The organism is Seohaeicola zhoushanensis, assembly GCF_014656415.1.
Classification (GTDB): domain Bacteria; phylum Pseudomonadota; class Alphaproteobacteria; order Rhodobacterales; family Rhodobacteraceae; genus Seohaeicola_A; species Seohaeicola_A zhoushanensis.
The window spans coordinates 55257-95948 of the sequence record NZ_BNCJ01000017.1 but is presented as its reverse complement, the minus strand read 5'-3'; the positions used below and the strand labels follow the sequence as shown (position 1 = coordinate 95948).

General features: G+C 68.0%; 40 protein-coding genes (1 of these 40 cut by a window edge). 20 read left to right on the top strand and 20 right to left on the bottom strand.

Going from position 1 to position 40692, the window contains the following annotated elements:
- Positions 1-175: 175 nt before the first annotated feature.
- Positions 176-793 carry a hypothetical protein gene (locus IE266_RS20890; RefSeq protein ID WP_189682069.1) on the bottom strand — a complete coding sequence of 206 codons (618 nt, stop codon included), beginning with the start codon at positions 791-793 and terminating at the stop codon, positions 176-178.
- A gap of 502 nt (positions 794-1295) precedes the next feature.
- Here IE266_RS20890 and IE266_RS20885 point away from each other — a divergent pair.
- Together IE266_RS20885 and tcmP are read left to right on the top strand one after the other, a co-directional pair.
- Positions 1296-2057: a DUF5131 family protein gene (locus IE266_RS20885; protein ID WP_189682068.1), complete on the top strand. Its 762-nt coding sequence runs from the start codon at positions 1296-1298 to the stop codon at positions 2055-2057.
- On the top strand, positions 2054-3217 hold the full coding sequence (tcmP, locus tag IE266_RS20880; RefSeq protein ID WP_189682067.1) for a three-Cys-motif partner protein TcmP: 1164 nt from the start codon (positions 2054-2056) through the stop codon (positions 3215-3217). The genes IE266_RS20885 and tcmP overlap by 4 nt, the downstream gene beginning before the upstream one ends.
- 16 nt (positions 3218-3233) lie before the next feature.
- Here tcmP and IE266_RS20875 read toward each other — a convergent pair whose 3' ends face one another.
- The 4 genes from IE266_RS20875 to IE266_RS20860 all read right to left on the bottom strand — a co-directional run bounded on the left by IE266_RS20875 (position 3234) and on the right by IE266_RS20860 (position 4908).
- Positions 3234-3596 carry a hypothetical protein gene (locus IE266_RS20875; protein ID WP_189682066.1) on the bottom strand — a complete coding sequence of 121 codons (363 nt, stop codon included), beginning with the start codon at positions 3594-3596 and terminating at the stop codon, positions 3234-3236.
- 105 nt (positions 3597-3701) lie between these two features.
- Positions 3702-4178: a MarR family transcriptional regulator gene (locus tag IE266_RS26975; RefSeq protein WP_229864352.1), complete on the bottom strand. Its 477-nt coding sequence runs from the start codon at positions 4176-4178 to the stop codon at positions 3702-3704.
- A gap of 68 nt (positions 4179-4246) precedes the next feature.
- Positions 4247-4471, bottom strand: coding sequence for a succinate dehydrogenase assembly factor 2 (locus IE266_RS20865; protein WP_189682073.1), 225 nt, complete (start codon positions 4469-4471; stop codon positions 4247-4249).
- A gap of 35 nt (positions 4472-4506) precedes the next feature.
- The gene (locus IE266_RS20860) at positions 4507-4908 is read right to left on the bottom strand and encodes a helix-turn-helix domain-containing protein (protein WP_189682065.1); all 402 of its coding nucleotides are present in this window, start codon (positions 4906-4908) and stop codon (positions 4507-4509) included.
- 92 nt (positions 4909-5000) lie between these two features.
- On the opposite strand from IE266_RS20860, the gene IE266_RS20855 reads away from it, so the two are divergent.
- Positions 5001-6203, top strand: a complete 1203-nt coding sequence (locus IE266_RS20855; protein ID WP_189682064.1) for a pyridoxal phosphate-dependent aminotransferase — start codon at positions 5001-5003, stop codon at positions 6201-6203.
- A gap of 36 nt (positions 6204-6239) precedes the next feature.
- On the opposite strand, the gene IE266_RS20850 is transcribed toward IE266_RS20855, so the two are convergent.
- On the bottom strand, positions 6240-6554 hold the full coding sequence (locus IE266_RS20850) for a hypothetical protein (RefSeq protein ID WP_189682063.1): 315 nt from the start codon (positions 6552-6554) through the stop codon (positions 6240-6242).
- A 277-nt stretch (positions 6555-6831) separates the two neighbouring features.
- On the opposite strand from IE266_RS20850, the gene IE266_RS20845 reads away from it, so the two are divergent.
- On the top strand, positions 6832-7233 hold the full coding sequence (locus IE266_RS20845) for a hypothetical protein (RefSeq protein WP_189682062.1): 402 nt from the start codon (positions 6832-6834) through the stop codon (positions 7231-7233).
- Here the strand turns inward: IE266_RS20845 and IE266_RS20840 are convergent.
- From IE266_RS20840 to IE266_RS20825, 4 genes are all read right to left on the bottom strand, one after another.
- On the bottom strand, positions 7230-8195 hold the full coding sequence (locus IE266_RS20840) for a LysR substrate-binding domain-containing protein (protein ID WP_189682061.1): 966 nt from the start codon (positions 8193-8195) through the stop codon (positions 7230-7232). The genes IE266_RS20845 and IE266_RS20840 overlap by 4 nt on opposite strands.
- Positions 8196-8264: 69 nt before the next feature.
- A complete protein-coding gene (locus tag IE266_RS20835) occupies positions 8265-9695 on the bottom strand; it encodes an amidase (RefSeq protein ID WP_189682060.1) in 1431 nt (476 codons plus the stop codon).
- Positions 9696-9753: 58 nt separating this feature from the next.
- Complete coding sequence (locus tag IE266_RS20830; RefSeq protein ID WP_189682059.1) at positions 9754-10602, bottom strand: amidohydrolase family protein; 849 nt, start codon at positions 10600-10602, stop codon at positions 9754-9756.
- An 11-nt stretch (positions 10603-10613) separates the two neighbouring features.
- Entirely contained in the window at positions 10614-12215 is a 1602-nt protein-coding gene (locus IE266_RS20825) for a class I adenylate-forming enzyme family protein (RefSeq protein ID WP_189682058.1), read from the bottom strand.
- Between the two features lie 298 nt (positions 12216-12513).
- Between IE266_RS20825 and IE266_RS20820 the strand changes: the two genes are divergently transcribed.
- Complete coding sequence (locus IE266_RS20820; RefSeq protein WP_189682057.1) at positions 12514-13809, top strand: NAD(P)/FAD-dependent oxidoreductase; 1296 nt, start codon at positions 12514-12516, stop codon at positions 13807-13809.
- Positions 13810-13877: 68 nt separating this feature from the next.
- On the opposite strand, the gene IE266_RS20815 is transcribed toward IE266_RS20820, so the two are convergent.
- From IE266_RS20815 to IE266_RS20800, 4 genes are all read right to left on the bottom strand, one after another.
- Positions 13878-14675 carry an ABC transporter permease gene (locus IE266_RS20815; RefSeq protein WP_189682056.1) on the bottom strand — a complete coding sequence of 266 codons (798 nt, stop codon included), beginning with the start codon at positions 14673-14675 and terminating at the stop codon, positions 13878-13880.
- Between the two features lie 3 nt (positions 14676-14678).
- Positions 14679-15515, bottom strand: a complete 837-nt coding sequence (locus IE266_RS20810; protein WP_189682055.1) for an ABC transporter permease — start codon at positions 15513-15515, stop codon at positions 14679-14681.
- Positions 15512-16666: an ABC transporter ATP-binding protein gene (locus tag IE266_RS20805; RefSeq protein ID WP_189682054.1), complete on the bottom strand. Its 1155-nt coding sequence runs from the start codon at positions 16664-16666 to the stop codon at positions 15512-15514. Before IE266_RS20805 ends, IE266_RS20810 begins: the two co-directional genes overlap by 4 nt.
- 78 nt (positions 16667-16744) lie before the next feature.
- Positions 16745-17782 carry an ABC transporter substrate-binding protein gene (locus IE266_RS20800; RefSeq protein WP_189682053.1) on the bottom strand — a complete coding sequence of 346 codons (1038 nt, stop codon included), beginning with the start codon at positions 17780-17782 and terminating at the stop codon, positions 16745-16747.
- Positions 17783-18110: 328 nt separating this feature from the next.
- Here IE266_RS20800 and IE266_RS20795 point away from each other — a divergent pair, with 328 nt between their 5' ends.
- From IE266_RS20795 to IE266_RS20785, 3 genes are read left to right on the top strand one after another with little or no spacing between them, the layout of a single operon-like run.
- Positions 18111-19646 (top strand): acetolactate synthase large subunit, encoded by a 1536-nt coding sequence (locus IE266_RS20795; RefSeq protein WP_189682052.1) that lies wholly within the window; start codon positions 18111-18113, stop codon positions 19644-19646.
- Complete coding sequence (locus tag IE266_RS20790; RefSeq protein ID WP_189682051.1) at positions 19643-20779, top strand: NAD(P)/FAD-dependent oxidoreductase; 1137 nt, start codon at positions 19643-19645, stop codon at positions 20777-20779. Before IE266_RS20795 ends, IE266_RS20790 begins: the two co-directional genes overlap by 4 nt.
- Positions 20776-22242: a M81 family metallopeptidase gene (locus IE266_RS20785; RefSeq protein ID WP_189682050.1), complete on the top strand. Its 1467-nt coding sequence runs from the start codon at positions 20776-20778 to the stop codon at positions 22240-22242. Before IE266_RS20790 ends, IE266_RS20785 begins: the two co-directional genes overlap by 4 nt.
- A 6-nt stretch (positions 22243-22248) precedes the next feature.
- Here the strand turns inward: IE266_RS20785 and IE266_RS20780 are convergent, their stop codons facing one another.
- Positions 22249-23610, bottom strand: a complete 1362-nt coding sequence (locus IE266_RS20780) for an MATE family efflux transporter (RefSeq protein WP_229864349.1) — start codon at positions 23608-23610, stop codon at positions 22249-22251.
- A 151-nt stretch (positions 23611-23761) separates the two neighbouring features.
- On the opposite strand from IE266_RS20780, the gene IE266_RS20775 reads away from it, so the two are divergent.
- The 5 genes from IE266_RS20775 (at position 23762) to IE266_RS20755 (ending at position 27759) form a co-directional block, all read left to right on the top strand.
- On the top strand, positions 23762-24733 hold the full coding sequence (locus tag IE266_RS20775; protein ID WP_189682049.1) for a calcium-binding protein: 972 nt from the start codon (positions 23762-23764) through the stop codon (positions 24731-24733).
- Positions 24734-24835: 102 nt separating this feature from the next.
- Complete coding sequence (locus IE266_RS20770) at positions 24836-26125, top strand: alpha/beta hydrolase family protein (RefSeq protein ID WP_189682048.1); 1290 nt, start codon at positions 24836-24838, stop codon at positions 26123-26125.
- A 74-nt stretch (positions 26126-26199) separates the two neighbouring features.
- Positions 26200-27078, top strand: coding sequence for an alpha/beta fold hydrolase (locus IE266_RS20765; RefSeq protein ID WP_189682047.1), 879 nt, complete (start codon positions 26200-26202; stop codon positions 27076-27078).
- Positions 27079-27136: 58 nt separating this feature from the next.
- Positions 27137-27385, top strand: coding sequence for a hypothetical protein (locus IE266_RS20760; protein ID WP_189682046.1), 249 nt, complete (start codon positions 27137-27139; stop codon positions 27383-27385).
- Positions 27382-27759, top strand: a complete 378-nt coding sequence (locus IE266_RS20755; RefSeq protein WP_189682045.1) for a type II toxin-antitoxin system death-on-curing family toxin — start codon at positions 27382-27384, stop codon at positions 27757-27759. The genes IE266_RS20760 and IE266_RS20755 overlap by 4 nt, the downstream gene beginning before the upstream one ends.
- A 105-nt stretch (positions 27760-27864) precedes the next feature.
- Here IE266_RS20755 and IE266_RS20750 read toward each other — a convergent pair whose 3' ends face one another.
- Positions 27865-28533, bottom strand: coding sequence for an NYN domain-containing protein (locus tag IE266_RS20750; protein ID WP_189682044.1), 669 nt, complete (start codon positions 28531-28533; stop codon positions 27865-27867).
- A gap of 144 nt (positions 28534-28677) precedes the next feature.
- Here IE266_RS20750 and IE266_RS20745 point away from each other — a divergent pair, with 144 nt between their 5' ends.
- From IE266_RS20745 to IE266_RS20735, 3 genes are read left to right on the top strand one after another with little or no spacing between them, the layout of a single operon-like run.
- Positions 28678-29613, top strand: coding sequence for an aldo/keto reductase (locus tag IE266_RS20745; RefSeq protein WP_189682043.1), 936 nt, complete (start codon positions 28678-28680; stop codon positions 29611-29613).
- On the top strand, positions 29610-30683 hold the full coding sequence (locus IE266_RS20740; RefSeq protein ID WP_189682042.1) for an NAD(P)/FAD-dependent oxidoreductase: 1074 nt from the start codon (positions 29610-29612) through the stop codon (positions 30681-30683). Before IE266_RS20745 ends, IE266_RS20740 begins: the two co-directional genes overlap by 4 nt.
- The gene (locus IE266_RS20735) at positions 30680-31324 is read left to right on the top strand and encodes a DUF938 domain-containing protein (protein WP_189682041.1); all 645 of its coding nucleotides are present in this window, start codon (positions 30680-30682) and stop codon (positions 31322-31324) included. The genes IE266_RS20740 and IE266_RS20735 overlap by 4 nt, the downstream gene beginning before the upstream one ends.
- A 171-nt stretch (positions 31325-31495) precedes the next feature.
- Here IE266_RS20735 and IE266_RS20730 read toward each other — a convergent pair whose 3' ends face one another.
- From IE266_RS20730 to gatC, 4 genes are read right to left on the bottom strand one after another with little or no spacing between them, the layout of a single operon-like run.
- Positions 31496-32149 carry an N-acetylmuramoyl-L-alanine amidase gene (locus tag IE266_RS20730; protein ID WP_229864347.1) on the bottom strand — a complete coding sequence of 218 codons (654 nt, stop codon included), beginning with the start codon at positions 32147-32149 and terminating at the stop codon, positions 31496-31498.
- Positions 32150-32157: 8 nt separating this feature from the next.
- Positions 32158-32970: a hypothetical protein gene (locus IE266_RS20725; protein WP_189682040.1), complete on the bottom strand. Its 813-nt coding sequence runs from the start codon at positions 32968-32970 to the stop codon at positions 32158-32160.
- Between the two features lie 37 nt (positions 32971-33007).
- Positions 33008-34495: an Asp-tRNA(Asn)/Glu-tRNA(Gln) amidotransferase subunit GatA gene (gene gatA / locus IE266_RS20720; RefSeq protein WP_189682039.1), complete on the bottom strand. Its 1488-nt coding sequence runs from the start codon at positions 34493-34495 to the stop codon at positions 33008-33010.
- Positions 34492-34779 carry an Asp-tRNA(Asn)/Glu-tRNA(Gln) amidotransferase subunit GatC gene (gatC, locus tag IE266_RS20715; RefSeq protein ID WP_189682038.1) on the bottom strand — a complete coding sequence of 96 codons (288 nt, stop codon included), beginning with the start codon at positions 34777-34779 and terminating at the stop codon, positions 34492-34494. Before gatC ends, gatA begins: the two co-directional genes overlap by 4 nt.
- Positions 34780-35131: 352 nt before the next feature.
- Between gatC and IE266_RS20710 the strand changes: the two genes are divergently transcribed.
- The 4 genes in view from IE266_RS20710 to IE266_RS20695 are tightly spaced (at most 14 nt apart) and all read left to right on the top strand, a layout consistent with a single transcriptional unit that may run on beyond the window.
- Entirely contained in the window at positions 35132-37111 is a 1980-nt protein-coding gene (locus IE266_RS20710; RefSeq protein ID WP_189682037.1) for a dynamin family protein, read from the top strand.
- The gene (locus IE266_RS20705; RefSeq protein WP_189682036.1) at positions 37108-37878 is read left to right on the top strand and encodes a P-loop NTPase family protein; all 771 of its coding nucleotides are present in this window, start codon (positions 37108-37110) and stop codon (positions 37876-37878) included. Before IE266_RS20710 ends, IE266_RS20705 begins: the two co-directional genes overlap by 4 nt.
- 5 nt (positions 37879-37883) lie before the next feature.
- Positions 37884-40004, top strand: a complete 2121-nt coding sequence (locus IE266_RS20700; RefSeq protein WP_189682035.1) for a dynamin family protein — start codon at positions 37884-37886, stop codon at positions 40002-40004.
- A 14-nt stretch (positions 40005-40018) separates the two neighbouring features.
- Positions 40019-40692, top strand: partial view of a GTPase gene (locus IE266_RS20695; protein WP_189682034.1) — the 5' portion only. Its footprint extends 466 nt past the window's final position; 674 of the gene's 1140 nt are visible here — the first part of the coding sequence; its start codon is at positions 40019-40021; its stop codon lies beyond the right edge, outside the window.

Genomic DNA, 40692 nt, shown 5'->3' with positions numbered 1-40692 from the left:
CTTCCTTTCGAAGAAGCATGGACCGGATCACTCATACACAGAAGATCTGACACTCTCTTGCTGGTGGCTGACCGCTGCCCAAGAAGCTATCGCAGAGGCACGTTTCGCTAAGAAACGAGTTCCGTTCGTCCCTCAAGCTCAGTGGCTCTCACAAGGCGGATCGGCACGACCACCACTAAGCCCTACGCCGCTGCTTGCCGAACAAGAAAAGAAGAACCATTCCAGATACGATAAGAGGTCCCCCAGCCGGCAGGGGTACAACCGCAGGATCTACCGTGACCTTGGCAATCGGAGTGGCCGACGATTGAACTACCGGCGGACTGCCAGAAAATTGGTAGTAACGGCCCAGACTACCGCTTACCGGATCCGAAGTGAAATCCCACCCCAACGAATAAGTGCTCGGCGTCGACGCAATCAAACCATAACTTTGGCCGGCGACAAGGGCCGCTGTCCATCCCGTAAACTCCAGCGTCTGCCCGCCGGAACTTAAGACTGCACTTGCGCTGTCCATCGCACTTCCGAGCGCCCCGCCGCCAAAAGAATAGAGCGTCAGAGTAACCGTTTGAGGCGTAGGTGCGGCAAGCTCGAACAACGCATCAACACGGCTGAGCAGTCCGCCAACTGCCGATGTAAAAACTAACCCTTGATCAAGGTAATTAATAACGACAAGCGAGCCAGGTGCCAGAGAACTCCCTGTGCTGTCGAAAGCCACTGTAGATGCTGAAGCACTGGAAACTGACATGTGAAGCGCCACGCCGAGAATTGCGGCCGCTACGAATCTCTTGAGTATCATTCGCCTTCCCCCATGCATCTTCAATGAATCGTACGCTCGAAATCTGAACTCGCAGTGTCGTTGAGAGAAAGCGGGTCCAGGAATTTCACTTAACATAACAGTGACGTTTTCGCAACACACATCGTTGAGCATCTGAAGTTGGGACGCGCAGAGCTCCCAACAAACCGATGGTTCACTTTCCCAATCTTCGGTCATACACGAGCCGCCTCCAAGAAGGTGCGCCACGTTAAGACCTCGTTAACCGCCGAGCCCTATCGTGGCGCGATGGACCACAACCACACGCCCTCTCCGCACGTCCACTACGTCGTCGAACTCGAGGCTGTTCTCATGGAATACGTCGAGCGGTTCGGCCTCACCAGCCGAGCACGGAACCTCTTGGTTGGCAGCCACCCGCCCGAGGTCGAGAGAGCCGACCGGCCACAGGGGAGCACACAAGGTGAACACCGGGCTTCCCCGAGGCAGCATCTGGTGTACACTCGACCCAAAAGGGCGGTTGGCGAGCATGGCACAGAAATCCCAGATCGAGTGGACAGACGCGACGTGGAACCCCGTGACGGGGTGCACGAAGATCGGCCCAGGCTGTGACAACTGCTACGCTGAGCGGTTCGCAGAGAGATGGCGCGGCTTGGAGGGCCACCCGTATGAGCAGGGCTTCGATCTCCGCCTATGGCCTTCTCGGCTGGCCCAACCAGCGCTCTGGAAGAAACCCCGGATGATCTTCGTGAACAGCATGAGCGACCTTTTTCACAAGCGAGTGCCGCGCGAATACATCGACCGGGTCTTCGATGCGATGGAGACGGCCAACTGGCACGTCTATCAGGTTCTGACCAAGCGAAGCTCGCTGATGCGGTCTTACATCCAGCGGCGCTACGGTGGCCGAGAAGTGCCAAGCCACATCTGGCTCGGTGTATCGGTGGAGGACGCGGCGCATGTGTCCCGCATTCGGCACCTTCAGGAAGTAAACTCACCGGCGCGGTTCATCTCCTTCGAGCCCCTCCTCAGCCCGGTGGGGGCCGTGAACCTGTCAGGGATCGCATGGGCTATCGTCGGAGGCGAGAGCGGACCCAGAGCACGTCCAATGGAAGCCGAGTGGGCGAGAGAAATCCGCACGATCTGCGACCGCTACGGAACGGCATTTTTTTTCAAGCAGTGGGGAGGCCCCCGACCGAAGAGTGGTGGGCGCATCCTTGACGGGGAAGAGTGGAACGGCTTCCCGTGGCAGATAGTACCTGAATCGATTTTGTTGGAAATTAACGCAGCATGAACGGACCAAACGATTTCTATGTGGGTCGAGAGCAGACCTACATCAAGCACGTATTCCTCAGGCGCTACCTCGAGACCCTCGCAGTGAAGATCATGATGGGGGGCTGGGGCGCCTTCAATTATGTGGATGGGTTCGCGGGACCGTGGAACATCCGCGACGATCAAGGGTGCTCGGACGCCTCCTTCGGTGTGGCCGTCGAGTTGCTGGAAGTCGTCCGCAAGTTCGTGGAAGAGCGCCGGGGCGGGAAGCTGAAGTTGCGCTTCTGCCTCTGCGAAAAGGACCCGGAAAGCGAACGACGCCTCCGCGAATATGCAGCGGGGAAGAGCGGCATCGAAATTCACGTCTTCGGTGGCGCATTCGAAGACAACCTCGAGGGGATCGCCCAGCGTCTCCCGGATGGCTACACCTTCACGTTCATCGACCCGACGAACTGGGTGGTGCGGGTATCCGAGGTCTGCGACTTTCTCATGGAGCGAGGAGGAGACTTCCTGTTCAACTTCATGACAGAGGAAGTCGCCAGACACTCAGTCAACCCCAAGGTCGCCCATCAGTTCGGGGAGTTTGTGGGCGACCCGGATTGGGAACGAACCGCCCAGCAGCTTCCAGACGACATGAGAGGGGATCTCAAGGTCCTCCACCTGTTGAAGGACGCCTTCCGGTCTCGCGGCGTGGCGAACTACCTACCCGACTTCTCGATACTCAAGAACGGCGTGAACAGGGAGAAGATGCGCCTGATGCTCGGAACCAGACGGCCCGAAGGGGTGAAGGTGTTCCGGGACGTACACGCCAAGGTCGAACAAGAGGAGTTCAAGATCCGCCGGGAAGCCAAGGCGTTCCTGACCGGTCAAGGCATGCTGTTTACTTCAGAATACTTCGCTTCCTACGAGCAAGGAGAACGCGGCGTCGGGTGCAAGAGATACCTCGATTTGGCCGAGGAGCGGATCTCGGAGATACTGGCCCGTGAACATGCCATCGATTTCGGCACCCTCGCCCTCTTGCTCATGGAGCAGTTCCCCCTCAAGGAGACGCACGTGAAGGACGTGTGCTCGCGAATGAAGGCAAGAGGCCTCCTCGACTTCCAACTCGAGGGCAAAGCGAGGAAGCCCAGCGATGACACCCTGATCACCGCGCCCCAGGGGACCGACGAGGGGCTCTTCTAGGGCAACTGGGGCGACCTCACCCGGCGGTCCTCCAGAGATACCAGAGCACAAGGTAAGGCACAGCAGCGGCCACCGCGAGCACCCGCCAAGTGTTTCGCGAGGACCGGAGATCTTGGACCTCCACGAGCGCACCCGCGAGCCGGTCAACGGTCTCGTCGTTCCGCTGCAAGACCTCCTCGTAGGGATCAGGTACCGCGAAGTCGTTAAAGTAGAAGTCGCGCTCCTCGTCCTTCGTCTCGAACTCGCCTGGCCACCATACATGCTCAAGGTTAAACGCCGCCTTCGTCCCCACGAATTGGCGATAGTCCAAAACCATCCAACGCAGGGTGTCGCGGTCGGGTTCGTCGCTGGCCTCGGGGCCGATCTCTTTCAGCTTCAAGGTTGCCACCTTCCAGTTGGGATGGGCGCCGCACCCGGAGCCCACCGAGGCTGCAAGGGTGGCGGACGCCGCCGACCTCGAGAGGACCCGAAGTAGGCAGCGAGTTCAACTCCGCTTGCTCCTCGGCGATGTAGGGGGACCGGGGGGAACGTAGGGGGTCTCGGAGTGTGCTCTGAGTGTGCTCGAGTAAGCCGGTCGAACTTTTGGGTGAAAAATCTGAGTGCATATACGTATGAGTGCCTGCCGCCTCTTCCCCCCATCGGGGGTGGCCCAGTCGCCATCGGCCTCGATACCCACCCCCATATCCGTATCTTTCACAAACCTCTTGAGGTTGTAGCTGACGTTGCTGCCCTGGTAGTAGCCGCGCGTCTTAAGTTCGCCCGCCGTCACCTCGTTATCGCCGATGTTGAACAGCAGCAGCGCCTGCACGGCGTTGATGTCCAGCATGCCAACCCGCTCGAACTCGTCCTTGATGACGTCGAGCAGGAGGCGATGCAGGCGTTCGACCAGCGACAGCGCCTCGAGATAGCCGGACATGAAGCCCTTGGCCGGCGCATCGCCCAGGTACGTTCCGATGTTCATCCGTTACCCCGACATTGACTGCCCGAGCGGAGCATGACCGGAAATACCGAATTTTCGGTTAAGCCGTCCTAGCCCTGTTTCTGGAAGATCTGGGCCACGTCGTCGACCATGGCGGCAAAGCGTTCCGGCGCGGGGTCACGGCCGGTGACCCAGGCATAGAGGTCCTGGTCGTTCTCGGAGAGCAGCGCGTCGAACAGGTCGAGACGGTCTTCGGGCAGCGCGTCGAGATGGATGTCGGCCCAGGCCGACAGGATCAGGTCCATCTCGCGGATACCGCGCCGCATGGCGCGCATACGGAGCCGCTTGATGCGATGCTCACGGGTTTCGGTTACCAATTGTCCTGTGCCTCCAGCAGCTTGTCCAGGCGCGCCTCGAGCTTGTCGGCGCGTTCCGCGGTTGCGCGCATCGCCTCGCGCAGGCCCCGCAGTTCGGTTATCACCTCGCGCGCCTCGCGGTCGGGCGAGGGGCGGTCGCCGGGCGCCGGCACGCCGTCGCCCTTGCCGGTCAGCAGCCAGCTGACCGAGACGTTGAGCATCCCCGCCAGCATCGCCAGGCGATTGGCGCGCGGGTCGGAGCGGTCGTCCTCCCAGGCGGCGAGCGTGGTCTTGTTCACGCCGAGCCGGCGGGCGAGTTCGGCCTGGGTCATGCCGGCGGCCTCGCGCGCGCCGGAAATGCGGTCGCCGAAGGTGGCGACGTCTTCGGCGAACCAGTCGCCTGTCTCGTCGGGCATGGTGTCCTCCTTGGGGCTCGGGTGATGTCGCTTGAACGTCCTCGGGGGCCACCCTATGACAAGAGCGCCCAATTTACAAACCGAGGTGCGCCTTGTCCTTCCTGTCCGATACCCTGGCCCGCGTGAAACCCTCGCCGACCATTGCCGTCACCACGATGGCCGCCGAGCTCAAGGCCGCCGGCCGCGATGTCATCGGCCTTGGCGCCGGCGAGCCCGATTTCGACACGCCGCAGAACATCAAGGACGCGGCGATTGCCGCGATCAACGCAGGCAAGACCAAGTATACCGCGCCCGACGGGATCCCCGAGCTGAAGGCCGCGATCTGCGCCAAGTTCAAGCGCGAGAACGGGCTGACCTACGTCCCGAACCAGATCAGCGTCGGGTCGGGCGGCAAGCAGAACCTCTACAACGCGCTGATGGCGACGCTGAATCCGGGCGACGAGGTGATCATTCCCGCGCCCTACTGGGTGAGCTACCCGGACATGGTGCTGCTGGCCGGCGGCACGCCGGTGGCGATCGAGGCGACGCTGGAGAACGCCTTCAAGATCACGCCCGAACAGCTCGAGGCGGCGATCACGCCGAAGACCAAGTGGTTCATCTTCAACTCGCCGTCGAACCCAACCGGCGCGGGCTATTCGCGCAAGCAGCTCAAGGCGCTGACCGACGTGCTGATGCGCCATCCGCACGTCTGGGTGATGTCGGACGACATGTACGAGCACCTGGCCTATGACGATTTCGAGTTCTGCTCGCCCGCCGAGGTGGAGCCGGGCCTCTACGAGCGCACGCTGACCTGCAACGGCGTATCCAAGGCCTATGCGATGACCGGCTGGCGGATCGGCTATGCGGCCGGGCCCAAGCCGCTGATCGACGCGATGCGCAAGGTGCAGTCGCAGTCGACCTCGAACCCCTGCACCATCAGCCAGTGGGCGGCGGTCGAGGCGCTGAACGGGCCGCAGGACTACCTCGCGCCGAACGCCGAACTGTTCAAGCGCCGCCGCGACCTGGTGGTCGGGATGCTGAACCAGATCGAGGGCATGACCTGCCCGCGTCCCGAGGGGGCCTTCTATGTCTACCCCTCGATCAAGGGGCTGATCGGCAAGACCACCAAGGGCGGCAAGCTGATCTCGAACGACGAGGATTTCGCCACGGCGCTGCTGGAGGAAACCGGCGTGGCCGTGGTCTTCGGCGCGGCCTTCGGCCTCTCGCCGAACTTCCGCATCAGCTATGCGACCTCGGACGAGAACCTCAAGGAAGCCTGCACCCGGATCCAGGACTTCTGCGCCGCCCTGAGCTGAGCCGGAAGGCGATACCAGGGGCCTGAGCCGAAGGGCTCAGGCGCCGTTGCCTGTGGGCTGCATCTCGGCCAGCTTCTCGAAGGACTGGCCCGAAGCGATCAGGCAGGTCTGGCCGTTCGGCGCGGTAAGCGTGATCGTCCAGCTGCCGGATTCGGCCGAGGCGAAGATCTCGAGCATGGCGCCGCGGTCGTCGAGACCGATGCCTTGCCGGCTTTCCCCGTATTTCTCGCCCAGCGTCTCGACCACCGCCGCGCGGGGGCCGCAGTTGCGGGCCTGCTGGGCGCTGGCGGATGCCGCGGGAAGGGCAATGGCGGCGAACAGTCCCAAAGCCCGAAGAATGAAGTTGTCCATGACCTCTCACCTTTCTCGGTTGCTTTCCGTTCACCCCTGGGTGCGCGGTCGGGAAAGCGCCGCGCGGGGCCTTCGACGTGCCGGGACGATCTGCCCCGAGGAGCGTCCCCTGCCCTGCGGTCTGATCCGTGGCGGGCGATGCTCCGACAGGATCAGACTGCCACGGCGCGACTCGGCTGTCAGTGAAGCGGATCACCGATGGCGCGGGGCCGGCCTATGGACAGCCGCCGAGGGGCTGCTAGTGTCGCCTGACCGCAGAGGGGACGTCCGGGGGCGCATGTCGACAGAACTGCCAGAGTATTACTTCCGCGTGCGCGAGAACGGCGCGGCGGTGTTCCGCATCGACACCGAGAACCGCCAGCGGCGGATCGAGATGGACCAGATCGCCGTCGTCAACATGAAGAACGGCGAGGTGAAGGCGCATGGCGAGCGCAGCCTCTCCGAGGCGGACATGGCCGAAATCCGCGCCTGGATGGACCGCCGCGCCGAACTGCTTGCGCGGCGCGAGATCGACGACATCCACCGCGCGGTGGATCACCTGAACCTCACCACGCAATGGGCGCAGTCCAAGGCCAGCGACGACCAGCTGGAGGAGGTGACGGACGCGCTGCTGATGGCGATGCACGACCTGCGCACGGTGCTGGTGCGCAAGAAGGCGGACCGGCTGAGCAAGGGCTAGGCCTCGTCCGGATCGTTCGGGCGGGCGCGGCCCGGAAGGCGCATCTCCATCCATTCGGGCCGATGGCTCGCGCCCTCGTCCATCCGCCGGATGTGCAGGCGGAGCATCTCCATGAACCGGTTCGCAAGCGGCGAGGCGATGCGGTCGCGCGGGCGGAAGGCCGAGAAGGTGAACTCGATGGGTGGATCGAAGGGGATCGCCACCACGTCGGGCCAGAAGTTCTGCCGCACGCCCAGCGGCTCGACGATGGCCACCCCTACCCCGCGCGAGACCAGCGCATTCGCCTCGGCCGAGGCAAAGACCTCGATCCGCATCTTCCGGGCGACGCGGTGCTGTTCGAAGACCCCGTCTGTGATATGGCGCATCCGGGTGTCGCGGGTGAAGGAGATGAATTCCTCGCCCTCGAGATCCCTTGGCCCCAGCCGTTCGCGGCCGGCGAGCGGATGGTCGCGGTGCACGACGCAGACCGAGCTGACGTGGAACAGCGGCTCGATCTTCAGCGCCGGGTGCTGGAACTGGGTGACCGAGAAGCCGATGTCGACATTGGTGGCGAGCATGTCGGGGCCGACGTTGGAGGACATGTCCATCAGCACGTCGACCTCGGGGTTCTCCTTGCAGAACTCGGCGAGGGCGTCGGCGGCCAGCGTCAGGCCGAGGGTGGAACCGGTGATGATGCGCAGCTCGCCGGTGCGGAAACTGCGCAGGTCGTCGGCGAAGCGTTCGACATCGGCGAGCGAGGCGAACAGGCGGCGCACCTCCTTGTAGAGCAGGCGCGCCTTGTCGGTGGGAATGAGCCGGCGCTTCTCCCGCTGGAACAGGGCCAGGTTCAGGTCGATTTCCAGGCCCGCCAGCATCTTGCTCATGGCGGGCTGGGTCACCAGCATCCGGTCGGCGGCTGCGGTGACGGTGCCGGTTTCCATGAACTGGATGAAGGCTTCGAGCTGGCGGTGTGTGATGCGCATTCGGCGGGTCTCCCTCGGCGCGAACCCTAGCGGCATCGGGCCGGGGCGCAACAGCCCCCCGGCGCGGCGTCAGGCGGCGGGCGGCCAGCGATGCGCCCAGGGCATCAGCGCCTCGACGGCGGCGGCGACGGCAAGCAGGCGCTGTTCGCTGTGCCAGGGGCCGACGATCTGCATCCCGATGGGAATCCCGCCCGAGGACATGCCGACCGGCACCGACATCGCCGGATGGCCACTGGCGTTCTGCGGGATGGTGTAGGGATACCAGGCCTCGCGCAGCGGGCCGCGGTCGATGCCGTCGGTCACCAGCGGGCCATCCTGGGCCTGGTCGGCGGGCAGCGAGGGGGCGGCGATGGTCGGCGTGATGTAGATGTCGGCGCCGTCGAACTGGCGCTCGACCTCGCGGAAGATCTCGGTCCGGGCACGCTGGGCATTGGCAAGCGCGTCGTAGGTGTGCTGCGGGCCGGGGGTGAGCGAGAGGCGCGCGGTGCGATCCATGCGGTCGGCGAACTCGCCCATGAGGTGGCCGAAGCGGGCGTATTGATAGGCGCGCATGACGATCAGGGCGTTGCCGATGTCGTGGACCGGGTCGTCGATCTGGCCAACGTTGACCGCGCCGGCGTCGGTCAGCCGGGCGACGGCATCCAGCACGGCGGCTTCGACCTCGGGGTCGACCCAGTCGTTGACAGTGCGCATCACCAGGCGGAAGCGCAGGCCACGCAGGGCGGCGACGGGGTCGGCCGGCAGCGCGACGGGAGGCGTCGCGGAACCGAAGGACATCGGGTCGCGCCGGTCGGGGCCCTTCATGGCGTTGAAGCCGAGAACCAGGTCGGGAACCGTGCGGGCCATGACGCCGATGACGGTGAGCGAGCCGAAGACGTCGGAGGTGGTCTCGTGGGGGATGGCGCTCCAGGTCGGTTTCAGGCCGGCGACGCCGCAGGCCGAGGCGGGGATGCGACCGGAACCGGCGCCGTCGGAGGTGATGTGGATCGGGCCGAAACCCATCGCCGCGGCGATGCCCGCGCCGCCGGAGGAGCCGCCGCAGCTGTGACTGGTGTCCCAGGGGTTGCGGCTGATGCCGGCGATCGGGCTGTCGGTCAGCACCTTGTGGCCGAACTCGGGCGTGGCGGATTTGGCGAAGGGCAACGCGCCAGCGCGACGCAGGCGCGCGATGCCTTCGGCGTCGTCCTCGGCGACCTGGCCCTCGAAGGCGTAGGAGGCCATCTCCATCGGCAGGCCGCGGACGCGGAGCAGGTCCTTGACGGTGACCGGGATGCCGTGCAGCGCACCCGGCGCCTCGCCTTTGGCGAGGAGTGCGTCCAGCGCCTCGGCCCCGGCCATGGCGGCCTCGGGGTCGAGATGGGTGATGCCGTTGGTCGCGGTGTCGAGCCGGTCGATGCGGTCGAGCACCGCGCGCATCAGGCGGGCGGAGGTCAGCGCGCCGCTGCGCAGGCGCGGCAGCAGCTCGGTCGCCGACAGGCGGCAAAGGTCGTCATCACTCACGTCTCGGTTCTCCTCTCCATGTCCCCTCCGGGCGGTGGTAGCGCCTTCGGGCGGATGCTCACAACCGCAGGAATGCCCTGGCGTTGCCGCCCAGCCAGCGGTCGGCGATATCGGCCTCGATCGGCAGGGCGCGCACCTCGTCGATCACCCGTTTCATCGGCATCATCGGCCAGGCGGTGCCGACGATCATGCGGTCCCTGAGGATGGTGCGGCCATATTGCAGCAGCGCGCCGTAGCCCGAGTGTTCGACCGCCAGCAACCGGGGCCGGGCCGCGACGAGGCCGATGGAGAGGTTCGGGTGCCGCCAGGCGACGGCGAGCAGTTCCTCGACCCAGGGCCAGCCCGGCGGGGCGGCGCAGACGCGCAGTTCGGGGAAGTCGCAGAGCACCCGGTCGAGCATCATCGGGCGGCCGAATTCGGGCGAGGAGTTCAGCGAGAAGTTGATGCCGACGTGGATGTTCACCGGAATGTCGAGCTCGATGCACTTGGCGTAGAGCGGGTACATGCGGCGGTCGTCGATGGCGAGACGGTGCTCGAAGCACTGCAGGTTCAGCCCCCTGAGGCCGAGTTCGGTGACGGCGTATTCCAGTTCGCGCAGCGCGGTCATGCCCTTGTTAGGGTCTACTCCCGCAAAGCCGATGAAGCGCGCGGGGTGCGCGCGCACCACCTCGGCCACGGCCTCGTTGGTGACCCGGCCGCCGAAGGTCGTCTCGACGTCGCGGCCCTTGATGACGGTCAGGCCGATGCCCGCCTCGTCGGCGGCGGCGAACCAGTCGTCCAGCGTCATCTGCCCGCGCTCGGCGGCGGTTTCGGAGGCGGCATAGACGCGGCGATAGTTCGCCAGGTGGCTGCCGTTCGAGAGCGAGAGTTCGGGGATGGGCGGGGTGGCGCCGTAGTCGATGATCATGGGCTGTCTCCTCAGCGCCAGACCCGGTCGACCCGGTCGAAGGCGCCGAGGCGCTGGTCGACACGGGCGCGGGCCAGTTCGGTCTTGGCGACCTTGAACGAGGTGGTGCGGGGCATCTCGTCGATAAATTCGAAGTAGCGGGGCACCTTGAAGGCGGCGAGCCGCTTCTCGGCATAGGCGACGATCCGGGCGACCAGGGCCTCGTCGGGCTGCTGGCCCTCTTGCAGGGTCAGGAAGGCCTTGACCTCTTCGCCGCGCATATCGTCGGGGACCGGCACGAGGGCAACTTCCTCGATCTCCTCCATGTCGCGCAGCACGCCTTCGACCTCGCGGCAGGCGATGTTCTCGCCCGAGCGGCGGATCATGTCCTTCTTGCGCCCGACGATGTAGTGGAAGCCGGCGGCGTCCTTGCGGAAGAGGTCGCCGGTGTGGAACCAGCCATCGCGGAGCGATGCCGCCGTCGCCTCGGGGTTCTGGTGATAGCCGAGGAAGATGCCCGGACCGCGCACCAGCAGTTCGCCGGTCTCGCCCGCGCCGACCTCGGCCCCGGTCTCGTCGACGATCTTCGTCTCGCGGAAGGGCGACGGCAAGCCACAGGTGCCCGAGCCGGTCATCTCTTCGGCTTCGAGCGGGACATACATGCCCGAGCCGATCTCGGTCATGCCGAAGGCCTCGCGGGCCCGGAAGCCATAGCGCGCCTCGATTTCGGCATGGGCCGAGGCGCGGACGCCGTAGATGTTGGCCCGCACGACCGCGTTCTTCGCGTCATGCGGCGCGGGCGGCTGCTTGCTGGCGGCCTCGGGGAAGAGACAGAATTCGATGCGATGCTCGGACAGCCATTTGGAGAAGCGCGTGGCGCTCTGCTTGCGGCCGACCACAAGCGTGCCGCGCTGGTAGATCGCCATCAGCAGCAGCCACTGCGGGTCCATGTAGGTGAAGGGCGTGGTGGCGAGGATGCGGCGGAAGCGGTGACCGTCGCGCCAGGCGTTCACCATGCCGGTGGTGAGCCAGTAGCGATGGGTCAGCAGGCAGCCCTTGGGCAGGCCGGTGGTGCCGGATGTGTATTGAATATTGACCAGCGTGTCGGGGTCGAGCGCCGGAGCCGGGCAGTCCTCGGCCCGGGCGTTGGCGAAGCGGCGCTGCCAGTCGGGCGAGCCGACAATGATCACCCGCGCGTCGAGATCGCCGTCCTCGAGGATTGCCGCCAGGTCCTGGTGGATCAGCAACAGGCGCGCGCCGGAGTTCCCGACGGCATAGGCCAGTTCGCGGGCCGAGGAGCGGGTATTGACCGGCACCATCACCGCGCCGATGCGGGCAAGACCCAGCCAGGCGAGCGGCATCTCGGGCAGGTTCGGGATCATCACCGCGACCCGGTCGCCGCGCCAGATGCCCTCGGCCGCCAGCAGCGCGCCCATGCGGCGGCTGTCCCGTGCGACCTCGGCATAGGTTGCTTCGGTGCGATCGTCGAAGAACTCCCACAGAACCGCCTCGGGGCAGTCATCGGCCGCCGCGTCGAGCAGCGCCGGGATCGAGGAGGGCATCGGCGCCGCCTCGATGGTCGCGCGGCGCTCCGCGGGGGTCTGGTCCGGGGTCGTGAGGGGGACGGGCGTCATGGGGGAGTGGTCCTGCAATGCGTTCCGGGGGCGGGGGGTTCACCCTGCTGTCGGGCCTACCTAGCCAGCCTGAGAAGGGGGCGGCAAATTGCGAATGGCGACCAAATTATTACCAGAGGTTATGAATATTTCGGCGCGCAAATCCTCGCAAATTCAGATGGTTGCAAACGGGGTACCGAAGGCGGCGGTCATGAGTTCGCGGAATGATATTCGCCGGACTTGATATTTGACGCCCTGGGTGGGCGGCGGCTCAACTGGCGGTCGACGCGCGCCCCGCCCGGGCGCGAAGGAGTGACGCATGAGCCTGATCCTGACGCCCTACTGGTGGGACGAGACACCGCCGCGCCACCTGGGTCACCAGCCGCCCGCGCGGACCGACGTGGTCATCGTCGGGGGCGGCTTTACCGGGCTGAACGCCGCCATCGCGCTGCGCGCGGCAGGGGTGGGCGTGGTTGTGCTGGAGGCCGAGGCCTTTGGCAGCGGCGCCAGCAGCCGAAACGCGGGGCATGTGTCGAGCGGGGTGAACCTGGGCAAGGGGGCCTCGGCCTCGAAGGTGCGCTCGCCGCTGGAGCAGCGCTTGCCCGAGGGCGTGTTCCAGGCGCTGAAGGAGGAGGCTGCAGCCTCGTTCGATTTCGTCGAGGCGCAAGCGGCAGCACTGCCGCGCGATGCGCAGTATCGCCGCTCGGGGCGCGTGGTCTGTGCGGCGCTGCCGGGGCATTTCGAGGCGATGAAAGGCAAGGCGGCGAACATGGTGCGCGACGGCGTGCGGCTCCATGACCGCGCGACGCAGCGCCAGGTGATCGGGTCGGACCTCTACCACGGTGCGATGACCATCGCGCGGGCGGGGCAGCTGCATCCCGGCAGATACCTGCAGGGGCTGGTCGACCTGGCCGAGGCGAGGGGCGCGGTGCTGTGCGGCCGGACGCGCGTGACCGGGCTGACGCGGACCGGGAGCGGCTGGCAGGTGCAGGCGGGCGGGTGGAGCATCGCCTGCGACCAGGTGCTGATCGCCACCAATGGCTATTCCGACGGTCTCGCCCCCTGGGTGCGGCGGCGGGTGATCCCGGCGGCGAGCTATATCGTGGTGACCGACCCGCTGCCCGAGGGGCTGATCGGGCGGCTGCTGCCCGAGGGACGCACCGCCGTCGACAGCCGGCGGCTGCTCAGCTACTTCCGCCCGACGCCGGACGGGCGGCGTATCCTGTTTGGCGGGCGGGCGAGCCTGCGGGTGCGGGATGCCTCTGCGCTGACCGGGGAGCTGGCCGGGCGGTTGCATGCGGTCTTTCCCGAGACGCGGGGCATCGCCATTCGTTACGCCTGGTCGGGGCAGATCGCCTTCACCTTCGACCTGCTGCCGCACCTGGGCGAGCACGAGGGGCTGGCCTATGCGCTGGGGTGCAACGGGTCGGGGGTGGCGATGCAGAGCTACCTCGGGCACCGCGCCGGCGAGGCGCTGGCCGGGGGCGCGCGGTCGGCGTTCTGGAACCTCGATTTCCCCTCGATGCCCTTCTACCGCGAAACGCCCTGGTTCCTGCCGGCGATGACTGGCTGGTATCGGTTCCGGGATGCGCTTGAGCGGCTGACCGGGCGATAGCTGGTCTCCAAGCAAAACGCCCCTCCGTTTCATGCGGAAGGGCGTTTTTCTTTCCGTTGTCCACACGGTCAGCCGGATTGACGCTGCACGAAGAAGCTGAGGCCGGCGACGCGTTCCAGCACCAGGATGGCGATGAAGGTGATCACCACCGAGAGCGTCGAGATCGCCGCCAGCACCGGCGAGGCGTCGTCCTGGATGAAGGTGAAGATCTGCACCGGCAACGTGGTGATGTCCGGACCGATCAGGAACATCGTCACCGTCACCTCGTCAAACGAGATGATGCCCGTGAACAGCAGCGAGGTCAGGATGCCCGAGCGGCAGATCGGCAGAACGATGTCCCAGAGCGCGCGCATCTCGGAGGCGCCCATCACCTCGGCGGCGCGGATCAGGTCGGGGTCGACCGACTTCAGCGCGACGTGGATCGGGCGGTAGGAAAACGGGATCGTCACCATAAGGTGGGCGAGGATGATCGCCCAGGGCGTGCCGACGATGCCCATGCCCGCCATCAGCGCCACCGCCGCCACGCCCATCGAGGCGTGGGGGAAGAACAGCGGCGAGAAGATCGCGAGTTCCAGCCAGGAAGAAATGCGCGGCGCGTAGCGCAGGGTGAAATAGGCGGCCAGGAAGCTGATCGCGGTGATCAGCGTTGCCGTCACGGCGGCGATCCAGAGCGAGGTGAGCACCGCCCTGCCCCAGCGCGGATCGGTGAAGGCCTCGACATACCAGCGCAGCGACAGGCTTTCCGGCGGGAACTGGATATAGCCGGTGCCGTTGAACGAGGCACCGAAGACGATGACGATGGGCGCGGGCAGCATCAGCAGCAGCAGGATGCCGGCGGCGCGGGTCATGGGGGTCAGCTTGCGCATGGGTCACTCCTGCCCGCGCAGGGCGCGGCGTTCGATCAGTTTCAGCACGACGAGAGAGACGAAGGAGAGCGTCAGCAGGCAGATCGACCAGGCCGCGGCCTTGGACATGTTGAAGGTGGCCATGACCTCCTGGTAGATCTGCGAGCCCACGAATTTCTGCGTGATCCCGCCCAGCAGAAGCGGCGTCACGATGGCGCCGACGCAGGCGAGGTAGATCACCATCAGCGAGGTGAAGACCCCCGGCAGCGAGAGCGGCAGCACGATGGTGCGGAAGGTCTGGAGCCTGCTTGCGCCCAGCACTCGCGAGGCCTCTTCGAGGTTCTCCTCGATTGAGAGCAGCGAGGCCAGGATCGAGATCACCGCGAAGGGGATCAGTACGTGTGTCAGGCCGATGACGATGCCGGTATCGTTGAACATCAGCTTGAGCGGCGTGTCGATGATGCCGGTCCAGCCGAGGAAGGCGTTCAGGAACCCCTTGGGGCCGAGCAGGATGATCCAGCCGTAAGTGCGCACGACAAGGCTGACGAGCCACGGCACCAGCACGACGATCAGCAGCATGTTGCGGTTCTTCTCGGCCCGCCAGAGCACCAGCGCAATCGGATAGGCCAGCGCCACCGCGAGGAGCGCCACCACGATGGAGGTGAGCACCGTGCGGTAGAAGACGACGTGATAGTCGGGGCGGGACAGGATCTGCTCGAAATACTTCAGCGAAAAGCCGCCCCGGTCGACGAAGGCATTGCTGAACAGCAGGATCACCGAGGTGAAGAACAGGCCCAGCACGATCAGCGCGGGCAGCAGCATCAGCGCCTTGGCGGCGGTGGGTTTCTCGCCGGTGTTCATGCGTGCTCTCCGAAGGCGCGGGCGAGGCTGGCGGTCAGCGGCGCGAAGACGCGCGCGGCATCGGCGGGAAAGGCGATGCGAATGCGCTCGCCGGGCGCTGCCGCGCCCAGGCGGTCGGTCATCTGGACGGCGGTCATCCGGGTGCCCGCGACGTCGAGCGTCACCCGTGTCAGCGGGCCGATCACCAGCGTGTCGAGGATGCGGGCCTCGGCCGAGACCATGCCGGGGCCGGGCTGCGCCCCGCCGTCGAGAAGGGTGATTTTCTCCGGGCGCAGGCACATCACCACGTTGTCGCCGGCGGCCGGGTTCATGCCCCGCGCGACAGCGGCGGGCAGTTCGAAGGTGCCGGCCCCTGTCTCGATGGCGAGTGTGCTTCCGGCGGCGCGCAGGCGGCCCGGCAGTTCGTTCACCTCGCCGATGAACTTGGACACGAAGAGGTTCTGCGGATCGGCATAGATTTCCTGCGGAGAGCCGACCTGCTGCACGTGGCCGTTGCTCATCACCACGATCCGGTCCGAGATCATGGTGGCCTCTTCCTGGTCATGGGTGACGAAGACGAAGGTGGTGCGCAGCTGGCGCTGGATGTCCTTCAGCGCGAACTGGAGCTGCTTGCGCAGTTGCAGGTCGAGCGCGGACAGCGGTTCGTCGAGCAGCAGGATCGAGGGTTCGAGCACCAGCGAGCGTGCCAGCGCGACCCGTTGCTTCTGCCCGCCCGAGAGCTGGGCGATGCGGCGGTCGCCGAGTCCGGCGAGGCCGACGAGCTGGATGAAGCGGCCGACGCGTTCGGCGATTTCGGTTTGCGGGCGGCGCTGGAGCTTGAGCCCGTAGGCGATGTTCTCGGCCACCGAGAAATGCGGGAAGAGCGCGAGGTTCTGGAAGACCATCCCGATGGGGCGCTTCTGCGTCGGCACCTGGGTCATGTCGCGCCCGTCGATGCGGATCCGCCCGCGGGTGGGGTCGATGAAACCGGCGATCAGGCGCAGGAGCGTGGTCTTGCCGCAGCCCGAGGGGCCGAGGAGCGTGAGGAAACTGCCGGCGGGGATCGAGAGCGAGACCTCGGACAGGACCTCGGCATCGCCGTAGGACTTGGAGACTTTCTCGATGTCGATGCTGCCGATGGCGGCGGCCTGGGTCGTGGCGGGATGTGTCATGCGTCTTGTCGGCCTCTGACAGGTCGGAAAAAAGGCCGGGGCAGGCCCGGCCTGATCTGGTTGGTCTGCGCCGGCGGCCTACTTGGCCGCTTCGGACATCAGCTGTTCGACCATGTTGATACGTTCCTCGTGATGTTCCCAGACGGTCTTCCAGTCGGGCACGTACATTTTCTTCATCAGCTCCTCGCGCGTGGTGCCGAGCGTGTCGAGATAGTCCTGCGGCAGCTTGGCGAGGTTGTTGGTCGGGATGCCGCCGCCCTCGATCGAGACCGCGACCTGGCTTTCGGCGCCGGCGAGGTAGTTCATGTATTGGCGCGTCTCCTCGCGGTTGGCCGCGCCCTTGGGCGCCACCACCGCGTAGGCCAGCATCAGGCCACCCTCTTCGGGGATGACGATCTGGATGTTCTTCTGGCCCTCGCGCTGCAGGTGCCAGGCGCGGGTCGAGTAGAAGGGGACGGCGGTGACTTCGCCGGTGCCCAGCAGCGTGTTCATGTGGGCCAGCGAGGTATAGGTCGTCAGCGCATTGCCGATCACGCCCTTCAGAAGGTCGATGCCGGGTTCGATGTTCGCGGCATCGCCGCCGTTGGCATGGGCAAACATCGTCAGGTCGTAGGCCGAGGCATAGACCGGGCGGGTGACCGCCAGCTTGCCCTTCCACTTGGGATCGGCAAGCGCGTTCCAGCTCTTGAAGTCGTCGGCGCTGGCGAGGTCGCTGTTATAGACGATGCCGTAATAGGCGAAATAGGTCGGGATGCCGACGATGAGACCTTCCTCGTTGCGGATCACAACCTCGGGCGGCAGGTTCTTGACCTCGGGGATCTCCTCGTCGGTGAAGCCTTCGAGCAGGCCGGTGTCGGACAGGCCAACGCCCTCGAAGAAGGTGACCGTGACGGCGTTGTACTGCGAAGCCGTCGGCGCGCGGACCGCGCCTGCGGTGTTCGGGACCTCGACCACGCGGGTCGCGATTCCGGTCTGATCGGAGAAGGGCTTCTGGACGTAGTCCGCCAGGGTGCGCGCGCCGCCGCCGCCCCAGGTGGCGTGGATGACTTCGGCCGAGGCGCCGGTCGCGAAAGTCGCGCAGAGGCCGATCGCAGCCGCGTTCAGGAAATGTTTCATCTTGCTCCCCGTTGATAGTCGCCGCATCGAGCCGCGGCCTGATGTGGCGTCACTGTGGGGGCGGGTTGGAAGGCTGTAAAATTCAATAGGTGAGCCATTTCATAAAAAATGGTTATGACCTGAGGGGAAAGTTCCGGATGCCCGTGTACGGCCAGCCTCACGCGGCGCCGCAGCGAAGCAAGGGACACAATTCCGCTTGCATTGCAGGGGGTTTCACGGTGCTCGGCAAGATAACCTGGCGGAATGACTAGGCGGCGACTTTGTATTACCGATCGGCGTGCGAAGCCAATAGCCTGCACCGGAATGACCCGGAAGACAGGACTTGGGAATGATCGGAGCGGAAGTTGTGGTGCGGAGCCTGCATGGCTGCGGGGTGGACCTCTGCCTGGCCAACCCCGGCACCTCGGAGATGCATTTCCTCTCGGCGCTCGGCGCGGCGCCGGGGCTGCGTCCGGTGCTGGTGCTGCAGGAGAACGTGGCGACCGGAGCCGCCGACGGTTATGCCCGCATCGCGGGGCGGCCGGCGGCGACGCTGCTGCACCTGGGGCCGGGCCTGGCGAACGGGCTGTCGAACCTGCACAACGCGGCGCGGGCGCTGAGCCCGGTGGTCAACATCGTCGGCGACCATGCGACCGGGCACCGGCGGCTTGACGCGCCGCTGACCTCGGACATCCGGGCGCTGGCGGAGACGGTCAGTGTCTCGACCCGCTGCGTGATGCCGGGGCGCGGGGCCGGGGCGGAGACGGCCGCGGCTGTGGCCGACAGCCTCGGCCCGGTGCCCGGCGTGGCGACGCTGCTGCTGCCGGCGGACGCGGCCTGGTCAGAGGACGAAAGCGCGCCGGGCCTGCCCCAGCGCGGGCCGGCGGTGACAACCGACATAAATCCAGCGGGGCTGGTCGAGGCGCTGCGGCGGCCCGGCGCGGTGCTGCTGCTGGGACATGGCGCCCTGCGCGGCGCCGGGCTGGAGGCGGCAGGGCGGGTCGCCAGGGCGACCGGCGCGGCGCTGGTGGCGCAGACGACCAACCCGGTGGTCGATCGCGGCGCGGGGCGGGTGACGGTCGAACGGCTGCCTTTCGCACCCGATGCAGCGCGGGCGCGGCTGGCGGGCGCGCCGGTCATCGTGCTGGCGGGCGCGCGCGCGCCGGTGGCCTTCTTCGCCTATCCCGGCAAGCCTGGCCGGCTGACCGCGCCGGGGACGACGATCATCGAGTATTTCGCGCCGGAATGCGACGCGGTGGCGCCTCTGGAGGCGCTGGCCGAAGCCTGCGGCGCGGATGGCGACACCGCGCGCAATCCTGCGGTCTTGCCGGGGCGGCCCGTTGGCGCGCTCGATGCGGCGAAACTGGGGGCGCTGCTGGCGCGGCATCTGCCCGAGGGGACCATCCTCGTCGATGAGGCGATGACCAACGGTGTCCCCATAGCCGCCGCCACCGCCGGAGCCGCGCCGCACCGCTGGTGTCAGAACATGGGCGGCTCCATCGGCTCTGGCGCGCCGCTGGCGACCGGCTGCGCCCTGGCTGAACCTGCCGCTCCGGTGGTCTCGATCATCGGCGACGGGTCGGCCATGTACACGATCCAGGCGCTCTGGACCCAGTCGCGCGAGGGGCTGAACGTCAAGACCATCATCCTCGCCAACCGCGCCTACCGCATCCTTCAGGCCGAGGTCGCCAAGCTGGACCCGGCGCGCCGGACCAACGCGATGGACGAGATGCTGCGGATCGACGCGCCGGAAATGGACTTTGTCGCCATGGCGCAGGGCATGGGTGTGCCCGGCATCCGGGTCGCGGATTGCGATGGGCTCGACCGCGCGCTGGGCCGCGCCTTCGCCGAACCCGGCCCCGCGCTGATCGAGGTCACGCTGTGACCGGGCGCGCCGATGTCGTCATCATCGGGGCCGGCATCGCCGGGGCCTCGCTGGCCTGGCAGCTGCGCGGCGGCCGTCGGGTCGTGCTCCTGGAGGCCGAGGACAGCCCGTCGCACCATGCCACGGGGCGCTCGGCAGCGATCATGACGCCCCATGCCGGCGCGACGCTGATCCGCGCGGCGAGCCTGGCCAGCCGTGGCTTCCTGACCGCGCCGCCCGAGGGCTTCTGCGACGTACCGCTGACCTCGGCGCGGGGCGTTCTGCGGCTGGCGGATGAGTCGGGGCGCGAGGCGCTTGCTTTCGCCCTCGCCGAGGGTCTGGCGCTGGGGCGGCCGTTGCGGATGCTCTCCCGTCCCGAACTTGCAGAGATGGGCCTGCCGGTGACGGCGGGGGTGGTCTGCGGCCTGCTCGATACCGAGCCGAGGGATATTGACGTCGACGCGCTGCACCGCGCCTTTCTGCGTGGCTCGGGGGCTGACCTGCGGCTGCGTGCACCGGTGACGGGTCTGGACCGGAGCCGAGATGTCTGGCGGGTCCAGACGCCGCAGGGGACACTGGAGGCGCCGGTGGTGGTGAACGCGGCCGGCGCCTTTGCCGACCGGGTCGCGGTGATGGCCGGTCTGCGGCCGCGCGGGCTGGAACCGCGCAAACGCACGATCGCACATTTCGACCTGCCGGGTATCGGAACGCGGCACTGGCCGCTGATCGCCGATCCCGAGGTCTCGTTCTACGTCAAGCCCGAGGGGCGCGGCATCCTGCTCTCGCCCTCGGACGCGACACCGGCCGAGCCGGGAGAGATCTGGCCCGACGACATGGACATTGCCATCGCCGTCGACCGGATGCAGCGCTGGCTCGACCTCGACCCGCGCCGCCCGAGCGCGAGCTGGGCAGGCCTGCGCAGCTTCATGCCGGATGACGACCCTGTCGCGGGCTGGGACCCGGAGGCGCCCGGCTTCTTCTGGTTCGCGGGCCAGGGCGGTTTCGGTATCCAGTCGTCGCCCGCCCTGTCACGCGCGGCGGCGGCCATATTGTGCGGCGACCCCATTCCCGGTGGCCTTGCCGCCGCCGGGCTTACGGCAACACCCCTCTCTCCGGCGCGGCTGGACAGGATAGAAAGCGAGGCACTGGCATGACCAGACTGTTCATTGGCGGCATCGCCACCGAGACCAACACCTTTTCCGCCGTCCCGACGACGATGCACGATTTCGAGACGGGCGGGCTCTATCGCGGCGATGCCACCAGGCATCCGCCGCACCATTTCACCGCGCCGCTTCATGTCTGGCGCGAGCGGGCCGAGGCGGAGGGGATCGAGGTGGTCGAAGGGCTTATGGCCATGGCCCAGCCCGGCGGCACCACGCTTGCCAGCGTCTGGCAGAGTCTCTGCGCGCAACTGCTGGCCGACGTGCGGGCTGCCGGACCGGTGGACATGGTGCTGCTGAACCTGCATGGCGCGATGATCGCCGATGGCGAGTTCGACTGTGAAGGGGCGCTGCTGGAGGGCATCCGCGAGATCCTGCCCGAGGCGGTGATCGGCTGCGAGCTGGACCTGCATTGCCACCTGACCGAGCGGATGCTGCGCGCGGCCGACCTGATCGTGGCCTACAAGGAATATCCCCATACAGACATCGTCGAACGGGCCGAGGACCTCTGGACCCTGGCGCTGGCGACCGAGCGCGGCGAGATACGGCCAACGGCCGGGCGGGCGGAATGCCACATGATCTCGGTCTGGCACACGACCAGGGCGCCGATGACCGGCTTCGTCGCGCGGATGAAGACGCTGGAGGCGGAGGGGACCGCCCTCTCGGTCAGCTTCTGCCACGGGTTCGCGCTGGGGGACATGCCCGACCTTGGCGCGCGGATGCTGGTCTATACCGATGCCGACCCGAAGGCGGCGGGGGCGCTGGCCGAGCAGCTGGCGCAGGAGATCTGGGAGATGCGGCACCAGACCCGTACCCGGATGATGACCGGGGCCGAGGCGGTGGCGGCGGCGCTGGCCGCGCCGAAGGGGCCGGTGGTGATAGCCGATGTGGCCGACAACCCGGGCACCGGGGCCGGGGCGGACAGCACCTACATGCTGAGCGCCCTGATCGAGGCGGGGGCAAAGGGCGCGCTGGTGGGGCTGATGTACGACCCGATGGCGGTCGAGACCTGCATCGGCGCGGGCGAGGGCGCCGCGCTGAGTCAGCGGATCGGCGGCAAGTTCAGCCCGAGGTCGGGGCCGCCGCTCGACCTGGAGATACGGGTTCTGAAGGTGGTCGAGGATCTGCGCCAGACCACCGTCGCGGGGCAGACCATGCGCTGCGGTCGGGCGGTGCTGGTCGAGACCACCCACGGCATTCGCATTGCCCTGAACGACCTGCGCACGCAGACCTTCCATCCCGATGCCTTCGCGGCGCTCGGCGTCGATCTGGCCGGCACGCCCGTCGTGGTGGTGAAGTCGACCCAGCACTTCCATGCGGGATTTCCGCCGGTGGCGGCGGATATCCTCTATGCCCGGACCCCGACGGCGGTGCAGTTCGAAGGGCCGGAGAACCCCTACCGTATGCGCGGCGGCGACTACTGGCCGCTCTCGGCAGAGGCGCTGCGGGCGGGCTGATCGGCCTCAGGCCGCCTGCGCCACGCTGTGCACCGCGCGACGCCAGAAGCGCAGCATCAGGAAGACGCCGGCGCAGGCGAGGCCGAAGACCAGGCCGAGCCAGATGCCCTGCCCGCCCAGTCCGAAGACGAAGCCGAGGATGTAGGAGGCCGGGATGCCCACGGCCCAATAGGCCAGCACCGCCACGATCATCGGCACCGCCGTGTCCTGCACCCCGCGCAGCAGGCCCAGCGCGATCACCTGCGCGCCGTCCACCAGCTGGAACAGCGCCGCGATGGCCAGCAGCGAGACGCCGGTGGCGATGATCTCGGGGCGGGCCGGGTCGTCCTCGGCCAGGAAGGCGGAGACGATGGTCTCGGGGACGGTCAGGAAGGCGGCGATGGTAAGCAGCGCGGCCAGCAGCGAGAGCAGGATCACCGCGCGGGCGCCGCGGGCGAGTTCCAGCGCCTGGCCGAGACCGAAGGCCGCGCCGGCACGGATGGTGGCGACGTTCGACAGGCCCAGGTGCACCATGAACGAGCCGCTCGCCACGGTGATGACGATGCCGTGCGCCGCCAGCGGCACGGTGCCGAGCCAGCCCATCATGAAGGCCGAGGCGGTGAACAGGCTGACCTCGCTCAGCATGGTCAGGCCAATCGGCACGCCGAGGCGGAAGACCCGGGCCAGCATTCCGGCGTCACCGCGCCAGAGCCGGTGGAACAGCGCGTGATGCGGCAGGGCGCGGGCGGCGTAGATCACCACGGCGAGCAGCGAGACCGCCTGCGAGGCGAGCGAGGCGATGGCGGCCCCGGCCAGGCCCAGTTCGGGCGCGCCCCAGTGGCCGAAGATCAGCGCGTAATTGGCCAACCCGTTGGTCAGCGCCGCGAGCAGGGTGATCCAGAGCACGACCTTGGTGCGCTCCAGCCCCGCGAGATAGGATTTCAGCACCATCACCAGCAGGGCCGGGATCAGCCCCCAGCCGGCGATGCGCAGGTAGACAGCGGCATCGGCGGCGACCTGCGGCGCCTGGCCCAGCGCGCGCAGGATCGGCTCGGACCACCACATCGCCGGCATCGCGGCCAGCGCGTAACCGAGGCTGAGCCAGAGGCCCATGCGGGTGGCGCGGCGCAGGCCGATCTCGTCTCCGGCGGCGGCCTTGGCGGCGACCAGCGGCATCACGGCCAGGGCAAAGCCCGCGCCGAGCATGAAGAAGACGAAGAAGTAGGAGGCCGCCAGCGTCTGTGCCGCCAGCGGCGCGACGCCATACCAGCCCAGCATCACGGTGTCGGTCATGCCGATGGCGAATTGTGCCAGGTGCCCGCCGATCAGCGGCAGCCCGAGGGCGAGGATTCGCCCCGTATGGGCGGCATATGACATCGGCACCTGCATATTCTGCCCCTAAGCGGCTTTCGACGCCGCCGCAAGAGCCGGTGATTTCGACGGATGTTTGCGCTACAGTGGCCGGGCTGGAGAGGACTTCACCTCTTGCCGGGAGCCGCTCCCTCCCGTGTCGCCGTGCCACCTGCCGGAGGACCGAACCATGCCGGGACTGCACCTGATCGCCAATACCGTGCTGGGAACCGCCTATGGCCACATGCAGCTGGTCTTCGACGCCGACGGCATCTTCGGCAATGGCGACGAGCTGGAACTGGAGGTGCAGGCGCCGACCCTCATCGGCCTAGGCGACTGGGACGTGCGGCCGGTGCAGGCGATGGAGGTGTCGGACCCGAGCGTGCGTTACACGCTCGACGTCGAGGATGCGGCGGCGACCTGGGGCCTGCTTGTCAAGGCGCGCGCGGCGCTGGCGGCGGAGCCCATATTCTACGAGCTCGGGCTGTTCGGGCTGGAGGGGCAGAACAGCAATTCCTACATCGTCACGCTGGCGCATATCGCCGATATCGACGTCTCAGCGGGTCTGAATGTCCTGCTTTCGGCCGGGGTGATCGACGAACTGCCCGGAGCCGGGCGCAACGTGCTGTTCGACCGGATCGACGGCACCGGCGCGGATATCGCGCCCTACGACCTGGTGCTGGCCGGGACGGCGAAGGGCGAGGCGATCCGCGGCGGCGCGGGTTCGGACAGGATCAAGGGCGTCGGCGGCGATGACGCCATTGCCGGCCATGGCGGGCGCGACCGGCTGTTCGGCGGGGCGGGCCGGGACGATCTTCGCGGCGACTCGGGGCGCGACCGGCTGAAGGGCGGAGCGGGGGCCGACCTGATCTTCGGCGGGGCCGGCAAGGACCGGATATCGGGCGACAGGGGCAACGACATCCTCGTCGGCGGGACGGGAGCGGATGTCTTCGTCTTCAACGGGCTGGTCGACCAGGGCAGCGACCGAATCCGCGACTTCAGGCTCGGGGTCGACCTGATCCAGGTCTCTGGGCTGACCTTCGCCGAGATCGAGATCAGCGGCGGCGGCAATGCGCATATCCTGCTCGACGGGCTGACCGAGATCACGCTCCGGGGCGTGGCGGCGGTGGAGGTGGGGGCCGACGACTTCCTCTTCACCTGAGCAGCGGTGGCCTGCCGGTGATCGACCGTCATCAAATTGTCGCTGGCGTCATGGGGCCGGACCTGTAGCATGACCGCGATGCCATGACCCGGAGGAGAGACCATGCGCACCGCCCTGACCGGACTGGCGATCGCCGCCACCCTTGCCGCCTTCCCCGCCACCGCCGAGAACCGGATCGACCGCATCCGCCCCGACGCGCCCGAGCTTGCCGCCTTCGGGCCGCTGCCGATCGGGGTGACGACGCTGGAGTTCACCAACCCCGGCCAGATCGACATCGTCAACACGAAGGACGGCGCGCAGCCGGTCTACGACCGCAAGCTGACCGTCGAGGTCTGGTATCCGGCCGCCGAGGGCACCGCGCCCGGCGGCAGCTATCGCGCGCTGCTGCGCGACGGCAAGACCGAGGTGACGCTGCAGGGCCGCGCCGCGCGCGATGCCGCGCCGGCCAGCGGGGCGACCTATCCGCTGATCGTCATCAGCCATGGCTATCCCGGCAACCGCTTCCTGATGTCCCACCTGGGCGAGAACCTGGCCTCCAAGGGCTATGTCACAGTCTCCATCGACCACCGGGACAGCACCTATGACGACAAGACCGCCTTCGGGTCGACCCTGCTGAACCGGCCCATCGACCAGAAGTTCGTGATCGACAGCATGGCGGCGCTGGAGGGGCCGATCGGGGCCATCACCGATGCCGGCACCACCGGCGTCATCGGCTATTCGATGGGCGGCTACGGCGCGATGATCTTCGGCGGCGCCGGGGTCACGCAGGCCTCGACCGAATACAGCTGGGGCACGCCGAACGGGCTGCTGGCGCGCCACCTCGCCGGCTCGGACACGCTGAAGGAACTGGTCGACCCGCGCGTCAAGGCGATCATCGCCATCGGCCCCTGGGGCATGAACACCGGCTTCTGGGATGCCGAGGGGCTGGCCGGTTTCGAGAAGCCGCTGATGCTGATGGCCGGCAGTGCAGACGACGTCTCGGTCTACGGCGCCATCCGCGAGATCTTCAAGGGCACAACCGGCACCACGCGGCACCTGCTGACCTTCGAGGGCGCCAACCACAACGCCGCCGCGCCGATGCCCGCGCCCGAGGAAAGCTGGGGCTTTGACGCCGAACTGGGCTTTGCGCCCTTCGACCATTATGCCGACGCCGTCTGGGACACCAACCGGATGAACAACATCGCCCAGCACTTCGCCACCGCCTTCATGGACCTGCACCTCAAGGGCGACAGCGGCAAGGGAGGCTACCTCGAGCTGATCGAGCGCGCCGCCGACGGGGTCGTCGCGCTGGACGACAGCGCCAGGCCCAAGCCCGAGCATACCTACTGGAAGGGCTTCCTGCCCCGCACCGGCGTCGGCCTGACCTTCGAGACGCGGGGTCAGGGCGAATAACCCTGGCTTCTTCTCTTTCCAAATACTCCAAAGCGCGGCCCGCCACGGGCGGCCCGAACCGAAGCGGAGCACCCATGCAGACCGAGACCATCAGCCTGAACGGCCACCCCTTCTTCCTGCGCCGCTGGGGCGACCCGGCGCTGCCGGTACTGCTCCTGCTGCATGGCTTCCCCGAATACGGCGGCGCCTGGGCCGAGTTCGCGCCGCTGCTGGCCGACCGCTATCACGTCATCGCGCCAGACCAGCGCGGCTACGGGCGCAGCTGGGCGCCGGAAGGGGTCGAGAACTACCGCGGCTCGGCGCTGACCGGCGACATGGCGGCGCTGATCGAGGGCCTGGGGCGCGGCAAGGTCGTGGTGCTGGGCCATGACTGGGGCGCGGCGGTGGCCTATGGGCTGGCGATGTTCCGCCCCGACCTGGTGGCGCGGCTGGTGATCGCCAACGGGGTGCATCCCGCCCCGTTCCAGAAGGCCCTGATCGAGGACCCGGCCCAGCGCGAGGCCTCACAATACATCCGCTTCCTGCGCCGCACCGACTCGCAGGACATCCTGGCCGAGGATGATTTCGACCGGATGTTCCGCTTCTTCTCGTCGAAGATGAACCTCGGCTGGATGACCCCCGAGCGGCTGGCCGAGTACAAGGCCGAATGGGCGCGCGACGGGCGGCTCGGCACGATGATCCACTGGTATCGCGCCTCGCCGCTGGTGGTGCCGGCGATGGGTGAGGATCCGGGGCCCCTGCCCGCCCTGCCGCGCGAGAAGCTGATGGTGCGGATGCCGCACCTGCTGCTCTGGGGTGCGGATGACAAGGCGCTCTTGCCGGTGGCGACCGAAGGGCTGGAGGACTTCGCCCCCGATCTCACGCGGATCACCCTGCAGGGCTGCGACCACTGGCTGTTCCACCAGAAACCGGAGGAGGCGGCGGCGGCGGTGCGCGACTGGCTGGCGCGCTGATCTTGCCGGAGTGTGTATTGAAGTGTATATTGCAATGCAAATTCCAGAGGACACCATCATGGCCCGCCTGCACACCAACCAGATCTGCACGATGACCGAACTGCGCGAACCGCAGAAGGTGCTCGACCGCGCGAACGGCAAGCCGGTGGCGATCATGAAGAACTCGCGCTGCGTCGGCTACCTGGTGCCGGAAGAGGCGACGCTGGACGGCGAGCCGCGCTATGCCTCGATGGAGGAGGTGCTGCGCGCCGTTCGCGAAACCCAGGAGCAGGCCGCCCCGGTCCTTGAGTATCTGAAGGACAAATGACCTTCATCCTGCTCGACGCGGGCAGCGTCGAGGCGCTGCACGACATGGTGCTCAACCCCGGCGAGTTGCAAGGGCGCGCGCGGGACAAGTCGCTGGAAGGCGCGCTGGGGCGCGTCGACAACCGATTGATCTACGGGATGATCGGCGATGTCTTCAACCTGGCCGCCGCTTATGCCACGGCGATCTCCACCGGACATTGCTTCAACGATGCCAGCAAGCGGACCGCCTATCGCGCCATGCTGGTCTGCCTGCAGTTGAACGGCATCCGCATCGACCATGACACCGCCGAGGTCGGCGACCGGATTATCGCCCTGGCGCAGGGGCTGATCGGCGAGGAGGCCATGGCCGACTGGCTGCGGATGAAGGCGCGCTGACCGCCCGCCCCCGGTGACCACCCTTTCGGCAAGGGCGCTTCCCTCCCCCCTCGAGGGGGAGGGAGAGGGTGGGGGCACCCCCGATACTCAGACTGGCGCGGTCTCTCACAGCCTGACGCGGGCGGTGGAACCCCTGGGGTCGCAGCGGAACAGGTGAGGCCGGGCCGCGAGGTAGCCGTGCCAGCTACGTTCCGGCAGCGACGAGGAAGAGGTACCATGCTCGTTCAGCATTCGGTGGCCGATTTGGGACAGGCAAAGGCCACTATCTCCCGCGGCGCGCAGCATCGCGACCACGCGCTTCTCGGTGCGGCTCCGGGCAGTTTGCGGTGCCACCGGCAGTGGCGCAGCGTCGCAGGTGGTGAAGGCGTGACAGGCCGCCCGGAAGGCGAGGCTGGCGCGTTCGGCCCCGAGCCCGGCGACATGGGCGCCGTTGTCGCGCAGGTAGGTGGCGAGATGGGTGAAATCGCCGTCGCTGCTGGCCAGCAGGAAGTGCCGATAGCCGGCGCGCAGGAACAGGTCCATCGCATCGACGGTCAGCCGCAGGTCGGCCGAGTTTTTGGCGGCGGCGACATGCACCGGGGTAAAGCCCGCAATCGCCTCCCAGGCGGCGAGGCGGGCGACATTGCCGTAGACCCGACGCACGCCCACCGGACCGAGCGCTTCGGCCGCCTTGCCGATCTGCCCGGCGTGGTCTGCGCAGATGTTCTCGCCGTCGACCAGCACGGCCACCGCCAGATCCTGCCTGATGCGCGCGAAGCCCGTCGCTGCGTTCACCTGTCGCCCTTTCGTCCCAGACGCGATGAGGCATCAGGGCGCAGGAATGCGGCAAAATGATGGACCCGGGCGGGCCTGACCTTGGCGCCCATCCGCCCGCGAAGCCCCTTTCGCGCGCCGCCGGGGCGTGCCAATCTCGCCCCCATGACACAGCTTCTCACCCTCGACGGGACCCCCGCCAGCCGCTTCGCCTTCGGCACCATGCAATTCGGCGGCAAGGCGGATGAAACCGCCAGCCGCGCCATGTTCGACGCCTGCCGGGGCGCCGGGATCACCCATTTCGACACCGCCTATGTCTATACCGACGGCGCCTCGGAGACCCTGCTCGGCAAGATGATCGGGGCCGAGCGCGAGCGGCTGCTGATCGCCACCAAGGCCGGCTATGTCGACGGCAACAGCGCCGCCAACATGGCGGCCCAGTTCGAGACCTCGCGCCAGCGGCTGGGGCTCGACGTGGTCGACGTGCTCTACCTGCACCACTACGATCCGGCGGGCGACCTGCGTGACACCATCGAGGGGCTGGCACGGCTGAAGCAGACCGGCAAGATCCGCTATATCGGCCTGTCGAACATGGCCGCATGGCAGGTGATGAAGGCGGTCTTCATCGCCGGTCAGCTGGGGGTGCGGATCGACCTGCTGCAACCGATGTACAGCCTGGTCAAGCGCCAGGCCGAGGTGGAGATCCTGCCGATGTGCGCCGACCAGGGCATCGTCGCGGCGACCTATTCGCCGCTCGGCGGCGGCATCCTGACCGGGAAATACGCGCGCGGCGAAGGCGGCCGGCTGGTCGACGACAAGCGTTACGCCAAGCGCTATGGCCAGGGCTGGATGGGCGAAACCGCCGCGGCGCTGGCGGGGCTCGCCGCCGAGCTTGGCACCGACCCGGCCACGCTGGCGGTGGCCTGGGTAGCGGCGCATCCGACCGGGCCGGTGCCGATCGTCTCGGCCCGCAGCGCCGAGCAGCTGGCGCCCTCGCTGGCGGCGCTCGACTATGACATGACGCCCGAACTCTACGCCCGCATCGCCGCGCTCAGCCCGACGCCGCCGCCGGCCACCGACCGGACGGAAGAAGCCGCATGAGCGCCGACTTCATCGTGATCGGCGGCGGGGTCGCGGGCCTCGGCGCCGGGGCGAAGCTGTCCGAACTGGGGCAGGTGGTGCTGCTCGAAGGCGAAAGCGCGCTCGGCTATCACAGTTCGGGGCGCTCGGCGGCGCTGTACGAGGCGCAATACGGACTGCCGCCGACCATCGCGCTGAACCTCGCCAGCGGCGATGCCCATCGCGCCGGCGGCTATCTCAGCCCGCGCGGGCTGATGCTGCTGGCCGGGGCCGAGGATGCCGAGGACTTCCGCACCGAGGCGGCCGAGATGCATCTCGATGTGATCGGCATCGAGGAGGCCCGCCGGATCGTGCCGATCCTGAACCCTTCCGCGGTGGCGATGGCTGGCTATCACGAGGGCGCCTGGGACATCGACACCGACCGGATGCTGCAGGACTATGCCCGTTCGATAAGGGCGGCAGGCGGACAGGTGCTGACCGGACATGGGGTGACGGCGATCCGCCGCACCGGCGCGGGCTGGGCGGTCGAAGCGGGGGGCGCGACTTTCGAGGGCCGGGTGCTGGTCAATGCCGCCGGGGCCTGGGCCGACCGCATCGCGGCGCTGGCCGGGGTGGCACCGATCGGCATCGTGCCGCACCGCCGCTCGATGGCGCGCCTGCCGGCGCCGGGCGGGCACGACCTGCGCGGCTGGCCGATGATCATGGGGGTGCGCGAGAGCTGGTACGCCAAGCCCGACGCCGGCAAGCTGCTGGTCTCGCCCGCCGAGGAAGACGTGGTCGAGCCGCATGACGCCTGGGCCGACGACATGGTCCTGGCCGAGGGACTGGCGCGCTACGAGGCGATGGTGAGCGAGCCGGTGACGCGGCTGGAAACCTCCTGGGCCGGTCTGCGCAGCTTCGCACCCGACCGCACGCTGGTGCTGGGGCCGGACCCGGCGCTGCCGCAGTTCGTCTGGTGCGCCGGCCAGGGCGGTTACGGTTTCCAGACCTCGCCCGCCGCCTCGCGGCTGCTGGCCGACCTGGTGGCCGGACGCGCGCCCGAACTCGATCCCGACACGGTGCGCGCGCTGACGCCGGAGCGGCTGCGGTGAAGCGGCCCCTGCCCCCGACCGCCAGCGTGGCGGAACCCGCCGGCGGCGACCGGCTCTTCGCCCCGGCGGCCGAGCGCAACGCCACGGCCATCGGCGACCTGCTGGCCGAGGTGGCGCCGCAGCAGGGCCGCGCGCTGGAACTGGCCAGCGGCACCGGCCAGCATGTCGCGGCCTTCGCGGCGCGCCTGCCGGGGCTTTCCTGGCAACCGAGCGACCCCGCCCCCGAACGCCGCGCCAGCATCGACGCCTATGCCAGGGGCCTCGCCAATGTCGCCCCCGCCATCGACCTCGACGCCTGCGCGCCGGGCTGGGGCCAGCGGCTGGCGGGGCAGGACCTGGTGCTGCTGGTGAACCTGCTGCACCTGGTCCCGGCCCGCGATGTCGCGGTGCTGATCTCCGAGGCGGCGCAGGCGCTGCGGCCCGGCGGGGTCTTCGTGGTCTACGGCCCCTTCCTGCGGGCAGGCGAGCTGACCAGCGCGGGCGACGCGGCCTTCCACGCCAGCCTGGTCGAAAGCGACCCGGAGATCGGCTACAAGGACGACTTCGACACCATGGACCTGATACAGGCCGCCGGGCTGGAGATGGTAAGTGTCGTGGAGATGCCCGCCAACAACCTGGCCCTGGTGGCCCGGCGCCCCTGACCGGCGGCGCGCGGGCGGCAAGCTCGGACGGGAGTATTTGAGAAGAAGAGAAGCAGCAGGCGCGCGCCCCTGTTTTCTCTTCTTTTCAAATATCTCCAGGGGAGTCGACCGCAGGGAGACGGGGGCAGCGCCCCCAAGGCGACGGCTACCACGGGCGTGGAGGCCCGAGGCTCAGGCCGCCGGCAGACCGGCCAGCGCCGCCAGGTCCTCGGCGCAGAGCGGGCCTTTCGCCCAGGGGCGCAGGCGCAGGCGCAGGGTGGCCAGCAGCAGCGCGTCGTCGGCCTCGGCGGTGAAGCCGGCGCGGCGGGCGAGGGTGCGGAACTCTTCGGGGGCGGGCGCGGGGCTGACCGCGCGCGGCGCGGCGGCGAGGCCCTGGCGGGCGAGGCGGGCCCAGTCGAAGCGGGGCCCCGGATCGGCCTTGCGCCCCGGCGCCATGTCGGAATGGCCGATCACCCCCGAAGGCGCGATGGCATGGCGGGCGAGGATGCCGGCGAGCAGGGTCTCGAGCGCCGCCATCTGCGGTTCGGCGAAGGGATGCGCCCCGGTGTTGTCGAGCTCGATGCCGATCGAGCGGGAGTTGACGTCGCCCTGCCCCGCCCATTCCCCAGCGCCAGCGTGCCAGGCGCGCATGTCTTCGTCGACCATCTGCCAGGCGGTGCCGTCCTGGCCGATCAGGTAATGCGCCGAAACCTCGGCCGCCGGGTCGCAGAGCCGTTCTAGCGCGGCGGCGGCGCCGGTCATGGCGGTATAGTGCAGCACCACCAGCGAGGGGCGCTGCCCGTCGCGGCGGGGGCCGAAATTGGGCGAGGGATGCCAGATCGGCACCTTGGACCCTATTTCTTGGCGGCGCGGAAGGGGGCCGGGTTCCAGCTGCAGGCAAAGCCATCGCCATCCGGGTCGAGCCCGTGGCGGTCGCGTTCCGGTCCGCCTGCCGCGAGGAAGGCGATCTGGGCCTGGTCCGGCGAAGGATAGCCCGCGCAGGCGCGCTGCGCCCGGCCCGGAATGATCATGCTGCGCTTGTAGAGCGCGGTGCCGCGTTCGTTGGTGGTTTCGAGCGCATAGGTCACGATGTTCGGCCCGGTCGAGCCGTCGCGGGTGGGGAGCGCGGTGGGGGCGATCTGCTGGTATTGCTCGCGGTTGCGGGCGATCTGCTCGGCGTCGCCCTCGATGCTGCGGCTGTTCGAGACGGCGCCGAAGTCGTTTTCGCGCGAGAGGCCGGCGTGGCCTTCGACCGGGGCGGGCACGGTGGCGGGCGCCTGGGCCGGGACGGCTGCGGGCGCGGCGGCAATTGCAGGCGGCGGGTTCGCGGGGCTGGCGTTGACCGGGGGCACGCCGGAATTGGCGCTGCTGGCGGCCAGCGCCGCTGCCGTTTCGGCGGCGAGTTCGGCGTCGCTCAGGGGCTGCCCGCCCGCTGGCGCGGCGATCAGCGTGTCCGAGGGCGATTCCACCACAGCCCCGGTGCCGGCGGCGGGCGGCAGGGTCTCGCCGGACACGGCGGTCGGCGGGATGAACAGCCCGTTGCCGGGGCTGTTCGCCTCGGCCCGCGCCAGTTCGCGCGAGCGCATCGCGTCGAAGCCGCTGTCGGGAACGTCGGGGGCACAGGCGCCAAGGGCGCCTGCGGTGAACAGGATCAGAAGTGCGCGCATGGCTGCTGCCTCAGCGGTTTTCTTGCTTTGGTCCCTTTTACCACCATTTCGCCGGCTTGGCCACAAAACCGGCGGCGGATTCCAGCGCAAGCGCGGTGTTGAGGAGGTCGCCCTCCTCCCACGGCCGGCCGATCAGCTGCAGCCCCAGCGGCAGGCCCTGACGGTCGAGACCGGCGGGCACGGCGATGCCGGGCAGGCCGGCGAGGTTCACCGTCACGGTGAAGACGTCGTTGAGATACATCTGCACCGGGTCGGCGTCCTGCATCTCGCCCAGGCCGAAGGCGGCCGAGGGGGTGGCGGGCGTCAGGATCGCGTCGACGCCCTGGGCGAAGACATCCTCGAAGTCCTTCTTGATGAGGGTGCGGACCTTGCGGGCGCGGTTGTAATAGGCGTCGTAGAAGCCGGCCGAGAGCACGTAGGTGCCGACCATCACGCGGCGCTGGACCTCCTTGCCGAAGCCTTCGGCGCGGGTCTTCTCGTACATCTCGGTGATGCCGTCGCCCTGCGCCAGCTTCGCCCGGTGGCCATAGCGCACGCCGTCATAGCGGGCGAGGTTCGACGAGGCCTCGGCCGGCGCGATCACGTAATAGGCGGGGAGCGCGTATTTGGTGTGCGGCAGCGAGATGTCGACGATCTTCGCGCCGGCGTCCTTCAGCATCTCGGCGCCGCGGGTCCAGAGCGCCTCGATCTCGTCGGGCATCCCGTCCATGCGGTATTCCTTGGGGATGCCGATGGTCTTGCCGCGGATGTCGCCGGTCAGCATGGCCTCGAAATTCGGCACGGGAAGGTCGGTCGAGGTGCTGTCCTTGGGGTCCGAAGAACACATCGCTTCGAGCATGATGGCCGCGTCGCGCACGTCCTTGGTCATCGGGCCGGCCTGGTCGAGCGAGGAGGCAAAGGCGACGATGCCCCAGCGCGAGCAACGCCCGTAGGTCGGCTTGATGCCGGTGATGCCGACAAAGGCCGCCGGCTGGCGGATCGAGCCGCCGGTGTCTGTGCCGGTGGCCGCGAGGCAGAGGTCGGCCGCCACGGCAGAGGCCGAACCGCCCGAGGAGCCGCCCGGCGTCAGCGCGGTGTCGTCGTTGCCGCGCCGCCAGGGGTTCACGGCATTGCCATAGGCCGAGGTCTCGTTGGACGAGCCCATGGCGAATTCGTCCATGTTGAGCTTGCCCAGCATGACCGCGCCGGCGTCCAGCAGGTTCTGGCTGACGGTCGATTCATACTCGGGCAGGAAGCCCTTGAGGATGTTGGACGCCGCCTGGCTCGGCACGCCCTTGGTGCAGAACAGGTCCTTGATGCCGATGGGCAGGCCGCACATGGCCGGCGCGTCGCCCTGGGCGATGCGCGCATCGGCGGCCCTGGCGCGCTCCAGCGCGATCTCGGGGGTCTTGTGCACGAAGGCGTTGAGCGCGTCGGCGCCCTCGATGGCCTTGAGGCAGGCCTCGGTCAGTTCCACGGACGTGGTTTCGCCCTTGCGCAGCGCATCGCGCGCCGCTGCCAGCGTCAGGGTGTTGAGAGCGCTCATTCGACCACCTTCGGAACCGCAAAGAAACCTTCACGCGCATCGGGCGCGTTCGACAGGACCTTGGCCTGCTGGTTGCCGTCGGTGACGACATCCTGCCGCCGCTTCAGCCGCATCGGCGTGACCGAGGTCATCGGCTCGACGCCGTCGACGTTCACCTCGTTCAGCTGCTCGATGAAGCCGAGGATGGTGTTGAACTCGGTGGCGAGTCCCGGCAGGGCCTCGGGCTCGACCTTGATGCGTGCCAGCTTGGCCACGCGGGCGGCGGTGGTTTCGTCAATCGACATGCGGCTGTTCTCCGATCGGTCCCGCGCCGTTTACCGCCATGCGCCCCTGCCTTCAAGGCCGCCCTGCCCGGCTTGGCGATTCAGGTTGGCCGGAACCGCACGGGCGCACGGAATCGCGGCGAAAGCTGCGGCAGGGAGGCGCTGCGGCGGGATCGCCCCAGACACGTAACATTTTATCAAAATTGCGCCTTAGTTTGGGCAGGTTCTTGGGGTCTGGTCGGCCCATGCAATTCGTGGAGCGTGAAGTCTTGCGCAGAGATATTCCGGACCCGCATCGCCCCGGCCGTCCTGCTGGACCGGCCGTTTTGCGCGTGTTCGGAGTGCGCCGCTCCCACCAGACGGAAGACCGCCCATGAAAACCGACACCGGCCCCTTCGCCCTGTTCCGAACCGGCGGCTTTGCCGAGCTCGAGTCGTTCTGGAAACGCCTGAACCGCGCCGAGAAGGCGGCCGAGGTGCTGGCGACCAACCCGCTGCCCTTCGTGCAGGAGGCGGTGGAGAGCCTGCAGGATCAGATCGTTTCCTTTGAGCCGGCGGTCAGCATCATCGGTCAGGTCAAGGCGGGCAAGAGTACGCTTCTGAACGCGCTGATCGGCGAGACCGACCTGCTGCCCTCGGACGTGAACCCCTGGACCTCGGTCATCACCGCGATCCATCTGAACTCGCGCCGCCGCCCGCCGAACACGCGGGCGCTGTTCCGTTTCTTCGACGAGCTGGAGTGGGACCGGCTGGTGAACACCGGCGGACGGCTGGGCGAGATGGCCCACCGCGCCGGCTTCGAGACCGAGGCCGAGACGGTGCGCCGGCAGGTCATGAAGATGAAGACTGCCACCGAGGAACGGCTGGGCGAGAATTTCGGCAAGCTGCTGGGCACCAGCCATGCCTTCGAGGACATCGACAAGAAGATCATCGACAGATACATCTGCTTCGGCGATCCCGACGACGTGACGGCCGAGGACGGCATCTACGCCGACATCACCAAGCTGGCCGATCTCTACGTCGACATCCCGAGCTATCCGACCGGCCTGTGCCTGCGCGACACGCCCGGCGTCAACGACACCTTCATGATGCGCGAGCAGATCACGCTGAACGCGATCAGCGACAGCCGGGTCTGCGTGGTGATCCTCTCGGCGCATCAGGCGCTCTCGACCATGGACATGGCCCTGCTGCGGATCATCTGCAGCGTCGAGGCGCGCGAGGTGGTGATCTTCGTCAACCGCATCGACACCCTGGCCGACCCGGTGAACGAGGCGCGCGAGATCAAGACCAGCATCCGCCGCACGCTGCGGAAGGCGGGCGTTTCCGACAAGATCGACGTGCTGGTCGGCAGCGGCTATTGGGCGACCTGCGCCATCGCCGACAATTGCGCCAACATGATGCCCGCCAGCCGCGCCGCGCTCGAGAACTGGGTCGAAGCCGTGCCGGGCGAGTTGGACGACCCGGTCATGCTGCGGCAGGTGGCCTTCGACGCCTCGGGCGTGGGCGACCTGCACCGCGCCATCTCGACCCGCATCTGCGAGGGGCCGGGGCAGATGCTGCTCGACGAGCTGGCGGCCGGGATCGAGAACCTGGCCCAGATGATCGACACGGTGAACCATGTCGCGGGCCGCAAGGCCGGCGGCGCAGAGGTGCCGGCGCTCGACTTCGCGGCGGTCGCCGAAAGCGGCTCCGACATCCGCCGCGCCGCGCTGGCCCGCTTCGACAGCATGGCCGCCGACCGCCGCCTGCAGCTCTCCAACCGGCTGGAGCGGGCGCGCGAGAGCTTTGTCGGCAGCGCGCTGGCGGCGCTCGAGTCGCACATGCAGGCGCACGGCGAATGCGACACCTGGACCTTTGACGCCATCACCCTGCGGATGATGATGCGCACCGCCTTCCTCTCGGTCTGCGCCATGCTGAAGAAGGGCACGGCGCAGGTGCTGGAGGATACGCTGCGCGACGTCAGCGACTATCTCGAGGACAACTTCGGGATCGCGGCGCATGACGAGGACATCACCCTGCCCGCGCCGCAACCGCCCGCCGCGCCCACGGCGCTGGCCCGCACCCTCTCGCTCGACCTGCAGTCGAGCTGGTGGCGGCGGTTCTGGAAGTTCGGCAGCGACAGCCCGGCCAAACGCTACGAAGGCGCGATCCGCGCCGAGATCGCGCCGCTGATCGAGGACCTGCTGACCCGGCATTTCGATCCCCATGTCGCGGGCAACCGTGCTATCCTTGAAAAGTTCCTGACAGATGAAGAGAATTTCATCGCCACGATCATAAGTTGTATCCGCGAGAAGCAGGACATGGACAGCAGCGCTCCGGCCCGCGCCGGTACCGCCAAGGAGAAGGTTGCATGACGACCCCCAACGCCGGCACCCGCCGGCCGCGCATCGTGATCGCCGGCGAGTTCAGCGCCGGGAAGACCCGGCTGCTGAACGGCATCGTCGGCCGCGCCATCCTGCCCTCGCACGTCGTCTCGACCTCGCTGCCGCCGATGTGGCTGAAGGGCGGCGAAGGCGACCCGCTGCGCCACGACACCGCAGGCACCTGGTACGAGCTGACCGAGTTCGACGCCATCGACGTGATCGCGACCAAGTTCTGCGTGCTCCATTCCGATGCGCCGGTCCTCGAGCATTTCGATCTGATCGACACGCCCGGCAATTCCGACCCCAACATTCCGGCCGAATGCTGGGAGCGGATGATTCCCTATGCCGACATGGTGATCTGGTGCTCGAACGCGAACCAGGCCTGGCGGCAGAGCGAGAAATCGGTCTGGGAGGAGATGCCCGAGCGGCTGCGTAGGCACAGCGTCATGGTGCTGACCCATGCCGACCAGATCCCCGACGAGACCGCCCGTGACAAGGTGCAGCGCCGGGTGCGGCGCGAGGCGGGGGAGTATTTCCAGCGCATCGAGATGCTGTCGGCACTGGATGCCGAGGGGATCGCGGCCTTTGCCCAAAGGCTGTTGGAGGACGTGCAGGGGATCGAAGAGCTTGGCGGGGCCGAGGCCCCCGATTTCAACCCCGCGCGGGTCATGCCCGAGGTGCTGGCCACCGGGCGCGACGTGCGGCGGCCGCGCGGCAAGGTCATCGTGCCGCGCCGCATGATGCGCACCGCAAGCTGACGCCCATGCAGATCGCCCGGCAGCAGCGCAAGGAAATCGACGCCCTCCGCGAGACGCTTCTCGCCATCGAGGATGTGGCCGGGCGCGCCGGGCGCGCGCCCTTCACCGCGCTGCGCGACCGGCTCGACCGCTGGGCGGCGCGGGTCGCGGTGATCGGCCAGGTCAAGGCGGGCAAGTCGAGCTTCCTCAACGCCTTCCTCGGCGAACAAGGCTTTCTGCCCTCGGACGTGAACCCCTGGACCTCGGTTGTCACCAATATCCGCATCAACTGCGCCGGCGACCCCGAGACCGGCGCGCGGTTCGAGTTCTTCGACGAGGACGCCTGGTCGGAGATCATGGACGGCGGTTCCGAAGTGCGGGCACTGACCGAGCGTCTGCTGCCGGGTTTCGATTCCGACGTGCTGCGCCGCCAGACCGAAGAGATGAAGGAACGCGCGCAGAAGCGGCTGGGCAACTACTACCACGCGCTGCTTGGCACCAGCCACGACTACGACTTCCTGACGCCCGAGCTGCTGCAACGCTATGTCTGCGCCGGGCAGGCCCCGGAAGAGACCTCAGGCCGCTCGGCACTGGGCCGCTATGCCGCGATCACCCGCGTCGCCAACCTCTACCTGCGCCGCCCGGAATTCGCGGTGCCGACGGTCATCACCGACACGCCGGGCGTCAACGACCCCTTCCTGGTGCGCGACGAGTTCACCTGCCGCAGCCTCGACCGTTCCGACGTCTTCGTCGTCGTGCTCTCGGCGCATCAGGCGCTGACCGAGGTCGACATCGCCCTCATGCGGATCCTGGCCCAGCAGGACAGCAAGGACGTCATCGTCTTCATCAACCGCATCGACGAGCTGGATGACTACGACACCGACGTGCCCCGGGTGATCGCCGATGTCTCGCGCCGGCTGCATGCGGCGATCCCCGATGTCGAATTCACCATCCACGCCGGCAGCGCCTATTTCGCCGAACTCGCCCTGCGCGAGGATGACGAGGCCGCGCTGCTGCGCGAGGCGCTGGACGACGAATACCTGCATTCCTACCTGCGCGACGCCTATGGCGCCGTGCCGGCGGGCGAGCGCGAGCGCTTCCTGATGGCCTCGGGCCTCGACGAGGTGAAACGCACGCTGTCGATGGTGATCGACCACGGCATCGGCAGCCAGCAGATCGCCCAGCTGCTCGAGGACGTGCGCTCCGAGATCGCCGGCCTGCTTTTCGCCACCCGGCGCGAGCGCGACTCGGTGCAGGTGCAGGTCGAGCAGATGAGCACCAACAACACCGCCGCCGCCCTGCGCGCGCTGGAGGGGGAACTGGCGCAGCTCGATGCGGCGCGGATCAGGCTCGAGTCGGCCTTCGACAGCGCCTCGGCGCAGCTGGAGGACACCGTCACGCAGAACTGGACCGGGCTGGAGACCGCGCTGAACGGCGCCATCGCCCGTTTCATCGAGGAAGAGCGCGACCAGCTGGCTGCGCGGATCGAAGGCAGCGCCGCCGCGGGCGCGCCGCCAACGCGGCTGGACGTCGACCTTTCGCCGCTGCGCGCCCATCTCGAAGCCGCCATCGCCGAGAGCTATGCCGAGGCCCGCGCCGGGATCGACGCGGTGCTGACCACCAAGCTCGCCGAGAGCCGCGCGGCCATTGCCGGGCAGTTCGACATGGAGACCGAGGGCGTCAGCATGGACGGCCTGCCCTTCGACACATTCGTCTCTACCTTGACGCTTTCGCGCCAGCGCATCGAGATCGGGGTCATCACCGCGCGGACCTGGGCCTTCTGGCGGAAGAACCGGATCGACATGGCCCGCACGCTGGACGCGCTGCGCCAGATCGCGGCGGCCGAGCTGCGCCCGGCGGTGCAGAAGATCCTCAAGGCCTTCAACGAGGCGCAGACCGAGCGCGCCATCGCGGGACAGAATCGCCTCCAGGTCATCCTGCGCATGGTCGAGGGCGCCATCGAGGAACGTGCCCAGCGTTTGCGCGCCGACAGCGCGCGGCTCAGGCAAATCGGCAGCAAGCCCGAGGAATTGCGCAAGATGGTGCACCGGCTGCACGGGCAGCTTGACCTCCTCGAACGACGCATCCAGCATCTGGCCATCAGCGACAGTCACCTCAGCAAGGCCACCCTGGCCCGCGCGGCCTGATGGAAGAGGCGCCAATGAACGCTCGGAACATGACCCTGATGGCCCAGCCCGGCCAGCCGCCCGTGGCGCGGCGGCCGGTGCGCGTGGTGGTCTGCGGCGAGGTCAATTCCGGCAAGTCGAGCGCCATCAACGCCCTGGCCCGCGCCAATGTCTCGCCCGCCTTCTTCGGGCTCGACCGCCGCCCGGTCGTCCGCCTGCGCCACGGCCCGCGCCCGCACGCCATCGTCGATTTCCCCGGTGGCCGGTCCGAGCTGCACGACCGCATCGAGAGCTGCCCCAACCTGGCCGAGGCGACCTCGTGCCAGATGGTGATCGACGCGCCGCACCTGGCCGGGCTGGAGCTGATCGAGCTGTCATTCCCGGAAGATGGTCGCATTCCGCCCGAGACTATGCAGATCCTCGCCGAGGCCGACCTGCTGGTCTGGACCACCATCGCCAGCCAGGCCTGGCGGCTGACCGAGCGCAACCTGGTGGCGCAGATGCCCCGCCCGCTGCACCAGCGCGCGACGCTGGTGGTGACGCGGGGCGACAAGCTGCGGCTCGCCGCCGATATCCGCCGGGTGCACCGCCGCCTGATCGTCGAGGCCTGCGAGTTCTTCGACGCTGTGGTCTTCATGGGCGCGGCCAAGCGCACCATCGAGGCCTCGGCGGAATCGGAGGAATCCTACATCCGTTCAGGCGGGCGCGA

Bases quoted from the DNA above. Each gene is read 5' to 3' on its own strand.
- IE266_RS20890 (WP_189682069.1), bottom strand. From the start codon at position 793: ATGATACTCAAGAGATTCGTAGCGGCCGCAATTCTCGGCGTGGCGCTT.
- IE266_RS20885 (WP_189682068.1), top strand. From the start codon at position 1,296: ATGGCACAGAAATCCCAGATCGAGTGGACAGACGCGACGTGGAACCCC.
- tcmP (WP_189682067.1), top strand. From the start codon at position 2,054: ATGAACGGACCAAACGATTTCTATGTGGGTCGAGAGCAGACCTACATC.
- IE266_RS26975 (WP_229864352.1), bottom strand. From the start codon at position 4,178: ATGAACATCGGAACGTACCTGGGCGATGCGCCGGCCAAGGGCTTCATG.
- IE266_RS20865 (WP_189682073.1), bottom strand. From the start codon at position 4,471: ATGCGCGCCATGCGGCGCGGTATCCGCGAGATGGACCTGATCCTGTCG.
- IE266_RS20860 (WP_189682065.1), bottom strand. From the start codon at position 4,908: ATGCCCGACGAGACAGGCGACTGGTTCGCCGAAGACGTCGCCACCTTC.
- IE266_RS20850 (WP_189682063.1), bottom strand. From the start codon at position 6,554: ATGGACAACTTCATTCTTCGGGCTTTGGGACTGTTCGCCGCCATTGCC.
- IE266_RS20845 (WP_189682062.1), top strand. From the start codon at position 6,832: ATGTCGACAGAACTGCCAGAGTATTACTTCCGCGTGCGCGAGAACGGC.
- IE266_RS20840 (WP_189682061.1), bottom strand. From the start codon at position 8,195: ATGCGCATCACACACCGCCAGCTCGAAGCCTTCATCCAGTTCATGGAA.
- IE266_RS20830 (WP_189682059.1), bottom strand. From the start codon at position 10,602: ATGATCATCGACTACGGCGCCACCCCGCCCATCCCCGAACTCTCGCTC.
- IE266_RS20825 (WP_189682058.1), bottom strand. From the start codon at position 12,215: ATGACGCCCGTCCCCCTCACGACCCCGGACCAGACCCCCGCGGAGCGC.
- IE266_RS20820 (WP_189682057.1), top strand. From the start codon at position 12,514: ATGAGCCTGATCCTGACGCCCTACTGGTGGGACGAGACACCGCCGCGC.
- IE266_RS20815 (WP_189682056.1), bottom strand. From the start codon at position 14,675: ATGCGCAAGCTGACCCCCATGACCCGCGCCGCCGGCATCCTGCTGCTG.
- IE266_RS20810 (WP_189682055.1), bottom strand. From the start codon at position 15,515: ATGAACACCGGCGAGAAACCCACCGCCGCCAAGGCGCTGATGCTGCTG.
- IE266_RS20805 (WP_189682054.1), bottom strand. From the start codon at position 16,666: ATGACACATCCCGCCACGACCCAGGCCGCCGCCATCGGCAGCATCGAC.
- IE266_RS20800 (WP_189682053.1), bottom strand. From the start codon at position 17,782: ATGAAACATTTCCTGAACGCGGCTGCGATCGGCCTCTGCGCGACTTTC.
- IE266_RS20795 (WP_189682052.1), top strand. From the start codon at position 18,111: ATGATCGGAGCGGAAGTTGTGGTGCGGAGCCTGCATGGCTGCGGGGTG.
- IE266_RS20785 (WP_189682050.1), top strand. From the start codon at position 20,776: ATGACCAGACTGTTCATTGGCGGCATCGCCACCGAGACCAACACCTTT.
- IE266_RS20780 (WP_229864349.1), bottom strand. From the start codon at position 23,610: ATGCAGGTGCCGATGTCATATGCCGCCCATACGGGGCGAATCCTCGCC.
- IE266_RS20775 (WP_189682049.1), top strand. From the start codon at position 23,762: ATGCCGGGACTGCACCTGATCGCCAATACCGTGCTGGGAACCGCCTAT.
- IE266_RS20770 (WP_189682048.1), top strand. From the start codon at position 24,836: ATGCGCACCGCCCTGACCGGACTGGCGATCGCCGCCACCCTTGCCGCC.
- IE266_RS20765 (WP_189682047.1), top strand. From the start codon at position 26,200: ATGCAGACCGAGACCATCAGCCTGAACGGCCACCCCTTCTTCCTGCGC.
- IE266_RS20760 (WP_189682046.1), top strand. From the start codon at position 27,137: ATGGCCCGCCTGCACACCAACCAGATCTGCACGATGACCGAACTGCGC.
- IE266_RS20755 (WP_189682045.1), top strand. From the start codon at position 27,382: ATGACCTTCATCCTGCTCGACGCGGGCAGCGTCGAGGCGCTGCACGAC.
- IE266_RS20745 (WP_189682043.1), top strand. From the start codon at position 28,678: ATGACACAGCTTCTCACCCTCGACGGGACCCCCGCCAGCCGCTTCGCC.
- IE266_RS20740 (WP_189682042.1), top strand. From the start codon at position 29,610: ATGAGCGCCGACTTCATCGTGATCGGCGGCGGGGTCGCGGGCCTCGGC.
- IE266_RS20725 (WP_189682040.1), bottom strand. From the start codon at position 32,970: ATGCGCGCACTTCTGATCCTGTTCACCGCAGGCGCCCTTGGCGCCTGT.
- gatA (WP_189682039.1), bottom strand. From the start codon at position 34,495: ATGAGCGCTCTCAACACCCTGACGCTGGCAGCGGCGCGCGATGCGCTG.
- gatC (WP_189682038.1), bottom strand. From the start codon at position 34,779: ATGTCGATTGACGAAACCACCGCCGCCCGCGTGGCCAAGCTGGCACGC.
- IE266_RS20710 (WP_189682037.1), top strand. From the start codon at position 35,132: ATGAAAACCGACACCGGCCCCTTCGCCCTGTTCCGAACCGGCGGCTTT.
- IE266_RS20705 (WP_189682036.1), top strand. From the start codon at position 37,108: ATGACGACCCCCAACGCCGGCACCCGCCGGCCGCGCATCGTGATCGCC.
- IE266_RS20700 (WP_189682035.1), top strand. From the start codon at position 37,884: ATGCAGATCGCCCGGCAGCAGCGCAAGGAAATCGACGCCCTCCGCGAG.